Origin of the sequence: Marinococcus halotolerans DSM 16375 (assembly GCF_000420725.1) — a bacterium.
GTDB classification, from domain to species: Bacteria; Bacillota; Bacilli; order Bacillales; family Marinococcaceae; genus Marinococcus; species Marinococcus halotolerans.
In genome coordinates, this window is record NZ_ATVM01000016.1 from 1 (window position 1) to 57,671 (window position 57,671).

At 43.6% G+C, this 57,671-nt stretch carries 52 protein-coding genes, 1 tRNA gene, 1 rRNA gene and 1 pseudogene; 37 read left to right on the forward strand and 18 right to left on the reverse strand.

What is annotated here, in order from left to right; translation table 11 throughout:
• The first annotated feature begins 156 nt into the window (after positions 1 to 156).
• From pxpB to tsaD, 10 genes are all read left to right on the forward strand, one after another.
• Positions 157 to 879: a 5-oxoprolinase subunit PxpB gene (gene pxpB, locus G548_RS0111520; protein WP_022794308.1), complete on the forward strand. Its 723-nt coding sequence runs from the start codon at positions 157 to 159 to the stop codon at positions 877 to 879.
• Positions 876 to 1,640, forward strand: coding sequence for a 5-oxoprolinase subunit PxpA (locus G548_RS0111525; protein WP_022794309.1), 765 nt, complete (start codon positions 876 to 878; stop codon positions 1,638 to 1,640). The genes pxpB and G548_RS0111525 overlap by 4 nt, the downstream gene beginning before the upstream one ends.
• Positions 1,637 to 2,608: a 5-oxoprolinase subunit C family protein gene (locus G548_RS0111530; protein ID WP_022794310.1), complete on the forward strand. Its 972-nt coding sequence runs from the start codon at positions 1,637 to 1,639 to the stop codon at positions 2,606 to 2,608. Before G548_RS0111525 ends, G548_RS0111530 begins: the two co-directional genes overlap by 4 nt.
• A gap of 78 nt (positions 2,609 to 2,686) precedes the next feature.
• Positions 2,687 to 2,803: ribosomal RNA gene (rrf, locus tag G548_RS0111535) — 5S ribosomal RNA — on the forward strand.
• A gap of 10 nt (positions 2,804 to 2,813) precedes the next feature.
• Positions 2,814 to 2,890: transfer RNA gene (locus G548_RS0111540), tRNA-Met, on the forward strand.
• A gap of 211 nt (positions 2,891 to 3,101) precedes the next feature.
• Positions 3,102 to 4,094 carry a thiamine-phosphate kinase gene (gene thiL / locus G548_RS0111545; RefSeq protein ID WP_022794311.1) on the forward strand — a complete coding sequence of 331 codons (993 nt, stop codon included), beginning with the start codon at positions 3,102 to 3,104 and terminating at the stop codon, positions 4,092 to 4,094.
• Between the two features lie 22 nt (positions 4,095 to 4,116).
• The gene (gene tsaE / locus G548_RS0111550; protein ID WP_022794312.1) at positions 4,117 to 4,590 is read left to right on the forward strand and encodes a tRNA (adenosine(37)-N6)-threonylcarbamoyltransferase complex ATPase subunit type 1 TsaE; all 474 of its coding nucleotides are present in this window, start codon (positions 4,117 to 4,119) and stop codon (positions 4,588 to 4,590) included.
• Positions 4,568 to 5,281, forward strand: a complete 714-nt coding sequence (gene tsaB / locus G548_RS0111555) for a tRNA (adenosine(37)-N6)-threonylcarbamoyltransferase complex dimerization subunit type 1 TsaB (RefSeq protein ID WP_022794313.1) — start codon at positions 4,568 to 4,570, stop codon at positions 5,279 to 5,281. The genes tsaE and tsaB overlap by 23 nt, the downstream gene beginning before the upstream one ends.
• Positions 5,278 to 5,739: a ribosomal protein S18-alanine N-acetyltransferase gene (rimI, locus tag G548_RS0111560; RefSeq protein ID WP_022794314.1), complete on the forward strand. Its 462-nt coding sequence runs from the start codon at positions 5,278 to 5,280 to the stop codon at positions 5,737 to 5,739. Before tsaB ends, rimI begins: the two co-directional genes overlap by 4 nt.
• Positions 5,726 to 6,745 (forward strand): tRNA (adenosine(37)-N6)-threonylcarbamoyltransferase complex transferase subunit TsaD, encoded by a 1,020-nt coding sequence (gene tsaD, locus G548_RS0111565; RefSeq protein ID WP_022794315.1) that lies wholly within the window; start codon positions 5,726 to 5,728, stop codon positions 6,743 to 6,745. The genes rimI and tsaD overlap by 14 nt, the downstream gene beginning before the upstream one ends.
• Positions 6,746 to 6,790: 45 nt before the next feature.
• On the opposite strand, the gene G548_RS0111570 is transcribed toward tsaD, so the two are convergent.
• Positions 6,791 to 8,731, reverse strand: coding sequence for an ABC-F family ATP-binding cassette domain-containing protein (locus tag G548_RS0111570; protein ID WP_022794316.1), 1,941 nt, complete (start codon positions 8,729 to 8,731; stop codon positions 6,791 to 6,793).
• Positions 8,732 to 8,901: 170 nt separating this feature from the next.
• Here G548_RS0111570 and G548_RS0111575 point away from each other — a divergent pair, with 170 nt between their 5' ends.
• Positions 8,902 to 9,549 (forward strand): redox-sensing transcriptional repressor Rex, encoded by a 648-nt coding sequence (locus tag G548_RS0111575; protein WP_022794317.1) that lies wholly within the window; start codon positions 8,902 to 8,904, stop codon positions 9,547 to 9,549.
• Between the two features lie 68 nt (positions 9,550 to 9,617).
• On the opposite strand, the gene G548_RS18040 is transcribed toward G548_RS0111575, so the two are convergent.
• Complete coding sequence (locus tag G548_RS18040; protein ID WP_022794318.1) at positions 9,618 to 9,806, reverse strand: DUF4305 domain-containing protein; 189 nt, start codon at positions 9,804 to 9,806, stop codon at positions 9,618 to 9,620.
• Between the two features lies 1 nt (position 9,807).
• Complete coding sequence (locus tag G548_RS0111585) at positions 9,808 to 10,533, reverse strand: CPBP family intramembrane glutamic endopeptidase (protein ID WP_022794319.1); 726 nt, start codon at positions 10,531 to 10,533, stop codon at positions 9,808 to 9,810.
• Between the two features lie 348 nt (positions 10,534 to 10,881).
• Between G548_RS0111585 and groES the strand changes: the two genes are divergently transcribed.
• From groES to G548_RS0111605, 3 genes are all read left to right on the forward strand, one after another.
• Positions 10,882 to 11,166 carry a co-chaperone GroES gene (groES, locus tag G548_RS0111595; RefSeq protein ID WP_022794320.1) on the forward strand — a complete coding sequence of 95 codons (285 nt, stop codon included), beginning with the start codon at positions 10,882 to 10,884 and terminating at the stop codon, positions 11,164 to 11,166.
• Between the two features lie 44 nt (positions 11,167 to 11,210).
• Positions 11,211 to 12,854, forward strand: a complete 1,644-nt coding sequence (gene groL, locus G548_RS0111600; protein ID WP_022794321.1) for a chaperonin GroEL — start codon at positions 11,211 to 11,213, stop codon at positions 12,852 to 12,854.
• A gap of 126 nt (positions 12,855 to 12,980) precedes the next feature.
• The gene (locus G548_RS0111605) at positions 12,981 to 13,889 is read left to right on the forward strand and encodes a tyrosine-type recombinase/integrase (protein WP_051143869.1); all 909 of its coding nucleotides are present in this window, start codon (positions 12,981 to 12,983) and stop codon (positions 13,887 to 13,889) included.
• 303 nt (positions 13,890 to 14,192) lie between these two features.
• Here G548_RS0111605 and G548_RS0111610 read toward each other — a convergent pair whose 3' ends face one another.
• The gene (locus tag G548_RS0111610; RefSeq protein WP_022794323.1) at positions 14,193 to 15,341 is read right to left on the reverse strand and encodes a hypothetical protein; all 1,149 of its coding nucleotides are present in this window, start codon (positions 15,339 to 15,341) and stop codon (positions 14,193 to 14,195) included.
• Positions 15,342 to 15,849: 508 nt separating this feature from the next.
• Between G548_RS0111610 and G548_RS18835 the strand changes: the two genes are divergently transcribed.
• The 13 genes and pseudogenes from G548_RS18835 (at position 15,850) to G548_RS0111675 (ending at position 33,823) form a co-directional block, all read left to right on the forward strand.
• Positions 15,850 to 16,779: a retron St85 family effector protein gene (locus G548_RS18835; protein WP_022794324.1), complete on the forward strand. Its 930-nt coding sequence runs from the start codon at positions 15,850 to 15,852 to the stop codon at positions 16,777 to 16,779.
• Positions 16,780 to 17,049: 270 nt separating this feature from the next.
• The gene (locus G548_RS0111620; RefSeq protein ID WP_022794325.1) at positions 17,050 to 18,213 is read left to right on the forward strand and encodes a retron St85 family RNA-directed DNA polymerase; all 1,164 of its coding nucleotides are present in this window, start codon (positions 17,050 to 17,052) and stop codon (positions 18,211 to 18,213) included.
• A gap of 264 nt (positions 18,214 to 18,477) precedes the next feature.
• Positions 18,478 to 21,657, forward strand: a complete 3,180-nt coding sequence (gene hsdR, locus G548_RS0111625; protein ID WP_425411524.1) for a type I restriction-modification system endonuclease — start codon at positions 18,478 to 18,480, stop codon at positions 21,655 to 21,657.
• The gene (locus tag G548_RS0111630; protein ID WP_022794327.1) at positions 21,657 to 23,132 is read left to right on the forward strand and encodes a class I SAM-dependent DNA methyltransferase; all 1,476 of its coding nucleotides are present in this window, start codon (positions 21,657 to 21,659) and stop codon (positions 23,130 to 23,132) included. Before hsdR ends, G548_RS0111630 begins: the two co-directional genes overlap by 1 nt.
• Positions 23,125 to 24,564 (forward strand): restriction endonuclease subunit S, encoded by a 1,440-nt coding sequence (locus G548_RS18840; RefSeq protein ID WP_022794328.1) that lies wholly within the window; start codon positions 23,125 to 23,127, stop codon positions 24,562 to 24,564. The genes G548_RS0111630 and G548_RS18840 overlap by 8 nt, the downstream gene beginning before the upstream one ends.
• A 207-nt stretch (positions 24,565 to 24,771) precedes the next feature.
• Positions 24,772 to 25,011 (forward strand): annotated as a pseudogene (locus tag G548_RS0111640) (TCP-1/cpn60 chaperonin family protein); the annotation flags it as partial.
• 429 nt (positions 25,012 to 25,440) lie between these two features.
• Positions 25,441 to 28,224, forward strand: coding sequence for an AAA domain-containing protein (locus G548_RS18060; RefSeq protein WP_022794330.1), 2,784 nt, complete (start codon positions 25,441 to 25,443; stop codon positions 28,222 to 28,224).
• A gap of 349 nt (positions 28,225 to 28,573) precedes the next feature.
• Positions 28,574 to 29,545, forward strand: a complete 972-nt coding sequence (locus G548_RS18065) for an Ltp family lipoprotein (protein ID WP_022794331.1) — start codon at positions 28,574 to 28,576, stop codon at positions 29,543 to 29,545.
• 194 nt (positions 29,546 to 29,739) lie between these two features.
• The gene (locus G548_RS0111655) at positions 29,740 to 30,714 is read left to right on the forward strand and encodes a Gfo/Idh/MocA family protein (RefSeq protein WP_022794332.1); all 975 of its coding nucleotides are present in this window, start codon (positions 29,740 to 29,742) and stop codon (positions 30,712 to 30,714) included.
• Between the two features lie 87 nt (positions 30,715 to 30,801).
• Positions 30,802 to 31,146, forward strand: a complete 345-nt coding sequence (locus G548_RS0111660; protein ID WP_022794333.1) for an ArsR/SmtB family transcription factor — start codon at positions 30,802 to 30,804, stop codon at positions 31,144 to 31,146.
• 47 nt (positions 31,147 to 31,193) lie between these two features.
• Positions 31,194 to 31,643, forward strand: coding sequence for an arsenate reductase (thioredoxin) (arsC, locus tag G548_RS0111665; protein ID WP_022794334.1), 450 nt, complete (start codon positions 31,194 to 31,196; stop codon positions 31,641 to 31,643).
• Positions 31,621 to 32,565 carry a thioredoxin-disulfide reductase gene (gene trxB / locus G548_RS0111670; protein WP_022794335.1) on the forward strand — a complete coding sequence of 315 codons (945 nt, stop codon included), beginning with the start codon at positions 31,621 to 31,623 and terminating at the stop codon, positions 32,563 to 32,565. Before arsC ends, trxB begins: the two co-directional genes overlap by 23 nt.
• A 136-nt stretch (positions 32,566 to 32,701) precedes the next feature.
• Positions 32,702 to 33,823, forward strand: a complete 1,122-nt coding sequence (locus G548_RS0111675) for a PQQ-dependent sugar dehydrogenase (RefSeq protein ID WP_022794336.1) — start codon at positions 32,702 to 32,704, stop codon at positions 33,821 to 33,823.
• Positions 33,824 to 34,896: 1,073 nt separating this feature from the next.
• On the opposite strand, the gene G548_RS0111690 is transcribed toward G548_RS0111675, so the two are convergent.
• The 3 genes from G548_RS0111690 to G548_RS0111700 all read right to left on the reverse strand — a co-directional run bounded on the left by G548_RS0111690 (position 34,897) and on the right by G548_RS0111700 (position 37,816).
• On the reverse strand, positions 34,897 to 35,604 hold the full coding sequence (locus tag G548_RS0111690; RefSeq protein ID WP_022794339.1) for a Na-translocating system protein MpsC family protein: 708 nt from the start codon (positions 35,602 to 35,604) through the stop codon (positions 34,897 to 34,899).
• Between the two features lie 231 nt (positions 35,605 to 35,835).
• Entirely contained in the window at positions 35,836 to 37,293 is a 1,458-nt protein-coding gene (locus G548_RS0111695; protein WP_022794340.1) for a DUF2254 domain-containing protein, read from the reverse strand.
• 46 nt (positions 37,294 to 37,339) lie between these two features.
• Positions 37,340 to 37,816: a universal stress protein gene (locus G548_RS0111700; RefSeq protein WP_022794341.1), complete on the reverse strand. Its 477-nt coding sequence runs from the start codon at positions 37,814 to 37,816 to the stop codon at positions 37,340 to 37,342.
• A 27-nt stretch (positions 37,817 to 37,843) separates the two neighbouring features.
• Between G548_RS0111700 and G548_RS19230 the strand changes: the two genes are divergently transcribed.
• From G548_RS19230 to G548_RS0111710, 3 genes are all read left to right on the forward strand, one after another.
• Positions 37,844 to 38,146: a hypothetical protein gene (locus G548_RS19230; protein ID WP_156847939.1), complete on the forward strand. Its 303-nt coding sequence runs from the start codon at positions 37,844 to 37,846 to the stop codon at positions 38,144 to 38,146.
• Positions 38,147 to 38,342: 196 nt separating this feature from the next.
• Positions 38,343 to 38,861, forward strand: coding sequence for a hypothetical protein (locus G548_RS0111705; RefSeq protein ID WP_022794342.1), 519 nt, complete (start codon positions 38,343 to 38,345; stop codon positions 38,859 to 38,861).
• Positions 38,862 to 39,117: 256 nt separating this feature from the next.
• Positions 39,118 to 40,200 carry an alpha/beta hydrolase gene (locus G548_RS0111710; protein WP_022794343.1) on the forward strand — a complete coding sequence of 361 codons (1,083 nt, stop codon included), beginning with the start codon at positions 39,118 to 39,120 and terminating at the stop codon, positions 40,198 to 40,200.
• Positions 40,201 to 40,234: 34 nt separating this feature from the next.
• Here G548_RS0111710 and G548_RS0111715 read toward each other — a convergent pair whose 3' ends face one another.
• The 9 genes from G548_RS0111715 to G548_RS0111755 form a co-directional block, all read right to left on the reverse strand.
• Positions 40,235 to 41,332 carry a M20 family metallopeptidase gene (locus tag G548_RS0111715; protein ID WP_022794344.1) on the reverse strand — a complete coding sequence of 366 codons (1,098 nt, stop codon included), beginning with the start codon at positions 41,330 to 41,332 and terminating at the stop codon, positions 40,235 to 40,237.
• A 54-nt stretch (positions 41,333 to 41,386) separates the two neighbouring features.
• Positions 41,387 to 42,454, reverse strand: a complete 1,068-nt coding sequence (locus tag G548_RS18070) for an ATP-grasp domain-containing protein (protein WP_022794345.1) — start codon at positions 42,452 to 42,454, stop codon at positions 41,387 to 41,389.
• 406 nt (positions 42,455 to 42,860) lie between these two features.
• Complete coding sequence (locus G548_RS0111725) at positions 42,861 to 43,715, reverse strand: glycosyltransferase family 8 protein (RefSeq protein ID WP_022794346.1); 855 nt, start codon at positions 43,713 to 43,715, stop codon at positions 42,861 to 42,863.
• A 215-nt stretch (positions 43,716 to 43,930) separates the two neighbouring features.
• Positions 43,931 to 44,629 (reverse strand): Na-translocating system protein MpsC family protein, encoded by a 699-nt coding sequence (locus tag G548_RS0111730; RefSeq protein ID WP_022794347.1) that lies wholly within the window; start codon positions 44,627 to 44,629, stop codon positions 43,931 to 43,933.
• A gap of 350 nt (positions 44,630 to 44,979) precedes the next feature.
• Positions 44,980 to 45,387 carry a CBS domain-containing protein gene (locus G548_RS0111735; protein WP_022794348.1) on the reverse strand — a complete coding sequence of 136 codons (408 nt, stop codon included), beginning with the start codon at positions 45,385 to 45,387 and terminating at the stop codon, positions 44,980 to 44,982.
• Positions 45,388 to 45,450: 63 nt separating this feature from the next.
• Positions 45,451 to 46,278, reverse strand: a complete 828-nt coding sequence (locus G548_RS0111740) for a manganese catalase (protein ID WP_022794349.1) — start codon at positions 46,276 to 46,278, stop codon at positions 45,451 to 45,453.
• A 39-nt stretch (positions 46,279 to 46,317) separates the two neighbouring features.
• Positions 46,318 to 46,635, reverse strand: coding sequence for a DUF3243 domain-containing protein (locus tag G548_RS0111745; RefSeq protein ID WP_022794350.1), 318 nt, complete (start codon positions 46,633 to 46,635; stop codon positions 46,318 to 46,320).
• A 20-nt stretch (positions 46,636 to 46,655) separates the two neighbouring features.
• Entirely contained in the window at positions 46,656 to 47,030 is a 375-nt protein-coding gene (locus G548_RS0111750; RefSeq protein WP_022794351.1) for a DUF2512 family protein, read from the reverse strand.
• Positions 47,031 to 47,255: 225 nt separating this feature from the next.
• On the reverse strand, positions 47,256 to 48,248 hold the full coding sequence (locus G548_RS0111755) for a potassium channel family protein (RefSeq protein ID WP_022794352.1): 993 nt from the start codon (positions 48,246 to 48,248) through the stop codon (positions 47,256 to 47,258).
• A 749-nt stretch (positions 48,249 to 48,997) separates the two neighbouring features.
• Here G548_RS0111755 and G548_RS0111765 point away from each other — a divergent pair.
• The 6 genes from G548_RS0111765 to G548_RS0111790 all read left to right on the forward strand — a co-directional run bounded on the left by G548_RS0111765 (position 48,998) and on the right by G548_RS0111790 (position 52,480).
• A complete protein-coding gene (locus G548_RS0111765; protein ID WP_022794354.1) occupies positions 48,998 to 49,693 on the forward strand; it encodes a Na-translocating system protein MpsC family protein in 696 nt (231 codons plus the stop codon).
• A gap of 163 nt (positions 49,694 to 49,856) precedes the next feature.
• On the forward strand, positions 49,857 to 50,057 hold the full coding sequence (locus G548_RS0111770) for a hypothetical protein (RefSeq protein ID WP_022794355.1): 201 nt from the start codon (positions 49,857 to 49,859) through the stop codon (positions 50,055 to 50,057).
• Positions 50,058 to 50,070: 13 nt separating this feature from the next.
• On the forward strand, positions 50,071 to 50,376 hold the full coding sequence (locus tag G548_RS0111775) for a spore coat protein (RefSeq protein ID WP_022794356.1): 306 nt from the start codon (positions 50,071 to 50,073) through the stop codon (positions 50,374 to 50,376).
• Between the two features lie 97 nt (positions 50,377 to 50,473).
• A complete protein-coding gene (locus G548_RS0111780) occupies positions 50,474 to 51,322 on the forward strand; it encodes a YihY/virulence factor BrkB family protein (RefSeq protein WP_027847382.1) in 849 nt (282 codons plus the stop codon).
• A gap of 444 nt (positions 51,323 to 51,766) precedes the next feature.
• Positions 51,767 to 52,156 (forward strand): KGG domain-containing protein, encoded by a 390-nt coding sequence (locus G548_RS0111785; RefSeq protein WP_022794358.1) that lies wholly within the window; start codon positions 51,767 to 51,769, stop codon positions 52,154 to 52,156.
• A 141-nt stretch (positions 52,157 to 52,297) separates the two neighbouring features.
• Complete coding sequence (locus G548_RS0111790; RefSeq protein WP_022794359.1) at positions 52,298 to 52,480, forward strand: YjzC family protein; 183 nt, start codon at positions 52,298 to 52,300, stop codon at positions 52,478 to 52,480.
• Between the two features lie 204 nt (positions 52,481 to 52,684).
• On the opposite strand, the gene G548_RS0111795 is transcribed toward G548_RS0111790, so the two are convergent.
• Complete coding sequence (locus G548_RS0111795; RefSeq protein WP_022794360.1) at positions 52,685 to 54,412, reverse strand: plasmid pRiA4b ORF-3 family protein; 1,728 nt, start codon at positions 54,410 to 54,412, stop codon at positions 52,685 to 52,687.
• Positions 54,413 to 54,547: 135 nt separating this feature from the next.
• Between G548_RS0111795 and G548_RS0111800 the strand changes: the two genes are divergently transcribed.
• Complete coding sequence (locus G548_RS0111800) at positions 54,548 to 56,494, forward strand: DUF2075 domain-containing protein (protein ID WP_022794361.1); 1,947 nt, start codon at positions 54,548 to 54,550, stop codon at positions 56,492 to 56,494.
• Positions 56,495 to 56,540: 46 nt separating this feature from the next.
• Here G548_RS0111800 and G548_RS0111805 read toward each other — a convergent pair whose 3' ends face one another.
• A complete protein-coding gene (locus G548_RS0111805) occupies positions 56,541 to 57,644 on the reverse strand; it encodes an AbrB family transcriptional regulator (protein WP_022794362.1) in 1,104 nt (367 codons plus the stop codon).
• Between the last annotated feature and the right edge of the window lie 27 nt (positions 57,645 to 57,671).

Below are 57,671 nucleotides of genomic sequence, written 5' to 3' on the forward strand. Positions count from 1 at the left end.
GTTGATGATAGCCGGGGGTTCTCCCCCCGTGAAAGTAGATCGCTGCCGGGCGAGTTAAACCGTTTCCCTTTTCGGAGGGAGGCGGTTTTTTATATTTTTTTCCTTTTTCTCTATGCTACAATAAACATACTAATCATTAGGAGGGAGAAACTATATATGGATATTGTGCCGATCGGGGATCAGGCCTTAAGTGTGCAATTTGAAAATGTGATTTCTCCCTCTGTGAACCGGAAGGTACACCGGCTGTATGAAGCTTTAAAAAAAGAGCAGCCAGCGGGGATAAGGGAGTGCGTTCCAAGCTACCGGGCGCTGACCGTATATTATGATCCACTTCAAGTTCAGTATGAATATCTTCACGACCTCATTCATCATGTGTTTTTGCGTATGGACGAAGAATCGGAAGCTTCAATGAACACGTACTATTTGCCGGTTTGTTACGGGGCATCGTTTGGACAGGATATTGAACGTCTTGCATCAGAGAACGAGCTATCTGTAGACGAAGTCGTGGAGCTGCACAGTAGTTCTTCCTATTTTATTTATATGCTGGGCTTTACTCCGGGATTTCCTTACCTCGGCGGGCTTGATGAACGGCTTCATACACCCCGCCTTGAAACACCAAGAGCGAAAGTGGAAGCGGGCTCAGTTGGTATAGCTGACGCTCAGACAGGAGTGTATTCGATTGACAGTCCGGGCGGGTGGAATATCATCGGTAAAACTCCGGTATCTTTGTTCAATGCAGCGAATGATGAACCTGCGCTTTTAACCCCGGGTCATCTGCTCCGGTTCGAGCCCGTAGAATATAAGGAATACATTGAAATTGAAAAATCTGTCAATCGTGGAGAATACAGCATCCGTGTAGAAGAGGAGGGGGAGACGTGAGCATTGATTTAAATTGTGACCTGGGGGAAAGCTACGGCGTTTATACACTGGGCATGGATCAGAAGGTGCTTCCTTTAGTTTCGTCGGCAAACGTTGCCTGCGGTGGGCACGCGGGAGATTCGGCGGTGATGGCGCGTACTGTTGCTCTTGCCAAACAGTATGGCACGGCGATCGGGGCCCACCCCGGCTTTTGGGATAAAGAAGGGTTTGGCCGCAGATACATAGCAATGGCAGAAGATGACATTTATCAGCTTTGTCTCTACCAAATAGGGGCTCTCTATGCCTTCTGTGAAGCAGAAGACGTCCAGATGCAGCATGTAAAGCCGCACGGGGCTTTATACAACGCTGCTCTTCGCGATCCAGCGACGGCAAAGGGAGTGGCTCGTGCGGTGAAGCATTTTAATGAGGATCTTCTTTTATTTGCTCCTGTCCATACAGAACTGCAGGCAGCGGGGGAAAAAGCCGGCCTGAAGGTGGCAAAGGAAATGTTTGCAGACCGTACGTATACTGCTGAGGGAACATTGACTCCAAGAACAGAGGAGAACGCCTTCCTCGATAAACCTGAAGAAGCCGCCGCCCAGGTGCTCGATGTCCTTCAAAAGGGGTCAGTTAAAGCAGTGGACGGCACATCTGTAGCCATGGAGGCAGATACCATATGTGTGCACGGGGATAACGAACAGGCGGTTCAGTTTATTCAACACTTAAGGGACCAGCTTGAGTACTACGGCGCTTCAGTGCAGGCAGCGGGGGAATTCATATGAATAAAACGCCTGTGTGCACTGTGCAAAAAGCAGGACTCTTTACGACCATCCAGGACACAGGCCGGATTGGATATCAGCACCTCGGTGTGCCGGCCTCCGGAGCGATGGATATGTATGCGCTCCAAATGGGGAATGCTCTCTGCGGCAACGATCTGTCTGCAGCCGGGCTGGAACTGACCTTGATGGGACCGGCCCTTACATTTCATGAAGAGACGGTTATTGCGGTTACAGGTGGAAATTTGCAGCCGCAAGTAAATAAAGAACCGATTCCTATGTGGGCAACGAGAAAAGTTTACGTGGGAGATGAGCTGGCCTTTAAAGGGCCGGCACACGGAGCACGTGCCTACCTTTGCGTGGCAGGAGGCCTGGAGGTGCCAATGGTCTTAGGCAGCCGCTCGACATACACAAAAGCTGGCATAGGGGGCATGGAAGGCCGGGAGCTTGAAGGCGGCGACGTCTTGTATCGGGGCACCGTGCATGACGGCCCCCGCCCCTTTGAACGCCGGCTCCCCAAAGCGAGTGTCCCGGTCTATGAAAAACAACAGACGCTTCGGGTAGTAGCAGGCCCGGAATTTGATACATTAACAGCGGAAGCTGGGTCGAGGCTGCTTCGGGAAGCTTACGTGGTGACCCAGGAAGCTGACCGGATGGGTATTCGGCTAGAGGGCCCGGAAGTGTCTTTTCATCACACTGGGGATATTATATCGGACGGTGTGGCGTTTGGAACTGTTCAACTGGCATCAGACGGCCAGCCGATGATTTTAATGGCCGACCGGCAGACGACGGGAGGTTACGCCCGCGTGTTAAATGTCATTAGTGCCGATTTGTCAAAAGCTGCCCAATTGCAGCCAAATGCTTCTGTGATGTTTGTACAGGTGACGCTTGAGGAAGCGCAGATTGCTTTCAGGCAGCTGCATCGTTCACTCGAAGACGTGTACTTTGCAGTCAAAAATAAAAAATGGCGATAAAATATTTAAAAACCCCTTGTGCTCATGTGCTCTGCGTGATAAGATGATAATTGTCTTGTTGAGAGACACCATAAATAGTGCGGTGACAACAGCGAAGAGGATCCACCCGTTCCCATGCCGAACACGGAAGTTAAGCTCTTCAGCGTTGATGATAGCCGGGGGTTCTCCCCCCGTGAAAGTAGATCGTCGCCGCGCTATTCCAAATCGCGGGATAGAGCAGTCTGGTAGCTCGTCGGGCTCATAACCCGGAGGTCGGAGGTTCAAATCCTCCTCCCGCAACCAATTATACTAATCCACAAAAGCCGGTAAGGCTTTTTTTTATGAAATAAAATGCAATAAATGAAACCGGAAATGATACTACCCTTTGTGCAGCACGCACAGAGGGTAGTTTTTGCCTGAAAGCGAAGAGGTGCTTTTTCGTTTACTGTACGCGATTGCAAGAATACGATAAACTAGCAGGAGACTATTAAGAGAGATCATTGAGGAGCAGTTTATGCCATACGATGAATTTGACTGGATTAACGAACGAAAACCAACGCAGACCTTTCAAGAGCGCCTGGAGGTAGGGATAGGTGATGATGCGGCGGTATACCGGCCGCTTGCGCAGATGAATGAAATTGTCTGTGTGGATACGATGATTGAAGACGTCCATTTCCGCAAAGATACGATGAATCCATTTGACATCGGTTTTAAAGCACTGGCTGCAAACATTAGCGACGTCGCCGCTATGGGAGGTGTGCCGCATTTTTACGTGATATCGATTGCGGTAACGCCCGGCTGGTCCGAAGAGGAATTAAACGAACTGTACCGGGGAATGAATGAACTGGGTGCACGCTATCAGATGGATATGATTGGCGGAGACACGGTATCCTCCAGACGCGATTTAATGGTGAGTATTACGGTGATCGGGGCAGTGGAGGAAAACCAGCAGCTGCTGCGAAGCTCTGCAAAACCCGGGGATATTGTGTTTTTAACCGGCCCGGTCGGTATGTCGGCAGCCGGACTTGAGCTTCTGCTCGAACGGACAAAGGATGCGGCTTACTCTGAGCGGGAAAAAGCATTGATTGCCTATCACCAGCGTCCGGTGCCCCAGGTAGAGGCGGGGCGTCTGCTGGTGGAGTACGGCGGCCGTATTGCTTTAAATGATATAAGTGACGGGCTGGGAAGCGAATGCTGTGAGATTGCGGAAGCGAGCGGTGTTTCGATGGAACTGGACTTTTCCGGGCTGCCCGTACACGAAGCTATGGAGCAGCTGGAGATTCAAACAATGAAAAAGCATATGTTTTACGGAGGAGAGGATTTTGAACTGGTCGGAACAGCAGCTTCTTCCGATTGGGAAGAACTCAGCAGCAAATTCCGGGAAGCCGGACTTACGCTACACGCGATTGGGAAGGTTTCAGAAGGAAACGGTGAAGTCTTCCTGCAGGAAACCGGCTCCCGTACCAGACTGGAAAAGTCCGGCTATAATCATTTCCGTTCATCATAAGCAGTAGAAAGGAAGAAACGCTATGACAGAGTGGGTCATCGATACTTCATCTCCGGAGGAAACGGCGGCGTGGGGAGAGCTTTTGGGCCGGAACGCGGAATCAGATGAAAAAATATGGCTGCTCGGAAGTCTCGGAGCAGGGAAAACACATTTTGCGAAAGGCTTTGCCAGAGGCCTGGGAGTTACCGCAATGGTAAACAGCCCGAGCTTTACGATCGTTAAAGAATACGAAGGGCGGCTGCCTTTGTTTCATATCGATCTTTACCGGCTTTCAGAGGAGGAAGCAGAGGAAATCGGTATTGAAGAGTACTTTGAGGCAGGCGGCGTGTCGCTGTTGGAATGGCCGGTTCGTCTCGAAGAATGGCCCGAGGATCGTCTGGAAATAGATATTCAATACACCGGGGAAACGAGCAGGCAATTAACTTTGACCGCCGTTGGCGAGCGGTGGAAGGCAAAGATGAAGGAGTTGCACAATGATGAAAATGCTCGCAATTGACACGTCCACGCACGTGCTGGGTATCGCCCTTGCAGATGAACAGAAAATCCTCGGGGAATATACGACCAATATTAAAAAAAATCATTCCGTCCGTCTGATGCCGGCGGTACAATCACTGATGAAAGAAAGCGGGGTCGTCCCGGACGACCTGGAGGCGATAGCAGTAACGACCGGACCGGGCTCTTATACCGGCGTTCGCATTGGAGTAACGACGGCTAAATCGATGGCCTGGGCCTTAAACATCCCACTCTACCCTGTATCGACGCTTCAGGTATTTGCCCAAAACGGCCTTGGGTTTCCGGGCCTTGTTTCTCCCCTGATTGATGCGCGGAGAAATCAGGTCTACACGGCAGCTTTTTCCGGAAGTACGGGAGAAAATACAGTAGTACGCCAGAAGAAAGACCAGATCATTCTGCTTCCGGAATGGCTCGAGGGGCTCGCGCAGACGCAGGAACAAATTCTGTTTGTCGGCGAGGATACAAAGACCCGGCAGGAGCTGATCCAGGAACAGCTCGGCAGCCGGGCGGTTTTTGCGGACTGGATGGGGCAGACGATTCGTCCAGCGGAAATAATTCGTGTGGCCCGAACTACCGGCACAGCACGGGAGGCGCATGAGGTAGTACCGGAATATGCCCAGCTTGCGGAAGCAGAAAAAAATTGGCAGAAAGCCCAAAGCGGGAGATCCGAATGAAAGCAGAAATACTAATTCGTATGATGAGCGCCGACGATATCGACAACGTGATGGAGGTAGAGCATAATGCCTTTTCAATGCCATGGAGCCGGCGTGCGTTTGAAAATGAAATATACAACAACCAGTTTGCCCATTATCTAGTAGCGGAAGTCGGAGGCAGAATTGTCGGCTACTGCGGGGTATGGATTGTTATTGACGAGGCGCATGTAACCAATATTGCGGTGCATTCACGCTACCGCGGACGGAAAATCGGACAGGAGCTGCTGGCCAATTTAATGGAAGTTGCCTACACCTACGGGGCCCGGACGATGACGCTCGAAGTGCGTGAAACCAATGAAACGGCACGGAACCTGTACGATAAATTCGGTTTTGTGCCTGGCGGTGTCCGGAAAAATTATTACATGGACAATAATGAAAATGCGATAGTAATGTGGGTGAATATGAATGAACGAGCATGAATTAATAGATATTCTAGCTGTGGAAACGAGCTGTGATGAAACGGCTGCTGCAGTGATCAGAAACGGCACCGAGATCCGGTCTAACGTTGTCCTCTCCCAGATGAAAAGTCATAAACGCTTTGGCGGCGTTGTGCCGGAGGTTGCTTCGAGACATCACGCAGAATCCATCACCCAGGTAATGGAGCAGGCGCTCGAGGAAGCAGGAAGCACGTTCTCTGATTTATCCGCCGTGGCGGTAACGGAAGGCCCGGGACTTGTGGGAGCGCTTCTTGTCGGGGTAAATGCTGCGAAGGCGACGGCCTATGCGAAGGGGTTGCCGCTGATTGGCGTCCACCATATTGCGGGCCATATTCAGGCAACCCGGCTCGAGGCGGAGTGGGAGTATCCCGCTCTTGCGCTTGTCGTGTCCGGCGGCCATACGGAGCTTGTGCTGATTGAAGAAGAAGGAAGGTATGAGCTGCTCGGCCAGACGAGAGATGATGCCGTGGGAGAGGCGTATGACAAAGTCGCGCGTACTCTTAACCTCCCGTATCCCGGCGGCCCGGAGCTCGATAAGCTGGCTAAAACCGGAGTGCCGGATGTACCACTTCCCGTTGCCTGGCTCGAGGAAGGGTCGTATGATTTCAGCTTCAGCGGCTTAAAATCTGCCGTTATGAACACGCTCCACAACGCCCGCCAGCGCGGGGAGGTATTAGCTCCGGAGGACGTTGCGGCAAGCTTTCAGCAGAGTGTCATTACCGTACTGACGGAAAAAACAGCCCGGGCGGCAGAAGCCTGCGGAGTAAAGCAGGTAATGGTAGTCGGTGGCGTGGCCGCTAACAGCGGCCTTCGGGCTGCGATGGAGGAGAAATTCAAAGACAGCGGCATCAAGCTGCAGATTCCGCCGCTTCATTTATGTACCGATAATGCAGCCATGATTGGAGCTGCCGCCTATATCAACTGGAAAAACGGGGATTTTTCCGGGATGGATTTAAACGGCGTGCCCGGCCTGCCACTTCATACGTAACAAAACCCGTGCTCTCTTCTGCAGAGAGTACGGGTTTTACTGTAACTAGGAGCTGGATTCTTCGAGCTGCAGCTCTTCCCATTCCTCCATCAGCTGGTCAAGCTCGCTTCTCAGCTCGTTGATCGACGACTGGTAGCCTGCGGCTTTTTCGTGGTTTTCGTATACGTCGGGCTCAAAAAGAGCTGCTTCCTGTTCCTCGACGAGCTGTTCTTTGGCTTCAATATCCTGTTCAATCTGCTCGATGCGGCGCTGCCGCTTGCGGGCTTCGCGCTTGGCTGCTTTATCGTCAGCAAACGAGGATTTAGCTGCACCGGCATCTTCAGGCTTCGGCTCTTCACGCTCTGCCTGGAGCGCCGCTTTTTCCCGTTCTTCTTCCTTTTTGAACAAATAATAATCATAATCCCCGATGTAGTTGCGGACGTCGCCGCCCCCCATTTCGAGAATGCGGGTCGCGATCCGGTTCAGAAAGTAGCGGTCGTGGGAAACGAACAGAATTGTTCCTGGGTAATCAATCAGAGCGTCTTCGAGTACTTCCTTGCTGTCGAGATCAAGGTGGTTCGTCGGCTCGTCGAGCAGCAGGAAATTCGACTTCTGCATCATCATTTTGGCGAGGGAGAGGCGTGCTTTCTCGCCGCCGCTTAAATCGGACACCTGCTTCAGTACGTCCTCGCCGGTAAATAAAAACTGGCCGAGTACGGTGCGGATGTCTTTTTCGTTTTCGAGCGGATATTCATCCCACAGCTCCTGCAGGACGGTTTTGCCCGAATTTAATTCCGCCTGCTGCTGATCGTAATAGCCAAGGTCTACTTTACTTCCGAGCCGAATATCTCCTTCATTCGGTTCAAGGTCTCCTTTAATGGTTTTTAAAAAGGTACTTTTGCCCGTTCCGTTCGGTCCGATCAGCGCGATGCTTTCGCCGCGCTGGGCCCGTACATTCAAGCGCTCAAACACAGGTGCTTTGTCGTCAAAACGGAAGGTGAGCTCCTCTGCCTTTAGAACATCGTTGCCGCTCTGGCGCTCAATATCGAAGCGCAGGGAGGCAGATTTGCCGTCCCGCTGCGGTTTATCGAGCTTGTCCATTTTTTCGAGCTTTTTGCGACGGCTCTGGGCCCGTTTTGTCGTAGACGCGCGCACAATGTTTTTCTGCACAAAGTCTTCAAGCTCGGCAATTTCCTTCTGCTGCTTTTCATAGGCCTGCATTTCCTGTTCAAACAGCTCCGCCCGTTTTTCCTGAAACGCACTGTAGTTGCCGTAGAACAAGCGTGCTTTTTTATGAATGATTTCATAAATCTTCGTCACGATCTGGTCCAGAAAATACCGGTCGTGGGAAACGATCAGGACAGCGCCCGGATAGCTGCTTAAATACTGCTCGAGCCAGCGGAGGGTATCCATATCGAGATGGTTGGTCGGCTCGTCAAGAACCAAGAGATCGGGCCGGGACAGCAGCAGCTTGCCAAGGGCAAGGCGGGTCTTCTGGCCGCCGCTTAGCGACTGCACCGGGGTGTCGGGAGAGAAGCTGCCAAAGCCGAGGCCGGCCAGTACCGTACGGATATCGGACTCGTAGCGGTAGCCGCCGCGGGCTTCGAATTCCTGCTGGCGCTGGTCGTAGTCGGCCATCAGCTTTTCGTAGGCACTGGCGTCGTCAATAATACCGGGCTCGGACATTTTTGCTTCCATGCGGCGCAGCTCGGCTTCAGCTTTTTGCAGATGGGCAAAAACCTCGAGCATTTCATCCCACATGGTTTTATCACTGTTTAAACCGGTGTGCTGCTCAAGATATCCGAACGTCGTGCCCTTTGGCATCGTGATGGAGCCCTCATCATACGAGGACTCCCCGGCAAGAATTTTCAGGAGGGTGGATTTGCCGGCCCCGTTTTTGCCGACCAGTGCCACCCGTTCGCCTTCCTTTACTTCGAGTTTTATTTGATCAAGTACGGTTTCTGCCCCAAAAGACTTGGTGACGCCCGAACATTGAAGTAAAATCATATTTATATAGCTCCTTTAATAACAACTCTGATAATATCAGTGTATCGTACTTTTCGGCGAAACGCGAAATAGGATCAGTCTCGCCGCAGGTAAGCGTTTCGGTACGTTTTCATGGGGACACATGCTATACTGTCTACAGACAATGACAATACATTTAGGTGGAAATAATTATGAATACAGACCAGCAAAAAATTCCGCAGGCGACCGCGAAGCGGCTGCCCCTATATTATCGATTTCTGGAAAGCCTGTATGCAACAGGTAAAACCCGTGTTTCCTCAACCGAATTGAGTGAGGCGGTCAAGGTGGATTCAGCAACGATCCGCCGGGATTTTTCGTATTTCGGAGCGCTCGGCAAGAAAGGATATGGCTACAATGTACAGTACCTGCTGTCGTTTTTCCGGACCACCCTGGACCAGGACGCGGCGACAGACGTCGTGCTTCTTGGCGTCGGGAATCTGGGAAAGGCGCTGCTTCGTTACAATTTCTCCAAAAATGAAAACACCCGGATTGTGGCTGCATTTGATATCAATAAAGACATGGTGGGCGAGCAGATCGGAAACGTGCCGGTGTATCACCCCGATGACCTGGCGGAAAAGCTTAAAGAGCATAACGTTTCCGTAGCGATGCTCACGGTGCCGTCCGCAGCGGCCCAGACGACTGGAGAAAAACTGGTGGAGGCAGGCATCAGCGGCATTTTAAACTTCACCCCGGCCCGCTTATCGGTCCCTGCGTCTGTGCGCGTGCATCATATTGACCTTGCCATCGAGCTTCAGACACTCGTGTATTTTCTGAAAAATTATCCGCTGGAGAGCGAATAGACTGCCAGAGAAAAACGTATATTAACCCATTAAAAAGGGACCGCCTGAATATCGGCTGGTCCCTTTTGCTATTTCTTCTTGTTCTGCTCCGACATGAGGCGCAGATAGTTGAAGCCCATTACGAGATCATACGCGGCAAAGGCGGCGAGCAGAATGCTCCAGAACGACCAGGAGGACTCGCTGACGGAAAAGTACGTAAACGTCAGCAGCACTCCGCCCAGTACAAAGTAAAAAAGGGCAGCGGTAGAAGCTTTCATATTACATCAACCCCTGAACAAGCAGAATAAGCGCGCTCTCGGCTTCACGCATAATGCGTTCAATTTCATCCTGGAACAACACCTGAATACCGACCACAAAGGCGTTCATGATGGAGTGGACGATAATCGGCACGAGGATCCGGCCGGTTTTTACATACAAATAAGCGAACACAAAGCCGATCATGGTATAGACGAGCAGATGGGTGAAATCCAAATGCACGGCAGCAAATATCAGGGAGCTGATAATAGCGGCAATAAAAAAGTTCGTTCGTTTGTACAGCGAGCCGAATATAGCCTTACGGAACACGAGCTCTTCGAGAATCGGGCCGATCACAGCTACGATAATGACAAAGGCCGGCATGCTGTTAACGAGCTCAATGATCTGCGCCGTATTTTCGGACGCGGAATCAATGCCGAGCAGGTTCTGTTCGATCAAACCGGCAACGATCTGGCCGGCGTAGGCAAGGGCAAAGCCGATAAAAATCCAGGCGATGGAATTGGGCCATGGCATTTTTGGTTTATTAAATGCCAGCCGCTGGCCCCGTTCAGGAATCAGCAGGATCAAAATAACAATCAAAGCGACGATAAAGCTCGCAAAAATCCAGAAGTACGAAGCCTGCTGCGCGGAATCAAAGCTGCCTATGGCCACGAGGGCCGGGACGGCAACGATGCCGGACAGCTGCATAAGTACATAAATAATAACAATGCTCCAGTAACGTGCGGCCATGGAAGGAAATCACTCCTAATCTCTCTCGGTTAAATCCAGTTTCGAACGCTCTAATTGTATCACAGGTCTCTGCAGGAATAATAAAGAGAGCAACTGCGAATTTATGACAATTTTCAAATAGAAGGTTAACAAAGAGAGCAGCAGGGAATGTGAATGCAGGTGCCATCAAGCACCGGAGTGGGAAAAGACAGAAAAAATTTTCGGTTCCCTCTTGCAAACAAAGCCCAGGTTGATTAATATAATAATTGGGTTTAGCACTCGGGTTTAATGAGTGCTAACAAAATGGTGTTACTGTCGTTTCCGTTACATATAACGGACGATGAAAATATTCTAAGGAGGTTGTTTTCCTTGTTAAAGCCTTTAGGTGATCGACTCGTACTCGAACAAGTGGAATCAGAAGAAAAAACTGCTGGCGGTATTGTGCTGCCGGACTCCGCCCAGGAGAAACCACAGGAAGGACGCGTGGTGGCTGTTGGTTCCGGAGCTTTAAAAGACAACGGTGAACGCGTAACGCCGGAAGTAAGCGAAGGCGATATCGTCGTTTATTCGAAGTTTGCAGGCACAGAAGTAAAATACGACGGCAAAGAATATTTGATCGTTCGCGAAAGCGACATCCTCGCGGTAGTTCAGTAATCAGCTTCATTTCGAAATCAATATTTCATTAGGAGGATTTCATCATGGCTAAAGATATTAAGTTTAGTGAAAATGGCCGCCGCGCGATGCTCCGCGGTGTGGACGAACTGGCAAACGCTGTAAAAGTAACGCTTGGACCGAAAGGCCGTAACGTTGTTTTGGAGAAAAAGTTCGGTTCCCCGCTTATCACCAATGACGGTGTAACCATCGCCAAAGAAATCGAACTCGAAGATAACTTTGAAAATATGGGTGCGCAGCTTGTATCCGAAGTTGCCAGCAAAACGAATGACATTGCCGGTGACGGTACGACTACAGCAACCGTGCTCGCCCAGGCAATGATTCAGGAAGGCCTGAAAAACGTTACGTCCGGTGCGAACCCAATGGGTATCCGCCGCGGTATGGAGAACGCGACCAAGGTAGCGGTCGAGGAACTCCGTAACGTCAGCAAGCCAATTGAAGGCAAAGAATCCATCACGCAGGTCGGTGCTATTTCCGCAGGCTCTGAAGAAATCGGCCAGATCATTGCAGAAGCGATGGAGCGCGTAGGAAACGACGGCGTTATCACAGTTGAAGAATCCCGCGGCCTTGAAACAGAGCTTGAAGTTGTGGAAGGTATGCAGTTTGACCGCGGCTATGCTTCCCCGTACATGGTTTCCGACAATGAATCCATGACTGCAGAGCTCGACAATCCGTACATCTTGATTACGGACAAAAAGCTCACAAACATCCAGGAAGTACTTCCGCTGCTTGAACAGGTTGTACAGCAGAACCGTCCTATCCTCATCATCGCAGAAGATGTGGAAGGCGAAGCGCTGGCAACGCTCGTAGTTAACAAGCTGCGCGGCACATTCAACGCAGTAGCAGTGAAAGCACCAGGCTTTGGCGACCGTCGTAAAGCAATGCTTGAAGACATCGCTACACTTACCGGTGGTACGGTCATTACAGAAGACGTAGGTCTTGATCTGAAAACTGCAACGATCGATCAGCTTGGTCATGCCAACAAAATCACGATCGATAAAGACAACACCACGATCGTAGAAGGAAGCGGCGATCCACAGACAATCGGTGCCCGTGTAACGCAGCTCCGTACGCAGATGGAAGAAACGACTTCCGAATTTGACCGTGAAAAACTTCAGGAGCGCCTCGCGAAGCTTGCCGGCGGCGTAGCCGTTGTTAAAGTCGGCGCAGCTTCTGAAACGGAAATGAAAGAGCGTAAGCTCCGCATCGAAGACGCCCTCAGCTCTACACGCGCAGCAGTAGAAGAAGGCATTGTCTCCGGCGGCGGTACCGCACTGATGAACGTCTACAAAAAAGTAGAAGAAGAAATGAACAACACTACAGGCGACGAAGCAACCGGCGTGAAAATCGTTCTCCGTGCCCTCGAAGAACCACTCCGTCAGATTGCGCATAACGCAGGCCTTGAAGGCTCCGTTATCGTTGAGCGCCTGAAAACAGAAGCAGTCGGACATGGCTACAACGCAGCGACCGGCGAATGGGTGAACATGATCGAAGCAGGCATTGTCGATCCTACAAAAGTTACCCGCTCCGCGCTGCAAAACGCATCGTCCGTATCCTCCATGTTCCTGACAACCGAAGCAGTTATCGCCGATATCCCAGAAGAGAACGGCGGTTCCGGCGGCGGCATGCCAGACATGGGTGGCATGGGCGGAATGGGCGGCATGATGTAATAGAAGGGTATTTCTAACCTTTGAAATCATGTGGATTGCCTAGCCGATCCCCAGAAGCTGTTTAAAATACAATTAATTTATTGATTAGAGACTACTTCCTAAAAATTTAAGGAGGTAGTCTCTTTGTTGTTAAAGTTTGCTTTTCAGGAGTTTATAGAAGAAAGAAAGTATAGAAATACTACGGATGTTAATATCTTAAATTATAAAACCTTGTTAGGAGGTTTCATAACTCATTGTCTAGAGCATGAAGTGATCAATGTAGAAGAGATAACAAGCTATCACGTAAAGTCATTTTTAGTTGCTTGCCAACACAAAGGGAATAAGCCCGGAACACTAAACACTAAACTACAAAGAATCAGGGCTTTCTTAAACTACATGGTAGAAGAGGAAATTATTAAAGAAAGTCCAGCAAAGAGAATTAAGTACGTTAAAGATGAAGTTAGGATTAACGTGTTTTCAGACGAGCAGGTTAAACAGATGCTAGGTTACTATCGAAGCTTAAAAAGACGTGAGCAAAGTTATTTTGCTTATAGAGGATACATGTTGATTGTATTGCTTCTAGGGACAGGAATGAGAAGAGGAGAAATAATAAATTTAAAGTGGGAAGATGTAGACTTAGCAAATTTAAATATACAAGTATTTGGAAAAACAAGGCGTAAAGAAACAATCTTAATAACAGAAAAATTGAGCAAAGAACTTTCTTCATATTATTTATTTTGTGAGAGACACTTCGGAGCTATAGCTGATTATGTTTTTGTTAATAGAAATAATAAGCAGATGACTGAAAACTCTATTATGTTACTGTTTCAAAATTTGCAGAAGAAGATGAATTTTAAAGATGTAAGAGTTTCTCCTCATACATTTAGGCACACTTTTTGTCATAGAATGGCTTTAAGCGGAATGTCCGCCTTTGCTATTCAAAAAATGATGAGACATGAAAATATTGCAGTAACTATGCGTTACGTTGCGATGTGGGGTAACGATTTAAAGGAACAAAACGATAAATATAACCCTTTAAATAAAATGGAAATCTAATCTTTTAAAATGCAAATAAAAAAGGGAGGATGTTAAATAATTATTAAGCTTCTCCCTTTTTTATTATGAGTGGGGCATGTTTATCACCATTACGATTAGCTACAAGGAGAAAATGTGGATGTGCTGTATTACCCACGCAACCGCTTCTAAAAATTAATCAATAAAATAAGCATTTTATATTCAAAAGTCTCCTACTCAAAAAAGCTGTTAATTTTATTTACCGTATGAAAACTAAACAAATATGCTAAATAAACAGTAGTTTTAGTAAGAAATGATAAAAAATGGATCGAAATTCTATAATTTTTATTCTTCCTCTTCATCTGTATCTTGGACTTCTTGAATAATTTTTAACGCTGCTAAATATTCAGAAGGGTATATATTAGAAAATTTGGCTTGAATAATATCATCGAAAATTAATCTCTCCATGCTGTTCTCTAAAATATATTCATATTCTGTACCAACGAATATAGCATGGGCTGGTTTGGGGCGCCCGCCTAGAATTTCTAATAATTTTTCACTATTATCTTTCTTTTTGTAAGGGTCAGTAAAGAATGAATTTTGAATATTTTGGGCAAGTTTATAGGAGTTATCTAAATAGACTATAAAAAAATCTTTGAGTAGTAATTGCGAATCAAATTTTTCGATTTCATTTTTTGGTTTAAGTAGTGTAATTAAATTTGTAGGATAAATATATTCATAACCTTTACTTTTTAACAATCGGTTTTCTTGTTCCTTGTAATCTTTTACTTTTGGCATGTTGGGTTTTGAAATTATTTCAAATGAAGAAACAAAATGAGCATTTTTAAGTTGTTTTAATTTATTATTAAGTGTGGCTGCCTTAAAAGGATCAATAATATCATGAACTTCTTTTCCTTTTTCAAGTTTTACTCCGTTGGTTACGCTCATGTGCGTTATTTCGTTACCATTCATTCTTTTTAGTATACTGACCAAATGATTCTTTAAACGCTTTGATTCTTTAGAAACAATGTGCCAAAACATTGTGTAGCCAACCTTGTATTGATCTTCTAATTGTTCGTAATACTCTTGTTTAGATAAATTAGTGTGCTTTTTGCTTGCATAAAACAAAATAGAAGACATTAAACCTAATTCATAAGCTAATAAAGGAGTAGTGATAGTAGTATACTTCATTTTGTCACTTAAAACATAATTTAATATCAAATTTTTCGTTATTTCTTCATAAGGAATTTGTTTTTTACCGTTAAAACTCCTTTTATCAATTCTTTTCAATGGTACTTCTCTTTCAATAATTAACTTATACATTCTTTTATTCTTCACTTTTATAATTTCCCAATCTTCGTAAATTTCATTAAGTGTATGATGTAATTTTTCTTTGTGCCCTCCTAATTTTTTATGTTTTTCATAGTAAGCTTTACATTTTGGTGTTCCATATAATTGCACAACTTCATACGTAGTTAAAAGGCTTTCAGGCATTTAATCACCTCATGATTAAAGGATAGAAAATCGGTTGAATTAAAGAAAAAAATATATGGTAACCGATTTTCTATCCTTTGTTTATTTTCCCAAGTTAAGGACAGCGACTTTTTGCTTCTTTTGTGTCGCAACGATTGACGAAAATCATGTAGCGAAGCGAAGTGATTTTTGTTAATCGCTTCTACAAAAGAAGAACTTGCGCTAGCAAGTTGGCACTTTAAGTATAAGTAAAAAAAGGATTTTAGAAAAGAAATTTTTTATTACCGATAAAGTACACTTAAACAGTAATTCAAAAAATTATAGTGAAATCCATATTTTTAATAAGCGCCAACTATAAAAAATCACCATTACACTGTTACTATAAAAAGTTATAATAAATAGAAAGATATATAAACACGTAATAATTATGATTATAGGTTACAAGCGAATTGGCAGCGAAATACAAAATACTTCAAACTAAAAAATCTTTGTAGAGTGTAATTATCTATAGAAAGGGATGAATTTATTATTGGCTTTAGACATGAATACTAAAAATACGTTGTTAAAAATACACAATGAAGTATTTTCGAAAATTAATAAAACATATGTTGATGTTTTTTTATGTGGTGCCGCAAGCGATTCAAAATTTGGTTCACTGCGGGATGGTATTAGAGATGCGATGAAAGATTATAAATATGTTAGATTCTTATATCCAGAAGACTTGTTTATTGATATGTTGAATATGAATAAAGAACATAATCTCCTCACACTAGAAAAATTCTTAGCAGAAAATAGTGATTTAATTTGTATTGTATGTGAAAGTCCAGGTTCATTAGTAGAATTAGGTGCCTTTACGAACAATGATCAAACTTTCGACAAAGTAATAGCTGTGATAGAAGAAAAAAGAAAAAAAGATAAAAGTTTTATAATGTTAGGGCCAGTTAAACTTTTGGAAAAAAGAAGGAAAGATAAGGTCATTTATTATAATGAAAATGATTTGGAAAAGTTATATAACCATTTATTAAAAGCATTTCGTCATAGTAAAAAAAGTGATTTTACAGAAAAAAAGGTACCGAAAAATAATTCCGTAAACACTATGATGGGGTTAAATAATTTTATACCATTGTTATTGTATTTTTTTAAAGATATGTCCGTAGATCAATTAACTGATTATATAAAATACGTATACATGGAATTAGGACATAGCTTGCATGATTTTGACACAGTTTTTAATTCTGGTTTAAAGTTACTTTATAAAGAAAAACACTTAAATAAATATGTTAAAGATAATAAATCAGATGATTTAAACAATAAAGACAGTAAAGAATCATTTTATTCTTTAACTGAAAGTGGCTTTAATAGCACAAATAGTTTGTTAAAAAACCTTAATATATCAAATAGAACTCGCTTCTACGACCGCATCAGATTTGAAATTATGGAAAACAAGTTTTATACTTAAGTAGCATCCCTCAGTCATTATGATTGGTATCGGATAAGCGTGCACATTCTTTAAGATATCGAATCATGGGGGACGGTTCGTCTACCCTTTGTTTAAAGTTACTATTGATTTTCACATTTATGCGTTATACTTTCACTATCGTAAAAATTAACGCATAATTGCCAAAAAGTTTTTTAGGGTGAGGGATGCTATATTTCAAAAAATGAAAATGATTTTGCAAATACATTCTTATTAAATTCGCTTAAAATGCCTGTAATAAAAGATTTTGAAATGCTGTCTAATTATATCGGCGTTAGCAAGAAAATTTTGTATTTAATGATTAAACAACAAGATCAATTTTATAGTTCTTTTCAATTACTAAAAAAGAATGGATCTTATAGAAACATTTCTAAACCAAAGTTTTCTTTAAAATTGACTCAAAGGTGGATTCTAGAAGAAATACTTTATAAAATTGAAACTTCAAATGAAGCTTTAGCATTTAAAAAAAATGTAAATGGGCCCAAAGATAATGCGGAACATCATAAATATAGCTTGTATTTACTACAAATAGACTTAGAAAATTTCTTTCCATCAATTACTAAAAAGCAAGTTTTCTATATATTTAAGAATATTGGTTACGATAATAAAGTCTCAAACACTTTATCTAATCTTTGTACTTATAAAGATGTATTACCTCAAGGAGCAGTCACCTCTCCTTATCTTTCTAATTTGATTTGTTATAAGTTAGATCGAAGATTAAAAGGATTGTGTGGAAAAAGAGGCATTTTATATACTAGATACGCTGATGATTTAACGTTCTCCTGTAATAATAAAAATGATTTAAAAAAGATTTTTAAAGTTGTTCAAAAAATAATCAATAGTGAAGGTTATCAAATAAATTCTGATAAGACTAGATTCTTGTCTCCTGTTTCGCACAAAAAGATTACAGGTATAACCGTTGATAGTAAAAATAAATTGAAGGCAGATAAAAGTTTAAAAAAGAAAGTTAGAGCAATGATTCATAAAGCTATAGTATCCGGAGATTATAGTCAAAGTAATAAAATAAAAGGGTACATATCTTATATTGATTCTATAGAAAATGGTTATTATAAAAAAATTATTGAATATATCCATAAATTGATTAACAAAGAATATAAAAGTTTCCATCAAGTAGTTGACTGTTATAATAGTAATCGTAATAAACTTTTAAAAGATTTAGAGAAAATGGAATATGAAGATTTTATTGAAGAACCCCCGGAAAATTTAGATGAATCAGACATAGAGGATTACATAGGGGAGCAATTTAAAGATTATGTAGATATTTTAAAAGAAAGAAAAAAGTTTTTAAATAAGCATAATTTCAGTGTTAAAGAAATCAAACATGAATTATCGTTACTTACAATAGGGGAGAAACCTTTACCAAAAAATACAGGTAAACCAGAAGATTTGTTTTAGGAATGAATATAAATTGGGTATTGGCTGTTCTAATTTGGGAACAGCCTTTTTATTATAATAAAACATAATTTACACACAAATAATATTTGGTTTTTCAGGACTATTTGCCTAATTGTTATTGAAAGGGTAAAATTAGAATTATATTATTGTATTGATTTCGATGTTGAATCTGTAGCTTTATATCTCATGGAGGTGTGTGTCTTGAACAATAATAATTTTGATTTTCTCTCTTTTAAATGGGATTTGTTAGCAAAACTGGGGAAAATGGCAGAAAAGAATGTATATGATGATCCAAATACAACGTTGCTTAAATTACGAGTGCTTGCAGAAACAGCTACAAAATACATACTAGCATTTGAAGAAATCCAAGAAGAGTATGGCACAACTCAAGTGCAACGTATTCAATTATTAAAAAAAGAAGATCTTATTCATCCAGAATTACAAGAAATTTTGCATACAGTACGCAAAAAAGGAAATAAAGCAGCTCATGAGCCTGGATACGGCAGCACACAAGAAGCAATGCTAGTTTTACAGATGTCTCACCGTTTTGCTGTATGGATGATGGAAGTATACGGAGAATGGGACTTCGAAGCTTTCGAATTTGTAACACCACAGCAAGACAGTGCTCTCAAAGAAGACTTACGCCAGCTGTCCGATGAATATGAAGAAAAAGTAAAAGGCCTTGAAAGTGAGCTGGAAGAGTTAAGACAAGACCAAACACATGTTAATATTGAAAAAAAAGAACAGCGGCATCGTCGAGCTAGAAAAGCTAGCATGAATTTAGAGCTAACTGAAGAAGAGACGCGAGTAATGATTGATGAACAGCTTCGTGATGCCGACTGGGTAGCTGATACAGAAGCTGTTAGGTATAGCAAAGGGAGTCGTCCAGAGAAAAATAAAAATAAGGCTATCGCAGAATGGCCCATGGGTAAAGGTTATGCAGACTATGCGCTTTTTTGTGGATTGGAACTTATAGGTGTAATTGAAGCAAAAAGACATAATAAAAGCATCATATCCGATATTGAGCAAGCAAAGGAATATTCAAAGAATGTTTCACAGCGTGGAGAAGAAATTATAAATTCACCAAATGAACAGTATCGTGTGCCGTTTTTGTTTGCTACAAATGGTCGTCCATACTTTAAACAAGTAGAAGAAAAATCGGGAATTTGGTTTTTAGATGCTCGAAAATCTACAAATCATCCTAGACCACTAAAAGGGTGGTATACCCCAAATGGTCTGAAAGAATTGTTAAAGAAAGATGTTGAATTAGCGACAAAGAACCTTCGCCAGGAGAAGCTTGATTATTTGAACTTGCGCCCTTATCAGGAAGATGCAATTACTGCCGTTGAGACTGCCTTGGAAAATGGGAAGCAGGAAGCCTTGCTTGCTCTGGCCACTGGCACTGGTAAAACTAGACTGGCTATAGGTTTGATTTATCGTTTGATTAAACATAATCGCTTTAATCGTATCTTATTTTTAGTCGATCGTTCAGCGTTAGGCGAACAAGCGGAAGCAGCCTTTAAAGATTCAAAATTGGAAAGTTACATGTCTTTTACTGAAATTTTTAATTTACAGACGCTAAAAGATATTCAACCGGAAGAGGAAACTAAAGTAAAAATAGCTACCGTGCAGGGAATGGTTCGTCGCTTATTCTACAATGAAGATGATTCGCAAAAACCAACTATCGATCAGTATGATTGTATTATTATCGATGAAGCTCACCGAGGATATACGTTAGATAGAGAAATGTCCGATGTGGAAATGACGTTTCGTGATCATCAGGAATATGTAAGTAAGTATAGACAAGTTCTTGAATATTTTGATGCAGTGCGGGTGGGGCTAACCGCTACACCAGCTTTGCATACAAGAGATATATTTGGTTCTCCCGTGTATACTTATTCTTATCGTGATGCGGTTATCGATGGTTATTTAATTGACCATGGGCCACCTTTCCAATTCGAGACTGTTTTAAAAAACGAAGGTATTCACTGGAAAGTCGGTGAAGAAGTAGAAGTATATAATACATTGGAAGGCCAAATCGAAAAAGAAGTTTTGGAAGATGAAATTGACCTGGACGTTGCCCATTTTAATAAAAAAGTTATTACAGAAAGTTTCAACAGAGTCATCCTAAAAGAACTGACTAATTATGTAGATCCAGAAGGATTAAGTAAGACATTAATCTTTGCAGCTACAGATGATCATGCAGATATGATAGTGCGTATATTAAAAGAAGAACTGGAAGATTTGCATGGCCCAATAGAAGATAATGCTATAATGAAAATTACTGGTTCTATCAAAGACCCTTCCTCCGCTATTCGTCATTTTAAAAATGAGCGTTTACCTAATATAGTAGTAACGGTGGATCTATTAACCACAGGTATAGACGTGCCTGAAATTTCCAATCTTGTGTTTTTAAGAACAGTACGCTCGCGTATACTATATGAACAAATGCTTGGTCGTGCGACAAGAAGGGCAGACGAAATTGGGAAAGATCATTTCTCAATTTTCGATGCTGTAGGTTTATACGAAGCATTAGAACCATATACGGATATGAAACCAGTAGTAGCGAATCCTACAGTGTCTGTGGATCAGTTGTTAGAGGAATTGGAACAAATAGAAGGTACTGAAAACCGAAAAAAACATCAGGAAGAACTAATAGCAAAGATTCAACGGAAAAAGCAGCGGTGGATGGAAGAAGAGATCGAGGATTTCCAATCATTAAATGGGGGAGAGTCGATTCATGAGTTTGTGGATTGGATAAAGTCAGCGCCAGCCGACGAAGTCATCCAGAAGCTTCAAAGTAATAAACAAGTAGTGAATTATTTAGATGAAAATCGCAAAAGGCCTTCAAAGCAATATATTTCTACACATGAAGACGAAATCACAGCTGTGAGAAGAGGATATGGAAAAGCTGACAAACCTGAAGACTATCTACAAGAGTTCAATCAGTTTATTCAGGAAAATATGAATGAAATCCCGGCTTTACAATTGGTTTGTACGCGTCCAAGTGACCTGACTCGAGAACAACTTCGTGAGCTGCGGTTAACTCTGGACCAGCACGGATATAACGAAACAAGTTTACAAACGGCTTGGCGCGATGCGAAAAATGAAGAAATTGCTGCAGATATCATTAGCTTTATTCGTCAGCAAGCTTTAGGAGATCCTCTCATTAGTCATGAAGAACGGATCAAAGCAGCTATGAAACGTGTCTATCAAATGCAGAATTGGCCTCCTGTGCAAAGAAAATGGCTCGAGCGAATTGAACAACAATTATTAAAAGAATCTGTTCTGGACCCTGATCCAGAAAGAGCTTTTGAATCAGAACCATTTAAAAGTAAAGGCGGATATAAACAACTGGATAAAATTTTTAACCGTCAATTAGATGAGATCGTTTATACTATTAACGATGCTTTATACAATGAAGAGAAGAGGGAACAAGCATAATGGGCAACCAAGAGATCGTACAGAAATTATGGAGTTTGTGTAATGTTTTAAGAGATGATGGAATTACCTACCATCAGTATGTTACTGAATTAACGTACTTGCTATTTTTAAAAATGATGAAAGAAACTAATAATGAGCAGATTATTCCTGAAGAATATCGTTGGGATTCTTTAATGCAAATGCACGGTATTGATTTAAAAACACATTATCAGCGCCTACTGATTGATTTAGGCCGGGAAGATAATGAAACACTTCGTCAAATTTACGTAAACGCTCAAACCAATATCGATGAACCGAAAAATTTAGAAAAGATCGTACGTTCTATTGACGGTTTAGACTGGTATAGCGCAAAAGAAGAAGGTCTAGGTGATTTATACGAAGGACTGTTAGAAAAGAACGCCAGCGAAACAAAGTCTGGAGCGGGACAGTATTTTACGCCAAGACCACTTATCGATGCTATTGTTAAACTGGTAGATCCGCAGCCAGGCGAGCGTTGTAATGACCCAGCAGCTGGAACCTTTGGTTTTATGATTGCAGCGGATCGGAACATACGTGAAAAAACGGATGACTATTTTGAACTTGGTCAACTAGAAGCGGAATTTCAAAAGTATAAAGCTTTTTCAGGGGTAGAGTTAGTCAAAGACACACACCGTCTAGCGTTAATGAATGCTATGCTGCACGATATCCAAGGAGATATAAAATTAGGTGACACATTGTCTGACATTGGTAAAGGATTAAAAAATTATGATGTGGTGATGACAAACCCTCCGTTTGGAACAAAACAAGGAGGAGAGCGACCAACACGTGATGATTTCACTTATACTTCGACAAATAAACAGTTAAATTTCCTTCAGCATATCTACCGCTCATTAAAGCCAGACGGCGAGGCACGGGCAGCTGTAGTATTACCAGACAACGTTTTATTTGAGGGTGGCCAAGGAGCTAAGATAAGAGAAGATTTAATGGAAAAGTGTAATCTGCATACAATATTGCGCTTGCCTACAGGTATCTTTTACGCTCAAGGAGTAAAAACAAATGTGTTGTTTTTTAAAAGGGGGAAGAAGGATAAAGAAAACACTGAGCAAATATGGGTATATGATATGCGAACCAATATGCCTAATTTTGGAAAACGAACGCCATTAATGAAAAAGCACTTTGAAAACTTTAACAATGCTTATTTGGCTGAGAATAGGAATGAAGTGAAGGATGAACGTTGGAATGTATTTACCCGAAAAGATATTCACAAAAAAGGTGATAATTTAAACGTAGGACTAATCGCTGACGACTCTCTAGCTTTGTATGAGAACCTTCCAGAACCAATTGAATCAACAGAAGAGGTTATTAGTAAGCTTAACAGTGCCGTTGGATTACTAAATGAAGTAGTGGAGGAGCTAAGAGAAGTAGAGAACGGTAATAATAAAGACAAAAAAATTGAAAACGTAGCAGAGACCCCAGGAGTTTTTGAAAATGAGTAAGGAACAAATAGAACCAATAAAAAAATTACTGAAAAATGCCTTAGTTTCTAAAGAAGAAATACCAACTTCTATTCCCGATAATTGGATTTATTTTTATTTTACTTCTTTACTTGATGTAAGAGGAGGAACACAGCCCCCCAAAAGCGACTTTGAAAATGAACCAAAAGAGGGTTATGAAAGACTTATACAAATTAGAGATTTCACTTCTGATAATCATAAAGTTTTTGTGCCCGATACTAATAAATTAAGAAAAGTAAATAAAGAGGACATCCTGATAGCTCGTTACGGAGCTTCATTAGGAAAGATTCTAACTGGATTACAAGGGGCGTACAATGTTGCTTTAGCAAAGGTTGTTTTTAGATCTGAGTTATTTGAATCTAAATATTTGTATTGGTTGTTAAAATCTTTTCATTTTCAAATACCATTGACAAAAATATCTCGCTCAGCTCAATCAGGGTTTAATAAAAAGGATTTGTCATACATACCTTTGCCGCTACCGCCAATAGAAGAACAACAAAGAATTGTTAATAAAGTAGAATTTCTTTTAAGTAAAGTGGATGAAGCGAAACAACTTATAGATGAAGCGAGAGAAACCTTTGAACTTCGAAGAGTCGCTATAATAGATAAGGCTCTCAAGGGAGAATTAACAGGTAAATGGAGAAGCCAAAATATTATTGAGAAGTCTGCTGATGAACATATTTTAGAGTCACATGAAATAATAATGAAATTATATGAAGAAGAGTGTGAAATAGCTAAAATAGAAGGAAAAAGACCTCCTAAAAAGCCTGCTATTGCTAAATATTTTAGTGTTAATAGAGGAGCAATAAGTAATAATGAAAAAATGCCAAAGGGCTGGGTGAATACGACTTTTAGCCACCTTTGTATACTGCAACGTGGTTTTGATTTACCTACAAATAAACGAGAAGAAGGTAAATATCCTATAGTTTCAGCAGGAGGTATAATTGATTTCCATAATGAGTATAAAATTAGTGGTCCAGGAGTAACTACTGGAAGAAGTGGTTCAATAGGTAATGTTTTTTACATCGAGGAAGATTATTGGCCATTGAATACTTCCTTGTTTGTAGAAAGTTTCAATGGTAATAATAAAAAGTTTGTTTATTATTACCTTGAAAATTTTCCATTTGAATCCTTTAGTTCAAGTACAGCCATCCCTACACTCAATCGAAATAATTTAATGGAAGAAAGTGTATCCATACCATCTAGAAAAGAACAAGATAAAATTGTAGAAATTCTTGATCACTTGCTATTAAAAGAAGAAATTGCACTCCAAGAGATTTTACATTTAAACAAGAAATTAGATTTAATCAAACAAACTATTCTTTCTAAGGCTTTTAAAGGCAAATTGGGAACGAATGACCCTTCTGAAGAAAATATTGAACAGTTATTAGCAAAAATCTTAGAACAAAAATAGATATAAAAGATTTGGTTATAACTTAAATGACGAGCTTTACACAGCTTTCTTGGAAAAGTATTAAATGAGATTCAATACTTTTAAAGAGCATTTCTAATAATATAAAAGTTCTAAATAAACTGCTTTACATTTTGCAACAACTACCTTAAGATTATAATAATATAGATATATTAGGAAGTAGTCTAAGTAAGAAGATTATTTGTTAGTAAAACAGAAGCAGTCGGACACGGCTACAACGCAGCGACCGGCGAATGGGTAAACATGATCGAAGCAGGCATTGTCGATCCTACAAAAGTTACCCGCTCCGCGCTGCAAAACGCATCGTCCGTATCCTCTATGTTCCTGACAACCGAAGCAGTTATCGCCGATATCCCAGAAGAAAATGGCGGTTCCGGCGGCGGCATGCCAGACATGGGTGGCATGGGCGGAATGGGCGGCATGATGTAGGCCAACAGGATATTGGTCACCCGGACGCTGCGACAGGACGTCGCGGCTTGCGTCCGGGCTCCGCTCAATCCCATGCTATAACCTAGCTTTAATGAACATGAGCAGAATGCTCGCATTTTGCTAACATTTGAATAGGATTTACTTTAAGCTTCTCATGAGTTCACTAAACTTGTGGGAAGCTTTTTTATTTAGTTTGTACCTAAAGGTATTCATAATAAATTTTTAGCAATCATAATTCATTTCTAAGCAAAGGTTCTCAGGTAAGATTTTTGATAGTTTACGGGATAAAGCAATTGTGTAATTGGATTAATTTTGAAATAATAGTATTTAATATCCATGAGTATCCAAAGTATGTTTAATTATAAGTAATCTTGGGCTATTTATTTCATATTTGATGTGAAAATATTTTTAAGTGAAAGAGAAGGTACAATGAGTATGTTAGAAAAATTAAATGAATTTTTTAAAAACCTATTGAATAATAAACCAACACCAAAAACAGAAGAAGAGTTAATCAACTATTTTAGTGTATTAGAGCATTATAATTTTATGGATTGTGATAAAAACCATATAACCTTAGCTCAATTAGAAAACTATTTTCTAAAAGAAGAAATGATAAAATCTTATAATTTTGTACGAAAAGATGGTAAACCCTTAAAAGAGATGGAAATGTTTCTAGAAGAAAAGAATGGAAAAACAAGAAGTAAATTTTTGAAGGAAAAAAATGCTTCTATATTTTATTTACCAGTAGCGAAAGAAGAGATATTACGTCATTTTGCTTCACAGGTAAATAATGACGAGGCATTTCAAGATAATGCATCCGCCCCCAATACTTTTTTATTACATATAAAATTGAACCATATGCTTAAGATCGAGGATAATCAAGAGCAGAATGATTTTCTTGTAGTAAGCCCGATTTTAAAATTTTTTCTTAAAGAAGATAAGACGTTAGAAGATTTAAAATTGGAATTAGAGCAATCTATTATAGAAACAATTAAAAATGAAAATTACGGCACAATGGATAAAAACTTATTGATTGAGAATGAAGAAGATAAAGAATTTAAAAAGAGTATCGCTTTCGTTCACCTCCGTTTTACTAACTGGCATAAACTTACAGAAATTATACAAGGTGTGCTCAAGGCGTATATTAAAACAAACTACATAAACGACGAAAATGGGGTATTACGTTTTGCGCAATCTCCTTTAAACGAAAAACATATAAAATTAACATTCGACAATTTTGTGGGAGTGAATAGTTTTTTCTTAGAAGATTTAACAAAAATAAAGTCAGCAATTAAAAAAGGGAAGATTGGAAATGCACTAAGTAATTATTTGGACGTTGAAAATTGGAAAAGAGTTAAACAATCGCCACATAAAACAGACTTTTTTAGCCAATCTTCGGTGGAGGAAGGCAAACGAATTTTAAAAGAGATTCCATCTGCAAAGTGGCCATCTGAGTACCCCCTAGGCCTTATGCAACAAGTAGCTTTGAATATTATCTTAGAAAAGTACAGTAAAGAAGAAGGTTTTATTTTTTCTGTTAATGGCCCTCCAGGCACTGGTAAGACAACTTTATTAAAAGATATCTTTGCAAATATTCTGTTAGATAAAGTGAAATTCTTAAAAACTGAAGAAAACATTATTAGTAAGGAAAAATTTGGTCAAGGGGATCAGGATGTGTATTATGCGTTTCATCCAAAATTGAAGGATTATCGTATATTAGTGGCCTCAAATAATAACGCAGCCGTTGAAAATATTAGTAATGATTTGCCTCATGATGATACTCTCCTCAAGGAAGGCTACACATTTTTGGGGAATGATAATACAAGATGGGGGAAAGTTTCCGCTGCAATGGGGAAACGAAAAAACATAGAGGAATTTTTTGAAGACATTCAACATATATTTGAAAATGAACTATCGTCTGAGCAGGAAACGATGGAATCATTGGGTAATGTGGAAAAAAGAATAGAAAAAACAATAAAAAAAGCAGAAGCTAAAACAGGTTTTGACGATATAAATGATTCCAATTGGCAAAAATCGAAAACCCAATATATTAACGTTGATGAAGAACCACTGGTTAACACGGATAGAAGTATTTTATTTGGTATTGCAATGAATGATTATCACAAATTTATTTATGATAACCGGGACAAAATAAAAAAGAACGTAGAGTTAGCTAAAACGTATTTCCTAAACGGCAGAAACAAGGCTAATTTACAAAGAGACATGAATTCTGAGCAACGTGAACAATTTATTCAAACAATGTACGATACTATTTTTCTTTTAAGTCCCATTCTTTCTACTACTTTTGCTTCCGTCGCCAGGTTTTTAAAGGATCTAGAAGAAGAAAGTATAGGATGGCTCTTTATAGATGAAGCAGGGCAAGCTACTCCGCAGGCAGCGGTCGGAGCTATTTGGAGATCCAAAAGAACAATCGTTGTCGGAGACCCATTACAAGTCCCTCCAGTAGTAACCTTGAGTACTGACAAATTAAAATATATAGCTGAGTACAATACTAAATTAGATAGCAAGAAAGACTATTTTTACACACTTGCCCGTCCAGAGGTAAGTGTTCAGGAATTCGCCGATTTAAATAACTTGTATGGAGGAGAAATGAAAGATACCGAGGGTAATTCTATATGGCTGGGCTCTCCTCTTAGAGTTCATCGTCGCTGTGAAGAACCTATGTTTACCATCTGTAACGAAACCACTTATCAAAATAAAATGATTTTTGGAACAAAAGCCCATAATAATTTTAAAGAAAAATCGGAATATCAGAGTCAGTGGATACACGTAGCAGGAGAAACTAGTCGAAAAGGAGATCATTTTATAGAAAAACAAGCTCATAAAGCATTAGCGATAGCTGAACGATTTACAGAGGCTGCCGCCAAAGAATGTTTTATTATTACTCCATTTGTGAGTGTGAAACAAGGATTAGAAAAAATACATGATTCTAGAAAATTAAAAAATGTAAAAATAGGCACAGTACATACATTTCAAGGCAAGGAAGCACCTTTAGTTATTTTAGTGTTGGGAGTAGCTGACCAAAATCAAGGTCCTTTAAAATGGGCCTCTAGGACCCCTAATTTATTAAATGTAGCAGCGAGTCGAGCAAAAAACCACTTTATAGTGATTGGAAATGAATATACTTGGGGAAATCAGGAATACTTTAATGTAGCAAAAAATGAATTACAAAAAAATATTATTATAACTTAAAAATAAATATAACTAAGAGAAGTTATTTTCAAAGAGTTTCTAGCCGGAATTGTTAGTTTTGATTTGCTCTATTTTAAGCTTCTCATAAGTTCACTGAACTTGTGGGAAGCTTTTTTATGGTTTTTATTCATATAATTGCGAACGTTAGTACCTGTTAGACGATCAACTTAATCGCTAAAAAGTAAATAGGACACTCGAAGAATCCGTTAATCGTAAAGTTCTCAATAAACCCCCTTCAGACCTTCTCTTCAATGCAGTCAAAATCAACTAAAGGCGCTCCGGCAGTGTATTGCCAGCTTTACTTTACCATGATAAAATGTAACCAATATATGTAAAAGGAGGGATTTTAATGAGGTATAAAGAAAAGAAAAAATGGTATAAGCGGATTCCGGGGTATCGTTCGGGGGTGAAGTGGAAGATGATTACAGCTTCTATTATTTATGCATTAATTTTATTTGTTATACTAGTTCCAACTGATTCTTCTACAGAAATAGCTGGGGAAAATACGGCCGAAGATGCTGCTGAATTGGAACCAGAAGATGCCACAGCAGCTACAGATAAACAAAAAGCTGATAAGCAAAAGAATAATGAAGAGAAAGAAAAACAGAAAGCAAAGGAAGAGGAAGAACGTGAAGCTGAGGAAGAGGCCGAGCGGGAAGCAAGGGAAGAGGAAGAACGCGCGGCTGAGGAGGAAGCCGAGCAGGAAGCAAGGGAGGAGGAAGAGCGTCAGGCTGAGGAGGAAGCCGAGCAGGAAGCAAGGGAAGAGGAAGAGCGCCAGGCTGAAGAAGAAGCCGAGCAGGAAGCAAGGGAAGAGGAGGAGCGCCAGGCTGAGGAGGAAGCCGAGCAGGAAGCAAGGGAAGAGGAGGAACGTGAGGCTGAAGAATCTAGCGGATCTGTTTCTCAGGAACAGGCAGTGAGCCAGGCTCAGAGCTATCTGGAATATACGGCCTTTTCTAAATCAGGGTTGATCGAGCAATTGGAATATGAGGACTTTAGCACGGAAGATGCAACATATGCTGTAGAAAACATCTCAGTTGACTGGGAGGAGCAGGCGGTCAGCCAGGCCGAGGACTATCTGGAGTACACTGCATTCTCCGAATCAGGATTGATTGAGCAATTGGAATATGACGGTTTCAGTTCATCGGAGGCGGCTCATGGCGTGGCAAACGTCTCAGTGGACTGGCAGGAACAGGCAGTGCTTCAGGCCGAGGATTATCTGGAGTACAGTTCTTTTTCAAGGCAGGGTCTAATTGATCAATTGACCTTTGAAGGGTTCAGCACAGAGCATGCCACCTATGCTGCCGGCCAGGTTGGTTTATAATAGACATATTGATTTTAAGGGAACAGCAAAAGCTGCTCCCTTTATTCATAGGTAATGGCTTTTACAATAAAAGGGAGATTATCCTTTTTAGTATTCTATTACTTTATAATCTATGATTAGTATATGATTTAATATGGACATTCGATTTATATATGCAAAATCCGTAACGTGAATCTCATTTGGGAGGAAATGATATGAAAAACATACGATGGGGCATTATAGGGTGCGGTAACGTGACAGAGGTGAAAAGCGGTCCTGCCTTTCAACTCGCCGAAAACAGCTCCCTGCAGGCGGTGATGAGAAGAAATGGAGAAAAGGCGAGGAACTATGCGGAACGTCACGGGGTTCCCAGCTGGTACGATAAAGCGGAGGAGCTTATCCATGACGCTGAAGTGGATGCCGTTTATATTGCGACACCGCCTTCTTCGCACAAGCAATATACGATCATGGCTGCCGAAGCCGGGAAGCCGGTATATGTGGAAAAGCCGATGGCAGGCAGTACTGACGAATGTGCAGAAATGATAAAAGCCTGTGAAAATAACGGCGTACCGCTGTTTGTTGCCTACTATAGAAGATCTCTTCCTCGTTTTCGAAAGGTGAAAGAGCTGCTGGATGCCGGAAGCATTGGAGAGGTGCGTTTTGCTTCTGTTCAGCAGACCCAGCCCATCGTTCAAAAAGATGAAGGCGGAGAATGGCCGTGGAGGGTAAACCCTGAAAAGAGCGGCGCAGGGCTATTCTATGATGTAGGCTCTCATACACTGGATCTCTTTGATTATCTGCTCGGACCTTTAAGCGATGTGAAGGGTTCTGCGATCAATCTGGCTGATTCCTATCCGGCTGAAGATACGGTGAGCGGCACATGGAAATTTGAAAGCGGGGCTGTCGGGATAGGTGTATGGAATTTTTCCTCCTATAGTAAAGAAGACGATAACCGTATTGTTGGCACAAAAGGGGAAATAAAGTTCTCGACGTTTGACGACAAGCCGATTATCCTTCTGAACGAAGCCGGCGAAGAGTCTTTTTATATCGAGCATCCAAAGCATATTCAGTATTACCATATTCAATCTATTATTGATGAACTGCTTGAGAAAGGGGCCTGCCCAAGCACTGGCAAAACGGCGTTCCGTACTAATCAGGTAATGGAGGAATTAGTAAAAGAATATTATTAAAAGGTCTTTGCTGAGCGTTATTTATTGACGTTTGGCGAATTTTATATTAGCATATGCTTATATAATAAAACGATGGTAGGTGAACGTATGGAAAAGATCAAACCGGAAATCAGGGATACCGCTTCTGTGCTGAAGCTGCTCGGGGACAACACGCGGCTTTCCATTGTCGGCCTTGTACAGAACCACGAATGCTGTGTATGTGAATTCGTGGAGCTCTTGCAGATGTCGCAGTCATCGGTGAGCCAGCATCTTAGAAAGCTCCGGGACGCCGGCCTGGTCAAAGAACAGCGGAAAGGACACTGGATTTTTTATTCGTTTAACCGGCAGCATCCTTCTGCAGAAATGGTGGAGGACATACTCCGGCATGTGCCAGATCAAAATGAAAAGCTGCAGCAGCTGGAGCGGGACGGTCTGCGTATTAATTGCGATTGAGGATCATCTCCACTGGAATTAATATTTTGTGAAATGAGGATGCAGCCATGACCAAAAAGAAATTGTATTTTTTATGTACGGGCAATTCCTGCCGCAGCCAAATGGCAGAAGGATTTGGTCATTATTTCCTGGGAAATGACTGGGAGGTCCGGAGTGCCGGTATCGAAGCCCATGGCCTTAATCCAAAAGCGGTCGAAGCCATGAACGAAGTCGGCATCGATATTTCCACGCAGGAGTCGAGCATGATCGATCCAGAGTATTTAAACAATGCGGACATGGTGGTCACGCTTTGCGGCGATGCCAACGATAAGTGTCCAATGACCCCACCGCACGTGAAGAGGGAGCACTGGGGCTTTGATGACCCCGCAAAAGCAGAGGGTACAGAGGACGAACGCTGGATGGTTTTCCAGCGTGTACGTGATGAAGTTAAAAACCGTATTCAGAGATTTGCTGAAGAAGGAAAGGAGTCATTTTATGACGGAAGAACGGATTTATGATGTGATTATCGCGGGCGCCGGTCCGGCCGGCATGACCGCGGCGGTGTACGCCTCCCGGGCGGAAATGGACACGCTCATGCTCGAGCGCGGCGTGCCCGGCGGCCAGATGGCCAACACCGAGGACGTGGAAAACTACCCGGGCTTTGACCATATTCTCGGGCCCGACCTGTCGACGAAAATGTTCCAGCACGCCCAGAAGTTCGGCGCGGCGTACGCCTACGGCGACGTCTCCCGCGTCGAGGACGGCAAGGAGTACAAAACCGTCTACGCCGGCAATAAAGTGTATAAAACGCGCGCGCTGATCATCGCGACCGGTGCGGAGTACAAGCAGCTCGGCGTCGAGGGCGAAAAAGAGCTCGGCGGCCGCGGCGTCTCCTACTGCGCGGTATGCGACGGCGCCTTTTTCCGCAACAAGGAGATCGTGGTCGTCGGCGGCGGCGACTCCGCCGTCGAGGAGGCGGTATATCTGACCCGGTTTGCCGACAAGGTGACCGTCATTCACCGCCGCGACGAGCTGCGGGCGCAGAAAATCCTGCAGCAGCGCGCGTTTGTGAACGACAAGATTGACTTCAAGTGGAGCACGGTCGTGAAAACGATCAACGGCGACGGCGGCAAGGTGGGAAGCGTCACGCTGACGGACCTGAAAACCGGCGAGGACTACGACTTTGCCACGAGCGGCGCGTTCATCTACATCGGGCTGCTGCCGCTGAACGGCGCGTTTCTCGACCTCGGCATCACGAACGACGAGGGCTATATCGAAACGAACGAGGAAATGGAAACGAAGATTCCGGGCGTGTTCGCCGCCGGCGACATCCGGGACAAATTCCTGCGCCAGATCGTGACCGCGACCGGCGACGGGTCCCTTGCGGCGCAGACGGCGCAGCAGTACGTGGAAGAACTGAAAAACGCGGTCGAAGTGTAAGCGCACCGACCCGGTAATCTATGATTAACCGCCCTGGCAGCCATTCGGCAGCCAGGGCGTTTTTTTATGGTAGTATTATAATAAAAGTAAGTGGTTATCCAAAGGCTTATGCTGTTTTCATGAAAGGAGAGGTGAAATGATAATCCATCCATTCAGAAAAAATACAATCAGCCTGTTGGTCTTCGGAGCAGTGTTTCTCACGGGATGCAGTGCGGAGGATAACGATGGAGGGCCAGAAGAAAATGCCGGAGAGACTAAGGAGGCTGGGGGTTCAGTTTCTGAAGCACACACAGAAGACTGGGACGTAGAAGTGGTGGCGGAAAATCTTGATGTCCCGTGGTCGTTAAACATTCATGAAGACACATACTATATGACCAACCGCGGGGGCGACGTAATCGAGGTGAGTGGTGGAGAAACAGAACGCCTTTCGCTTAATACGAGTGATGAAGTAGCAAATGAAGGGGAAGGCGGCCTGCTTGGCTTTGTACTGGCCGAGGATTTTGCTGACTCTTCGGAAGGCTATGCGTATTACACGTACCGTAAAAATGATGGGAGGCTCGCCAACAGAGTGATTGCTGTGGAGCGGGGAGACAGCCGATGGAATGAAACAGAGGTGCTGCTTGATGACATTCCGGGGAGCCGGATTCATAACGGAGGCCGGCTGGAAATCGGGCCCGATGGTTATTTATATGCCACCGCCGGGGATTCGGACGAGCCTTCCCTTGCGCAGGATGAAGACAGCCTGGCGGGCAGTATACTGCGAATGACGGTCGACGGAGAGGTTCCGGAGGATAACCCGTTTGAGAATTCTTATGTGTACAGCTATGGACACCGTAATCCGCAGGGACTCGCATGGAACAGCGATGGCCAGCTGTACAGCTCGGAGCATGGACCGAATGCCCAGGATGAAATCAATATAATCGAGCCTGGAACTAACTACGGCTGGCCGGAAATTACCGGCAGTGAATCGGCAGAAGGACTGGAAACCCCGGTGATTCAATCGGGGGATACTACCTGGGCGCCTTCCGGTACTGCCTTTTTCGAGGACACTCTTCTGGCAGCAGGACTTCGAGGTGAGAGCCTGTATGCCTTTAATAAAGAAGCAGAAGAGATGAGTGCTGTATTTGAAGGAGAAGGCAGGCTCCGGGACGTTAAAACCGAAGAGGGAGATGTTTACCTTCTTACACATAACACAGACGGAAGAGGGACGCCGGCAGAAAACGATGACCGTCTGCTGAAGCTCACTTTGGATGAATAGTTATTTACAGTAATTTAGCTGGTTGGCAGGCAATACTACTGTACAGTGAATTTTTGCCGGAAAAAGCTTGAGTTTTCGAATAGAGCAGAGGTTTAAATTAATTTTCAAAAGCCCTGGGTTAAATACAGCGGTCTAAGAAGGTTAGATTCACCTCTCCCCGGGCTTTTATATTAATTTTTTACGTAAAAGGATAAATAGGTGCTTACGAAATTTTCAGAAAATTCGTGAGGTATTCTTACTAACTTGTGGTAATGAAAAAAGGCTTCCCTTAAATTAAACATAGGCTTTAATTATGAATTTAAAGGAGGCATGACGCGATGAGTTATATCCATGCATTTTATCGTATAATGACGCAGAGAAAATTGAAACAGACAGCCTCCCATGATTTCGCCGATTCTTTCACAGGCAATGAAGCTTCCTGGACGAAAAATATCCAATAACTACAAAAACCAGCCGGCATAAGTCTTTTACCGGAAAGTCCGACTCATTATGAACTTACTTTGGCTATTGGAAAGATAAAGGAAATTGAATGCTGGAGTAATAAAAAAAGGCTGAAGCGACCAGTATTTGTTGCTTCAGCCTTTTTGCCTGCGAATGGATACTGCAAAGGAGGCCCCTAAATAGAGTTTCAGCAAACAATTTCAGGCAATGATCCTGTTATTTTTTAGGCGGTAATGGGTTAGCCAGGAGGGTAAAACAAAGGCCACAATAGCCGGCTATGATTAAAGTGGTTATCATGTTCGCTGCTCCTTTCTTTTATAGTAATAATGCTTTAAGGCTGGATAGTCCTTCTATGAAGCTTGTTCAGGGTCTGAAGGTACAAAAAAAGCCATTCCTAAAGAAGGGTTCTTTTAGGAATGGCTTAAAGCAAAAGCATTCTCGTCTTTGCTTCGGAGCCGTTATTGGTTGGAAATGATAAATATTCTAAAAATATGATTTCCTCTACCTCTAGTTATAGTGGCTTTTTTCTTTCTGTACAAGATGTCTTTTTTTATATACATAGTAATGCCCGGCGACATTTTTTTGAGCGGGGCTGCAGATTTAAAAAACGACGATTGCCTACAGTCTGTATGCTATACAGGGTCCGTAATGAAGACGACGAGGCTACGGTCACGGTCAAAGTCCCAGTCCACGAAAATATCGCGGACTGTGGTGCCAAATATAGAATCAAATTTTTCCTTATAAAGTTCTTCTTTTTCAAGAAGACGCTTCGTTGATTTCAAAATATCCAAATGGCCGGTTCTGATTAATTCTTTTTCAATTAAAATCAGGCCGCCCGTGCGTACGGCGAGCATCGTTCGTTCATTTACGGGATGGACAGTGATTTCATCCGGGCTTTTTCCTACTTCTTCACTGACACGCTGGATCGCCTGCTTAATATCCTCCTGGCGCGACGTGCGGTTCTTTTCCTGCTTTTCTTTCAGTTTATCAGGATGGAAGGCGGTAATGACTCCCGATTTGTTTTCGATGTTCCAGTCAAAATAGAACTCCCAGCCTTCGATATCCAGGAGGTTGGAAATATAATGCTCGATTTCAGGAAGCATTTTTGCCATCATGGTTTCTCTTAATTCCTCCACGGCACTTTTGTCTCTCTGGTCGAGCATCACTTTTTCAATTGGAGATAAAAACTTACGTATATGCATGACAATACAGCAGGGATCGACGCTAACATAGACGGATTCGGGGCCTTTGCCGAAATGATCGCGAAGCACTCTGCCGAGGTAGCTTCCGATTTGTTTTTGTTGTGCTTCTATTTGTTCAGGCGCAGAATGTTCGGCCATATTTTCACCTCTTGTTCATTCTTGAATTGATTAAACCGATGCAGTTGATTAAGTACAGCTGCGGCTTGGCAGCACCTGGCGCTTTTATAGCGTACAGGCGGTGACAGAGCTGCCGCCATGAGTAATCAACAGCCTCACCTCCCCGGAGTAATATACAAAAGCCCCGGGTTAAAGCAATTGAATAGTACAACTTTTTATTTTTATACCCAGAATTTGTTTAGAAAAACACTTTCAAGCGTCGCTGAAAGCTTTTTCGCGTTCTTGTTCATGGCCATATAGGACTGGAGAAGCTGTAGCGGTATCTTTCTCTAGATGCTCGCCTTTTTCAAGCTCTTCCATCAGGCTGTTGAAGGCTTCGTGCTGCCCGGCAGCCTCGGAGACAGCCCGGAGGTAGCTGAAGCATTGGATCCGGTCATGGTCAAACGACATTTTGCCTTCAAAGTTCCGGGCAATGCTTTGGGCATAATGCCAGCACACGCCTGCTGCTTCTCCCCCAAGGGAATCGGCAAGCAGATGAAGAGACTCAAGCACGCGGTTGGTAATTTTAATATCTTTTTTAGCGGCTTCTGCAATAGGAGAGAAGGCGGCGTATACGTAATAGGCGAAAGTACTTTCCTTCATTACGACCCGTACCTCGTCTTTTGCATCGACCAGGTATGGTCTATGGGAGGCGGTGCCGGAAATAGAGCTGATTAATTCAGCGAGCCGGTAGATAGCATCCTCTGCAGTAGACGGCTCGTTATTTCCGATAGCTTTTAAGGCAATCTCCGTTAATTTTCTTACGCTGAAATTCATATCCTGCATTTCTGTTTTTTTATGGCCGATAAACAAAAACTGCAGGTACATCTGTTCATTTACAGGAGTATTTGGCGTTTCGCCGTAACGCTGATAGGAAAACAGCGTATCCCCCTCAAGCAGATAATCGCCGACTCTCCGTTCAAGATACACAACGAGTCCGTCCTTTTCTGCCTGGGCGATCAGACGTTTAAAATCAACGAGCTGAAGAAAGCCTCCGGAGGAACTGGCAATGGAATAAACCGGCGAATCCTGAGGAAGATGGTATTTTTTCTGCGGATGGGGGCGGTGTTCTTGTAAATCCCGTTCATTCGTAGCAGTAATGGTTTTCTGAGAGCGTTCGTTCAGGTTGTTGGTAAGGTTTGCCACCTGCATCCATTTGGCAGCATGATTAATAAACAAAATAAAATTGATCGCAGATACTGAAGCGGCAGTAACCCCGAGGACTGGAAAAATAACATATTCGCTGATAGAAGAATTCAGCATAAAAAAGCTAATAAGAATATAAAAGTAAGATAAATTGAAAACACCAATGGCATGCAGGGTCCGGCGGTCTGCAATAAAGCTGAAGAGAACACGGGGAGTGAACTGGCCGGAAAAGCTGGTTAAAACAATTAAAATCATATTGAACGTAAAAGCATGAATCATTAATATACCGTAAGCAAGCGTACTGTATATCATTTCTGTTAAGGCATAATCAGCGGTAAAAAAAGATCCCAGAGGCAGCGCTGGCTGAAGCCCGAACTCAATACCGTAGGCAGCAAAAGCTGCCACCACTGCAAGCACAGTGTAGATCATTGGGAGCGGCCATAAGCTTGAGCGGAGTTCATACCAGCGCTGAGTCTTAGACATACTTTGTATTTTTTTGATGAATTTAGGTGTTAAGCGCTGCACAATTGCCTCCTTTCTTTACTGTGGTAATGCAGATCAAATTTTTAGGCTATTCTGTCCGGGGATAGGCATCCAAGGCAGCCAGCTGGCTGTTCCGGACAACCCGTACTTCACAGGATGCTTTGTCGGCTACAGTCCGGGACCTTCTGCCGCGAAGGATACGTTCGAAAGCAGGCCCCCCGGTCTCTCCGACGAGGATTAAATCGGCGCGGTACGTAAGACAGAGGTGACGGGCCAGTCGTTTTTCCGGAACACCGGCATCGACCGCTGTTTCCACCTCCCTGATGCCTTTACGCTTTGCCTCCTCTTTGTAGGCCTGCAGATGATAAACGGCCTTTTCTTTTAGGTGGCGGACGCCTTTAGGATCGATGCGCTGCAAATTCGCATACCGGCGTTCCTCGAAAACAAAGGCAAGCACTAAAGACGCCCCGTGTTCAAGGGCCATAGCGCATGCTTCTTCGAAAGCATTGTAGGAAGGGGTTTCAAGGACATCGAGACCAACGAGTATCCGTTTGTAACGACTCATAGCATTCTTCCTTTCCAGAGATGAATTTTGACAATAAAAAAAGCCAGAAAAAGAAAGTCTCTTTTTCCGGCTTATGTTAAAGGGCTTTATTATCCCAACATTGCTGCCATCATCGATTATTTGGTGAATCAATATTGTTTTAGCATTTCCGTAAGAAAGAAAAGTAAGGCGAAAGCTGGCGGCGGTAGAAAAAGGTTCTGCTTTTATTCAAATCAGCACCCCCGGGGAAAGAGCCGTCTCATAAAAAAGCCACAAAGGAGGAAAACCTCTTTTGTGGCTTATGCTTTAGCTTTATATCTAAGCATTCCTGCCGGATTTATTTACCTTTAATGAAATGACCAATTAAGATCTTACCATAATATTATCATAACCGGAAGTGGAAAGCTTAAAACATATTTTTAGGCAGCGGTATCGCTTGCCGGTGAAGTGTCCAGCAGGTACACTATCAGTGAAGAGATAACAGCTGGGGGAGTTCATCATAAAACTATCTTTGAAAACAGTGGGCATAGTCGCAGGGGTTAGTCTTTTGATTATACCAGGAGTGCTCGCACTGCTGCACTTCTTTACTCCGTTCAGCCTGGGAAAGAATACGACAGAGGATGGCGTCGTGTTAAAGGAACCAAAGGAAGAAACAGAAGACGTTTCCGGTATACATACAGAAGTGAGCACTCATATACAGCAGGCTCATAGATATTGGAACGAGCGAACCGGGTATGGGGCCATTGATAATGTGACGGCGGACGATTTTGGCGGTATCAGCGCCCGGATTGAAGATACTGAGGAAGTAATAGACAAAATTGATGATCCGAGGCTGCAGAAGGATTTCAATAATGCTGTCCGCTGGCAGCAGGTGATTGAGACAAAGCCTGAAAAAGAAAAAGTTCAGCAGGCTGCCCGTTGGACGCACCGTATTTATCATGATTTGGACGAGTACGTTAACGATTACAATGAGGCTCCGTTGTTTGGTGCCACCCATTTTGATAATGGAAGCATTTCCGAAAGCGATAAAGTGCTTGAGCAGGTCGACCGGGCACCTGAAGAATAGGTGAAAGAGCCCGGAGGATATCAATGAAAGCGAACAGGGAGGACACCCGGTCCGGGTCTCCTTTTTTTCTTGCCCACATGAACGTTTGATTCAGTGTTTCGAGCAGCCTTCGCACGGGGAAAATTTATTATAATCTATTGTATAGTGAAAATGGTATTACCAGGCGTAAATAAATGGATTTCTGGGAATGGTAATTAGGAAATAAATGTGCAATAATATATTTTGTTTTATTCTCATTTAGGGGGATTCTACACGTATGGACTACAGCCACGAAGAACTTGTTGAGCGTTTACAGGAAAATACTTCCCTGAAAAAAGAGGGGAGCGCAGAATTAGTTACGAAAAGCATTCCATTTTTGGAGGAAAAAGAAGGCCTGGATCCGAGGGTGAAACGATTTCTGGAACAGGAACACGAGCCAGAGTTGAGGCGCCCAATGACACATGACGATCTCGAAGTCATCCGAAGCCGTAAAGAACAGGATAATCACGATCTAAGCTCCGGTATCCGTGCGGAAACAAAGCTCATTTCCCTGGAAACCAGGGACGTGGAGCTGAAAATATACAACCGGTCGGAAAGCACCAAGCCGGTGCTCATTTATTTTCACGGCGGGGGTTTCTTTGAACGGGACGAAATCGTAATGGATAATGTATGCAAACTGCTGGCGGAAAAGACGGAAGCCGTAGTTGTGGCAGTGGAATACCGTCTGGCCCCGGAACACAAATACGCCGAAGGACTGAATGACTGCTTTGACAGTGTGCAGTACGTACACGAAAACTCAGAGGAATTCGGGGCAGATACAGGCCGGATTGGACTTGTCGGCGATAGTGTCGGAGGCAATCTGGCGCTCGGAGTCTACCACTTGAGCAGGAAGAAATCCTGGTATATTTGTTACTTGAGCTTATTATGCCCGTTGTTGGATTTATACGATGTGTCCGGTGGGGCCCGGAAAATGGAGCAGTACCATCCGGGCCCGGATAAAGAACTCGTGCGCCAGGAGCTTGTAACAATGCGGGAATCGTTATCTTTTATTCAGTCACTGTATGTTACAGATCTTGAAGAGCTCGACCAGCCGCTTGTATCTCCACTGCGGAATGATAAAAAAGTGGAATATCCGCCGGTGACGATCGTTACAGCTGAATTTGATTTTCTCCGGCCTCAGGGAGAAGAGTTTACGAAGAAGCTGCAGAAGCAGGAAAGCCCGGTACGCTATATTGAATACAAAGGGATGGCTCACACGTTTTTAAAGAAGTTGGGCTATTATCCACAGGCCGCCGATGCGGTCCGGGAAACGGCCATCCACTTCCGGGAAGTACTGCAAAACAATACACAAAGCAACTAAAAAATAGGAGCGGCAGCCAAGCCGTTCCTATTTTTTAATCGTTATTAACTACTGGCAGCTGCACAGCAGAAAAATTTTCGGCAAAATCCACTAAAATATTTTCGTATTCAGGGATGGAGCTTGTGTACACGAGTTCGTTATCACCGTGCCAGTTATAGCCTACGGGACCGAACTCTACAGCTGGCACACCGTAAACCGTAAAATACTGTCCGTCTGAGGATCCATGCTGGCCGAAAATATTCACCTTTTCGAGCTGAGTGTGCCGGATAACAGACTCGGACAACGTTTTTACATATGGATTATCAACTTCCGTGTTTACGGGATCGTTACAGATGTGCACAGATACTTCATCATTAGATAAACTGTTAATCTGCTGGAGAATATCTTCCGGCAGTTGATCGGGCAGATAGCGGATATCAAGCGAAAACTCACATTTGGCCGGAACTTTGTTATAGACGGTCCCCGCCTGGATCTTGGCCAGGTTAATAGAGGGCTGGGCGTACATGTCTGAACGCTCCTGAGAAAAAGGAAGCTGCTTGATACGCTCATAGAGTGCAAAAGCTTTTTCGATTGCATTTTCTCCTTCCCAGGGACGGCTGCCATGCGTCGAGGAGCCGGCAACGATAATATCAAGCTGCAGCACGCCTTTGGACTGGATAGCAATTCCAAGGCCTGTAGGTTCTCCGCAGATAACAAAATCTCCCTTATGCCCGGTATCAACCAAATAACCGGTGCCGTTGCGGCCACCGGTTTCTTCGTCGGGAACAACCTGAAGCTGCACTTTGCAGTCGGGCGGGGTTTTCTTCAGGCGTACCATTGCCGTCATCATAGCCGCAAGCCCGGCTTTCATGTCGGCCGAACCGCGCCCGTAAAGCTTCGCATCCTTTTCGTAGGGAGTGAACTGCTCCTGTTTGCCTTTAACAACGTCGAGATGCCCATTGAGGATAAGGGTTTGAGTTCCTTTTCCGACTTCGCATACAAGCATCAGGTGGCCATTATTTTCATGCTTTTGTATTTCGAGCCCGCGGGCTGCCATCCATTTTTCGCAAAAATCCATTGCTTCATTAACGCCCGAAAGACTCGAGGTGTTGTAGCCGATTAATGTTTTCAGTAGAGGGATAGTTTCATCCATGCTGAGCCTCCTCGTAAAAGTGTTTCATCAAAATTACCAAAGGGATGCTATCGTTTATACGGTCGAGGACGTTTCGTCTGGAGCTGTATGAATACCTTTGTTTTTATCGATTTTTACGACACGGTCATACCGCGCCAGTTCAATATTTTCTTTATCATTTAACCATTCTGGATGAAGTTCCTTTCCTGCCGCCAGGGCGAGATAAGCTGAAGGAATATTTGCACCGGCAGCATGGGAAAGAGCATATCCGCCGCCGAAACGGGGATTAATGTCGATCACATAATAGTCATGGCCGTCATAAAACACGTCTGTATTAATATAACCGACGTGTTTTAAGTTTTCGCCAATCTTTCTTCCGACTTCCATCAACGCTTCGTCCTTCACAGAGATCGCTTTGTCAACGTCGCCCCCGCGCATTTCGAGCTGCTTTAAAGCCAGGGTGGTTAAATAATTCCCCTCTAAGTCATTGACGATATCCACACTGTATTTTTCCCCGTCTACGACCTGCTGAATCACAATATTGTCTTCAGGATCCCGGTCGCTATCATCGGCAATCGGACTGTTTTTGATCGCGTCTACTGCCTGTTTGTAAGCGAACTGCATGTCTTCAACAGTGGAAACGATATTAATACCGACAGAAGCCGACCCATTGCGGGGTTTAACGATCAGCGGCCAGTTGACCTCCTGGTTTTCAATTCCCTTCGCTGCCTCGTCGACCGTCAGATAAGAAATTGGCGCCGCCACACCAAATCTGCCAAGAAGTTCCCGGTATTGATGCTTATCTCTCATCGCTTCTACAGTGGAAGCTTCCGGGGTAAAGACCCCCACGCCCAGCTTCTCAAGCTCATGACGGGATTCAGCAAATTTTATAATTTCCCAGTCATTCAACGGAACAAGCATTTTAATTTCTTCGTCTTCACAAATGGATAGGATCGTATCTAAATAATTTTTATTCGTCTGATGCGGTGTTATATAGGCTCTGTCTGCCTGCTGCAGACTGGGAGCTCCTGCGTCAGGATCTGTAGCAATGACCGACCCCTCAATATTTAATCCATTCATTGATTCCTGGAAAAATTGTACAAAGTCTATCCGGCGTGCGGCCGAAGTCAATAATACATTCATGACAAACCTCCGTTTAAAATATATTGTTTACAGCCTTACGGGCTGATGATATTTCCAACAGCAGTGTTTAAAGGGAAGACATTTATTTATTTCTAAACTTTTCCATTTGCATAAAAAAGAACCGAAAAGGCAGTGGTTACCTTTCCGGCTCATGTTTTGCTTTGCGTCAAAACATTGCTGCCAATGTTATTGCTGTACAACAATAACTATATACCATCTTTTTTCAAGAACTAAACATGTAATAAACGAAGAGGGGGGAGAAGCTTTAGCCTGATATGAATACTAGCTGAATATGCGAAGAATAATATACATAATAAATACAATAACTAATACTGTTACGATAGTTACAGTAGCCTTCATTGTATCACCTGCTTCCTTGTAGGGTTTACCAGCCGTTTGCCAATGGTTAATTTGGCAGCACAGTTTGTACGATGGACTGGAAAAACATCAGATAGTATTTGTATTCGTGCTTGTACGGATGTGGACAATCCAGATGCCAGGGCTTAGCCGGCCCGGTGAAATGGACAATGGCAGGACTGCTGATAGCCTCAATTACTTTTTTGCCGTAACGGTCTGCCGGAAGCTTATCGGTAAACATACTGGTCATCGTATTCCAGCGGGGGTGCAGTTCTTTACGCTGGCTGTATAAAATAGCATTAAGACCGTCCTGGTCATGGTAGTACATTTTGTCTTCATTATTTTTAATAAAAGAAACCACTTTTTCTGTAATACGGCTTTCCCGCCACTGCCGGGCATTTATCATTAAGATACCGGAATTAAAGTAGCCATAGCTGTATGGTATGTCGAGGACACTGCGGCGCTCGACACCGCCAAAATTTTCTGCCGCGGCAAGGACAGCACCATCAAGCTCCTGCTCCCAAAGTGCTGTGACATCTGTTTTTATGATCGCGTCGCAGTCAATATATAAAAATCTCTCTATGGAGGGATCGATAACATGAGGCAGCAGCAGACGGTAATAAGCGGTTTCGGAAATGTGATGGGAATCTTCATGCTCCGCCAAATATATATGGTTAAAAAGGGAACGGTCGATCGTAATAAAATTAATGTTGGTGTGAAAATAGTCAGCGATCTGCCGCAGGTTCTCTTTATTTCCGGCTGAAATTCCTCCGTCAATAATCTGCACGGAGATGCGCCGGGCCTGGCCCGTATTATTTAATAAAGAGATTAGCGTCACGCCCAGACACTCCGCATAGTTATCGTCAGCAGCTGAAGTAACGGTATAGTAATTGCTTTGTTCCATAATATTCCTCCTGTTAAATAAAAAAAGAGCCGAAAAGAGAGAAACTTCTCCCTTTCCGGCTCATGTTCCGCATTTTTTCAAAACATTACTGCCGCTATGACTTTATAATTGTAAATATCTTTCTACTGTTTTTATACCTTATTTATGTTTCCTTTAAACGTGCAGAACAACGTAAAAGAAAAGCCAGCCAAAGTATCGGTATACCGGCCGGCAGATTATCTCTTTTTTTCTGGTTCCAAAGCAAGAATCATATATCCTTTATCCTCTTCAAAATCCCAGTCGGTGAATACATCCGTAATTTTCCGCTGCAAAATTGGCTCCATATGCTCTTCGCCGAATAAACGCCGTTCCATGGGGCGCTTGGCAATTTTAAGCTGCTCCTCAAAGCCGGCTTTGATAAGTTCCTTCTCAATTTCGACAAAAACGCCGAAGCGGTAAATCATTATCGAGCGTTCGTCAATCCAATAGGCCTTTGTATAGTCGGGCTCCTTCTGGCCTTTAATACTCAGATTCACGATTTTTCTTTCAAAGGCCCGCTGGCTGAGGTGGCCGGGCCAGGAAAACTTACCCGACGGTTCTTCATCCAGCACCGCCCAGATCATACCGCTGTGGGCTTCTAAATTCCAATCAAAGTACCATTCTTTAATCGTACCATTTATCATGTCTTCAATATCCGGCTGAATCCGGGGGCAGAAGTCATCCATAATGAATTCCCTGGATTTTGCTACTCGTTGTTCTTCATTTTGCTGTAATAGAATATTTTCCATTGGTCCTAAAAAATCTTTAACATACATTATTAAAAAAGGTCGTTTATAGGAAACGTGAATGTTTACCGGCCCTTTTCCAAAGTGATCCCTCAATGCCTTGCCGGTATAAGCTGCAATCAATTGGGCTTCAGTTTGTTTTTGTTCCATAAAGTCTCCTTTTGTTAAGAAGCGGGGTTCTTCCCAACTAATTACCATTATACTATCAAACGAGCTTTTTAAATACGCATTACCGGATTAATGAAACTAAAGGGCTATGACTGAATTGTATTATTGCACTAGGATTTTTGAAATTATAATAAAGCAATGCTTATTCTAATATATATGCGTTTTCTTTTACTTTAAAGTAACAAAAGCGTAATATATTAAATGGAAGGCACATAGAATGGTGACTTCTCCATAGAAGAACTCTTCCTACGCCGGCAGGAAGAGTTTTTTATACGTTCCAGACGAAGCCAGGGAGTGCGATTCCTGATTTTCTTTATGAAAAACGGTTGGGATTAAGCTTCCATCAGGTCTAAAAATGCCCGCTGAGCCTCATCTTTTGTGCTTTCATTAGCTGCCAGGTTTCCTATGGTGAGAATGCCGACGACCTCGCCATTTTCGTGAACGGGCAGACGGCGGACGCTGTGCTGGGCGATTAACTTCACGGCATCCTGTACATCGGTGTCGGGGTGAAGATCTACAAGGTCTGTTGTCATATAGCTGCTTATTTCTTCGTTGGAGCTGCCGTCTGCCAAGTAGCGGACAACAAGATCACGATCGGTTACGGTACCTACAAGCTTGTTATCAGAAACAATTGGCAGGGCCCCTACCCCTAATTCCTTCATTTTGCCGGCAACCTCCTGTACGCTGTGGCTGCTTTCGCAAACGTCTACTTTGGAATCCATAATTTCTTTTACCTGCATGTGTAACACACCTTTCATCTGATTTTAATAAATAAAGATACTACTTTTTCGTTTTTGATAACCTTAACCTTTATCCATACCTGGAAGAGTGTTGTGCATATAGTCAGGAGCTGACTTCAGCTCAGGCTTGCCGCCATGGGCCTTCGGCTTGGATACATATTCAAAGGAATGGCCATTCGGTGCTTTATCCTTCAGCCAGTTTAGATCGGCACTCTGCTCCCCTTCGGAGAAGTTTAGCAGCTGATGGGAAAATTCGGTTGCTTCCCATTGAGATGGTACTGTGGACGGGGCAGTAAACCCTTCTTTTTGCTCGAGCTCTTTAATGGCGGCAGCCCATTGATTCTGATGCATAGTATCTCTTGCAAGCGCAAAGGAGAGCAATTGACGAACGCCTTTATCCTCAGTCATCTCATAAAGACGGGCGACCTGCAGGCGACCCTGGGATTCTGCGTTAAGATTAGCCCGGAAGTCACTGAGAAGATTGCCGCTGGCTACAATGTAACCGGCATTCCAGGGAACTCCGTTGCTGTCTTTTGGCATAGCGCCAAGACCGGAAACGATGGCATGCTGCGGATTCATATCGCCCATGACTGCCTCAACGACCGGGTTTTTCGCAGCTGCTTCCTGTTCTTCGACTGGAGCGTCGTCAAGCAGCCGGGCGATCATGGTCGCGATCATTTCGATGTGGCCTATTTCTTCCGTCCCAGTGTCCATCAACATGTCTTTATATTGATCGTTCCCGCGAGTATTCCATCCCTGAAACATATACTGCATCGCGACAGAGATTTCCCCGAACTGACCGCCGAGAATCTCCTGCAGTTTTTTGGCGTAGACAGGATCCGGACGATCGGGTTTTGCGTGAAACTGAAGCTCTTTACGGTGAAAAAACATAATTGGTTTCGCTCCTTTTACTCGTTTGGAGTAAGCGTTTTAATCGTTCCCTTCCTCTTTTGCCAGCCGGACCAGGATTCTGGCTAAATGTCTTTGTTCATCCTTATCTGCTACATCCCACATTTCCTGCAGCAGTTTTTCTTCCGGGTTCTCCGGTTCCTGATGTTTATTTAAATAATCTGCTACACGTTCGGCTCCTTTTGCGAGCTGCTCTTCATCAAGGCCCACTTTTTCGCCTTTGTGAATTTTATTTTTAAGATAATCCTGAAAGCGTTGAAAGCTGTTTAGAATATCTTGTTTTTCTTCGTTTGAAAGAGAATCAGCGTGCTGCTCAGCATCTTTTTTTGGTTCTGTCATACTATTTCTCCTTTCAGGATTTAAGAATGAGTTGCTGTCTGGTAAGGATGTCGAAGAACTTTTCGAAGCAAATACTGATGAAACGGATATTCAAACACACCGGCAATCAATGCGACGATCAAAGCTCCCAGTAAGGAAGTGCCTGCGGCCCCTCCAACAGATATACCAACAATCCAAATGACAAGAGCGACAAGAATAAAGTCAATAGTCACAGCGATTGAATTTTTCGTCCGGGGGACGATTATCAGGTCACCGCCGTAGGAAAGCACCGATAACACCACCCCAGTGATAATGGCTGTGGAAACAGAAAATACACCAAAAATAGGGTCCATCACTACCCAGACTACCGCAGTCATAGCCACTAATTTCAGGGCAAAAGCTAAAGCATGCTGCATTTGGTATTTTCACCTCCTTCCATTCAGGATAAAAAAAGAACCAGAAAAGAGAGATGTCCTCTTTTTCTGGTTCATAACACAGCGTGATTCTGGTTATTTTCACCATTCAATATAATGTTCTAGTGATACAATAACCAATTAGTTCTCTGCTCAAACGTTTTTCTTGCATTTACTGCCAGGCTATTTCATGAAAAGCACTACGAACACGTTTTTAGATTGTAATTTTTATTTTTCAGGCCACGTTCGGGCATCGGATCGGAGAATTCTGTACAGTTGTTTGCGCCGGTTTTCGAGTTTAGAAAATTGAAGGCTGGTGTGGCGTGCGGAAAATACTGGAATATTTTCTCTCCGGAGTATTGCTAAATTTGGAACTGGAGGAGCCTTTCCCACCTGAGGAATATAAGAAAAATCCTGAGATTCAATATAGCTTCGGACGCTTGACCTGGCATTGTGGAGCAGCACTCTGTTTGGCCGGGATGGTTCAGGGACGGAAAAAGTCAAAATAGTTAAAGAGTCATCAAATAAAGCAACGGCCCTGGTAAGCGCTTTTTCTTCGTTCGCACTATGATAATAATGCAGAATAGGGTAGGCATTATGCTGGGCTGCTACAGTGCTTAATTGAGAAGCGTAAGTAACAAGAAACAGATCATAATTGGTAAAGTCGCGTCCGTTCCAAGCTTTAGAAACAATAGAGACACTGTCCGGTCCAAGGCCAGTAATACTGTCAGCAAAGGAGCGCTTCTGGTTAAGTGCACTTAATACAGAGATGACGTAGGAGGCGCTCATCGTGATAAACAGCATGCCACTCGCGCTGACAAGAATCGTGAGCACCTGCCAGAGCGGGGAAGAAGGGACAAAATCGCCAATACCGAGAGTGACCATCGTGTAGCCGACAAAATAAATTTGATCACCCCAATCAGTCGATCCGCGGTTTTGAGTATCTGTCAAAGCCGCTTCGCCTCCGACAAAAATCAGCGTCCAGCTGAGCCAGAGAAGGAGGATCCAGGAAAGAAGTGTGGCCGACAATATCAGTGGACCAGACAAACTGAACCAGCGGGACCGGCCCCGGGTAATTTTGCGCCAGGCCAGCCAGCATACAGAAGTCAGGTGCCGGGTAATGGGGCCGGCGCCCCGTTCTACCCAGAAGATCGTCCATATAAGGTCAATGATCGTTAACATCAGCAACAGAATACCAGTAATAAGATAAAAAGGATGCATGTAAACCTCCCTTGTGTAATAAACGTTTAATTTACAGACAATATTTAAATGAAAAGCAAAAAGGCCGGAAAAGGAACTGTTCCTTTTCCGGCCATAACACAGCATTAACTCTGTCTATTTTCCGGGTTTCATAAAAGATATTACTCATATATAGCCATTCAATACTGAAGGTAAACTAAAAATAAAAGAAGCTCTACGGCAAAAAGTGAACATGTGTATTTGTTGTTAATAATGCATATACCTAGTATGATAGAGAAGACGCGTGGTCACAAGTCTGCGTACGAAAAGCATACAAAAACGATTTTACCTATTGATGGTGGTCAACATTCTGGACAAAAGCGCCAGTAATGCACTGCCCGGTAGTATTGTTTTCCCGCCTGATGTTATTCATATTAGAGAAATAATGGACAGCGGGGCAAAAAGACTGTAGAGGAAAAAGCAGGCAGTGCCTGCCTATTTTGGTATGCTTTTAAAAACAGGCGAAGGTTGGTCCAATATTGGCCTGCTGCCACACGGAGCGGAAGTCATCAGACAATTAGCGCTGATGAATAAGCTGCAGGGATATTTTTTCTCTGTGGTTTTTTTGTGTTTTTTAAACCTGTAAAGAGTGAAAATAATCTAGCGTTTCTTATTGAAACAGCGGTTGAAGGGAGGAGAAAGCCGGACGAAAAAGACACATATTCAGAAGAGCAAGTGGCAGTTGAACGCCAAACTGTATAACCATTTGTTTTTCAAAAGGGGCCAGTAAGATGGAAGAGACAAAAAATGAACATGGAGAAATTGCAGGCTACATTGGCAGACTGATCAGAGAAAATTTCGGAAAAGGACCCACGTCTGTCTATGTTACGCTGGAACATCCCTTCCTGGTTATTCATTTACGGGATTTTTTAGCACCAATGGAGGCTATTCTGGTTTCTCAAAATGAGAACAAGCGTGTGGAAGAAACGAGAGATCTCTTATTCGATCAGCTGCAGACGGAAATACGTGCCCAATTGGAGGCTATTGCAGGGATTACTATTCAGGAAATGTACTTTGATTGGGATCTCCATAAAAAAAGAGGGGTTATCCTTGGTATTATGTCCGAAGACACCTCGGAATGCCAGGCCAAGTGGCCGGAGCATTTGAACCACAAGCGTTTCAACGATAAAGTTATTGAATTCAGTGAGTGGGGGCAGAAGGTGCCGGCAACGACAGAGTCTTTCTGGCTGAATGAAAGGACTATTATTATTAAGAGGACAGGCGTGTTTGTTGAAATTGAGAAAGAGCTGATCGCAGCAGGCTATACGAATGAATTAAAAGAAGTAAAGAAGCCGCTGGAGCTGCGGATGATTCACAAAGCAAGCCTGGAAACGTTTATTGATGGCAAAATCACGGAAGTTTTTGTTGCCTGGCATTTCACTGGGGACAAAGGGTACGCTGTACTGATCGTGCAGCCAAAAAAATAATATGTTTCATTTGCTGGCCGGAAAGGTAAATAACCAACGAGCGATAACTAAATAGGACCGGCAGCAACAGACAGTTACAGCTGTCCTGTAAGCCAGAAAAGAGATTTTCTCTTTTTCTGGCTTTTTTTATTGCTTATAACCCAAAAGGAGAGGAGAGGAAAAAATGGCTGAACATTACGCTTCCCACGAAATAATTGAAGTACATGAGCTTCTTCAGGTTAAAGCGGCCGCGACGGCGAAGGCTTCAATGATGCAGGGACTCGCAACAGATAAACAATTAAAGCAGTTGCTTGAAGAAAGTGCAGAAACTTCACAGAAGGCAGTAGAAGAGCTGAGAGATATTTTAAATAAATCAAAGTTATAAAGGAGGAAAAACGATGAGCAGTATTTTAGATAAGCTTGCGAATAAAGACTTGATCAATGATGAAGTAATCGCTACAGATCTGTTAGTCACATCCAAATCGGCTGTACGCACTTATGCTGTTGCTATTACCGAAACGGCAAGCCCGGATGTGCTCGAGGTGCTCAAAAAACAATTGAACGAAGCCATCGATCTTCATCAGAAAATCGCTTCGTTCATGATCGAAAATGAAATGTATCACGCGTACGATATGAAAGAACAGATTGATCATGACTTGAAAAAAGCAGATCTCGCACTTGAAATGCCAACAAAGGGCAGCTGATGCCAACAGCACATAAGCCTGCACCAGGACGTACTGTTCTCTCTGCAGGCTTATGTTTTTTGTGAAATTATCATATTGGGAGAAAGGGCGTACACGTGTGAAAAAAATCAAGCCATATATTTCAGACCTGATAACCGAATTCAAAGAAGACAATGTGCCGTTGCTTGCTGCAGCTCAGGCATATTATTACATTCTTTCTATATTTCCATTGCTTATTTTTGCTTTAACGATTCTGCCATTTTTAAATTTAAATCCTAATTCTGTAGTCAGTTTTATTGGCACGATTGCTCCGTCAGATACTGCCTCTTTATTTGAAGAAAATATTACGACACTGGTACAGGAGCCCCGCGGCATTTTATTTGTAGTCAGTCTGCTGGGGGCGCTCTGGTCTGCCTCCAATGGCATAAATGCATTCATTAAGTCCTCCAATGAAGCGTATGACGTAGAGGAGTCGCGTTCGTTTATTAAGGTGCGCCTGATTGCCATTGCGCTTACGATCTGTATGATTCTCACCATCGTTGTGGCACTGGTGCTTCCGATATTTGGGAACGTCATAATATCCATGGTTAGTTCCATTCTCGGCCTTACGGCACAGACACAAATCTTATTTCAGGTGCTCCGGTGGGCGGTTGCCGTCATAGTTATGACATTAATGCTCCTTTTGCTTTACCGGTTCGCGCCAAATAAAACGTTAAAATGGAAGGAAATCCTGGTCGGCTCTTTAACCGCAGCAATTTTGTGGCAAATTGTATCGCTTGGTTTTTCCTTTTATGTAAGCAACTTTGGAAATTACTCAGCCACATATGGAAGCCTTGGCGGGGTCATTATACTTCTATTATGGTTTTTCCTGACAGGATTAGTGCTTATGATCGGTGCCGAAATGAATGTTATTTTTCATCGCCGGAAAACTGGGACGACCAGAAAAAGAAACAGTGCCCGCGGGTAGCTTTAATATAGGCCTCACCAGAAAGAAAATTAGAGCTGCTATCAGCTGAATAAAAAAATATACTTTATATATGAAGAAATACGTTTAAGGAAAAAATCTTCTGGGAACCTTTATTTATAGAAAACGGGCTAAAGGCTCGATTTCAGTCAGCAGCATACGGATGAAACAATAAGTGAATACAGCAAGGCTGTAATTAGGGGATAAATGCCTACTAATAAGTCGTGAAGGGTCCTGTCCCCTTTCCGGCTTATTTTTTGTATGGTTTTTGGAGAAAAAATCAGGCGATTCCCGTATGAACGGTCTTTGGTGTAGCACTGTATGCAGAAAAGCGCTGGATTTTGAGAATTGAAAAGGAGGCGGTAGTTTTCAGTAACGAAAAAGGAAAACACGAAACTGCACTTGGAAAATTTTCATTAATTATTAACACAGAAAGGATGAAGCATCATGGCAAACAATAACGAAAACAACAACAAAATGACCCGCGAGGAAGCCGGTCAAAAAGGCGGCGAAAAAACGAGCCAGGAACATGGAAAAGAATTTTACGAAGAGATCGGCCAAAAAGGCGGAGAAAATTCTGGTAACGGCAGCAATAGCCAACAATCAAGCTCCAGCCAGAACGAAAATACGATGAGCCGTTCCGAAGCCGGCCAAAAAGGCGGCGAGACCACCAGCGAGGAACACGGTGAAGACTTTTATAAAGACATTGGTCAAAAGGGTGGCGAAACCACCAGTGAAGAACACGATAAAGAATTCTATGAAGAGATCGGTCAAAAAGGCGGAAAAAATTCCGGCAACGGCTCCAATAACAACAGCGACTCCAACAACCGCCGCTAAGCAGTATTGGAGTCGCAATGTTCCCGGTATCAGCTTCCCTACAAGCATGCCGGGAATGACTCTAAATTAACAGATCATTGCCCGAAAAGCAATTTATACACTTGGACTTTAACCAACAAAATAAATTTAAGGAGGATTATTATGGCAAATCAAGAATTTAAAACCGGAGAAAAAGCTCCAGAGAGCGGCACGTATAAAGTAAAAAGCCTTGTGAACGGTAGTAACGCTAGCAGTGATAATACTGAGATTCAACTAAACGAAGGCGACCAGTTCCCACCGTCCCCTTCGGAAAATGAAGCAGCTTACTGGGAGAAATCCTCCTAAGAGCGCTTATTATAGATGAATTATGAACCGGGCAGGAAGCTATAAAAGCTTCCTGTCCGGTTTTTTCGTTATAGAAGGAAAGCGGAATAACTGTCCCTAAAAACCGCCTGCTTTCATGCAAATGTTCATAAACAGCTTCTATTCAAACAAGTGGTTTAGAAGCTGATTAATAAAAATGTGATAATAAAAGAACCACATGGTTCGTTAGTATCGTGAAAGCTGTTTGATTAAATCATTCACGAGATTTTCAAGCACCGCAATTCTTTTTTTCGTATGCATGACAGTCGGCACACGTGAGATTGCCGGTTTTAAGGAAGTAGCTGCTTTAGAACCGGTAACGGTGACCGATTTAGGCACTCCCTGGAATGTGTTCAGGCAAAGTTGGTTAAAGTTTTGCAGGAATTGTTCTGACGCCTCCTCCTGGCTGGTGGCAACATTATGAGAGAGTACCAGTTCCGATTTTTTGTCTACAAACATGCAGATCCACGGATGAACCGGAGAGCCTGAGGGGGAATTACCGAGAGTAACGGACTCCACCTTGAATATCCCTCCGTATAGATGAGTGTTGCGCATGGGAAGCTTCTCTAAGGACGTGTTGTCCGGGGACGCGAAATCTCTGGCAGTTGGCGGGCCTTGAGCACCGGGCTCCATAGAAAACAATGGCTCAAGGCGTACATTATGGACTTTCTCATAGGAATTTCGGATCTCCCCCTCGTCGAATACAGGAATTACATTCGTTTCGGCTCCGTTCAAGGCACGTGGATTGGAGTCAAAATAATCCAGTATCATTGGAATAAGCGGCAGTATATGCAGGAAGGCAAAAAGTTCATGCGCTTTTAAAAACTGTGGGGGTCTTCCTGGCTTAAGCCTTCTGAACGTCGGCCAGTGCTCATGCTCGTAGAAGGCATAGCCGGTCTGAATAATAATGTTATGATCACCCGGCTCTAACTCCTCCAAATCATCAAATGATAAAAACAGTGCCTCCAGTTCATCGGCAGTAAACGATGGGTCGAAAAATTGTCTGTATAACGCCTGTTCTCCTGCAGCCCCGGTGTAGAGTCCCAGCCCGTAGACTTCATTTTCATTTCCGAGCACGCTGGCAATGAAACGCTCTCCGCTTTCCGGAAGCAGGAAGCCGAAAAGGTCGGCAGAGGCAATATCTTTCCAGGGGGCCTCCCAGTCGAACTCACCGGCTGCATCAAGCAGATCCCCCCACTCCGCCAGCGTGGCGAGGTCATTCTCCTTTATTCCGGGAAGCGGCACAAGTTTATCCCAGTCCTCATCCTTCGGAGCACCGGCATTTGCAATAAAGTAAAGTAGGTCGTTTAAGTAATGACGGAACCTCGTCTCGCTGAAATTCCCCTTCGGCGTCCGCCATACCTCGTCAGAAACCTCGGCACGGGGGTTTGGCTTTGTCACGTTTAAACATACAGGAGAAGGGTCGGCAGATTCCCCTGCTATGATTTGCTCGAGCAGAACCTCGTGCTCGTGGTCCTCTCCAAAGTCATATAAATAGGTAATCTTCAGCCCTTCTTTCCATAGCCAGTCAAAGATCGTTTCATGTCGTTCATCGAACACACCTGGTTTTTCTTCGATATCCGGAAAGTCCATGCTCGTAATTTCATATACTGCAGGCCGGTCCGGCGCCATTCGCTGCTTAATCTGCCGGTACTCCTCCTGATCCATGGCACGGGAACTTTTCATTGGCTCAAGAAATTCTTTTTCGAAATGGTGTATCTTTTTCTTGTACTCCTGATGTTTTATATCGCTGCTGTACTGCAGGCGAAAGCTGTGCAGGTGGCTCTGCTCCCATAAAAAAGCTGCCTGAATTAAATTATGCAGATCAAAAAATGTGAACGAAGAAGGAAGTTCAAATCTTCTCCAGACGGGAGGCTTCGTGTCCAGAAGCCGTACCTTTAACTGTAGTTTCAATATAGTCACCTCCTAAAATTGTATCTATAGTCTAGCAGAAAAATTTAAGGAAAAGGAAAAGCTTTTGTTGCGTGATACGATAGAGAAAGCAGCATCATTCTGTATTCATTTTGCCAGCTGAAAGGAGCTTTGGCCTTGATTGTCTATGAAGCAAATAAACAAGAATTTCTTGAGGATGTTTTTCACGATGAACTGGTTACCAACATATGCAGCAATTATACGTCTAAGGTCGGTAAAATTAACCAATCAGAGGTAAGGTCCTGGGATAATTCGATGCAGTACATGTACCGGGTGCTGATGGATGACGAGATTCCGGACAATGCCGGAGTCGCTATTGAATTTAAAATTCCGTATACGTCAAAACGGGTGGACTTTTTAATATCGGGCAAAAATAACAACGACCCCGCTATCGTGATTGTTGAGCTGAAGCAGTGGAGCAAAGCGGAAAAAATTACGGGGAAAGAAGCGATCGTTAAAACGGCAATGGGAGGCGGACTAGTGGAAACAACTCATCCTTCCTATCAGGCCTGGTCATATGCGTCTCTGATTAAAGATTATAACGAAAATGTACAAAAGGACCGTATTGAACTGCATCCGTGCGCGTATTTACATAACTACCTGCTGCAGCCGGAAAATGAACCGCTCACCGATGATGTCTACACCTATTACGTGGACCAGGCTCCTGTATTTGCAAAGGGAGGGGCCGGCAAGCTCCGCGCGTTTATTAAACAATACCTGACGCATGGGGATAACAAGGAAAATATCTACAAAATCGAAAAGGGGAAAATTCGCCCGTCGAAATCGCTTCAGGATACGCTGAACAGCATGCTTGCGGGGAACGATGAATTTCTAATGATTGATGACCAGAAGGTCGTATACGAAACAGCGCTGCAGCTCGCAGAAGAAGCCAAACGCACGAATACCAAGCAGGTGCTCGTCGTTGAAGGCGGCCCGGGAACGGGGAAATCGGTACTTGCGGTTAACCTGCTGGTGGAGCTGACCAACAGAAATCAAACTGTCCAGTATGTAACGAAAAATTCAGCGCCGCGAAACGTGTATGCCAATAAACTAAAACAGGATTACCGTAAAACCCATATTGATAATTTATTTAAGGGGTCAGGCAGCTATGTGGGCCGGCCGAAGGATGAACTAGATGTGCTGGTCGTAGATGAAGCCCACCGCTTAAATGAAAAGTCCGGTTTGTTTCAAAATCTCGGAGAAAACCAGATGAAAGAAATCATCCATACATCGAAGCTGGCAGTATTTTTCATGGATGAGCACCAGCGGGTCACCTTAAAGGACGCGGGAAAGACGAAGGAAATCGAAGCATTCACTGAGCAGGCAGGAGGCGCCCTGCACCGGATGAAGCTAGCTTCCCAGTTCCGCTGCAACGGCTCCGACGGATACCTGGCCTGGGTAGATGATACGCTCGGTATCCGGGAAACAGCCAATGAACATTTCATGGGAAACGATTACGATTTTCGAGTATTCAGTGATCCGAATGCCTTGTACGAAACGATTGCTTCGTTGAATGAGCAAAATAACAAAGCAAGGCTTGTCGCCGGATACTGCTGGGAGTGGCCTAAAAAAGAGCGGGCTTACTCGAACGCGCACGACATTACACTTCCCGAGCATAGCTTTGGCATCAGCTGGAATCTCGACACCTCCAATACGTGGGCCATTGATGCAGGATCAGTCACAGAAGCGGGATGTATTCACACGTGCCAGGGGCTCGAATTCGATTACGTAGGCGTCATTATCGGGAATGACCTCGTGTACCGGGACGGCGAAGTACAGACTGATTATACGAAACGGGCCAAAACCGATCAGTCGCTGCGCGGGATCAAAAAGCTGATGAAGGAGGAGCCGGAAAAAGCCGGAAAGCTTGCCGACGAAATTATCCGGAACACCTACCGGACATTAATGACGAGAGGACAGAAAGGGTGCTTTATCTACTGCACGGATAAGGAGCTTGAGCGGTATTTTAAAGAACGGCTGGCGCTCACGGAGCACGGGTACAAGCCGGAGAGCTTTTTCAAAAAGGACCTGGAGGTAGCTGAAAACTATTCCGACTATGAATAACACTAAAAAGTATCCCTTCGCCCTGGTAAAAGGCAGAGGGATACTTTTAATTTTTCAATGCCTCTCTTTTTCTGATCCATTTAAACAGCCACCGAAGTATTGGAGGCACGGCTATAAATATGAACAGAATGCGAAACAGCTGGTAGCAGATGACAATGGAAATGTCGGCGTTTACCTCCCGGCCGATAATGCCCATCTGGTCCATGCCGCCGGGAGCTAGGCTTAACAAGGCAGTAGCAGGAGAAACATGGTGCATGTGCTCCAAAATCAGACTGAGACTGAATGCCCCGGCGATCAGAACGACTCCGCCCGTTATGGTCAGTGCTCCAATTCTTGCTTTATGCTGAAGCTGTTCGGGCCGGAGCAGCAGACCGAAGTAGGTACCAATCAACAGCTGGGCTCCGTTCATTATGACAACCGGGAGGGCTGGCGCCTGCAATCCGGCAAGCGTAACACCAATCATCACAAGCATAGGAGCGAGCATATAGGACGTGGGAAGCCGGAGCTTTTGTCCGGTCCAGGCCGCGGCGAGGCAGAGGCCAAGAAACAGAAGCGCTGAAGGAAAAGGGCCGTCCCAGGAGTCTGCTGCCTGCACAGAGCTTCCCCCGGACGCCGCATTTCCGTCTGTAAATAACGGACTCACCGCAAGCACGGGCACTAAAAACATTATTAAAATAATCCGGGTCACCTGCATAAAGGTCACAATCGTAATATCAATCTGCTTTTCTTCTTCCGCAAGAGTCACCATCTGCGACAGACCGCCCGGAATGCTCCCGGTCAAAGCCGTAGGCAGGGAAACCCCGGAAAGAGAAGCAAACCCAAAGGCCATCAATCCGGAAAACAAAAGAAGCAGCATCGTCAGTCCAATCATCATCGGCAGCTGGGAGCCGATCTGGTAAAAGGTTTCCATCGTAAACGCCAGGCCGATCGTATAGCCGACAATTATTAACCCGGTATTTCGAAAAGACTGTGGCCAGTACATCTGCGCGTGGGGCAGCTTCGAAAGAAATAATACGACCGCCATCGGCCCGAGCAGCCACGGTACAGGAATGTTCAGTAAGGAAAAGAAGAAGCCACCGGTGCAGGCAGCGGCTGCAGTAACAAAAAGGCGCAGCCAGGCCGGCTGCACACATGTAGAGTCAGAAAACATACAAAGACCTTCTTTATTGATTAGTAG

What these genes read in the sequence shown, in the direction of transcription:
- pxpB (WP_022794308.1), top strand. Translation starts at nt 157, where the DNA reads ATGGATATTGTGCCGATCGGGGATCAGGCCTTAAGTGTGCAATTTGAA.
- G548_RS0111530 (WP_022794310.1), top strand. Translation starts at nt 1,637, where the DNA reads ATGAATAAAACGCCTGTGTGCACTGTGCAAAAAGCAGGACTCTTTACG.
- thiL (WP_022794311.1), top strand. Translation starts at nt 3,102, where the DNA reads ATGCCATACGATGAATTTGACTGGATTAACGAACGAAAACCAACGCAG.
- tsaE (WP_022794312.1), top strand. Translation starts at nt 4,117, where the DNA reads ATGACAGAGTGGGTCATCGATACTTCATCTCCGGAGGAAACGGCGGCG.
- tsaB (WP_022794313.1), top strand. Translation starts at nt 4,568, where the DNA reads ATGATGAAAATGCTCGCAATTGACACGTCCACGCACGTGCTGGGTATC.
- rimI (WP_022794314.1), top strand. Translation starts at nt 5,278, where the DNA reads ATGAAAGCAGAAATACTAATTCGTATGATGAGCGCCGACGATATCGAC.
- tsaD (WP_022794315.1), top strand. Translation starts at nt 5,726, where the DNA reads ATGAACGAGCATGAATTAATAGATATTCTAGCTGTGGAAACGAGCTGT.
- G548_RS0111570 (WP_022794316.1), bottom strand. Translation starts at nt 8,731, where the DNA reads ATGATTTTACTTCAATGTTCGGGCGTCACCAAGTCTTTTGGGGCAGAA.
- G548_RS0111575 (WP_022794317.1), top strand. Translation starts at nt 8,902, where the DNA reads ATGAATACAGACCAGCAAAAAATTCCGCAGGCGACCGCGAAGCGGCTG.
- G548_RS18040 (WP_022794318.1), bottom strand. Translation starts at nt 9,806, where the DNA reads ATGAAAGCTTCTACCGCTGCCCTTTTTTACTTTGTACTGGGCGGAGTG.
- G548_RS0111585 (WP_022794319.1), bottom strand. Translation starts at nt 10,533, where the DNA reads ATGGCCGCACGTTACTGGAGCATTGTTATTATTTATGTACTTATGCAG.
- groL (WP_022794321.1), top strand. Translation starts at nt 11,211, where the DNA reads ATGGCTAAAGATATTAAGTTTAGTGAAAATGGCCGCCGCGCGATGCTC.
- G548_RS0111610 (WP_022794323.1), bottom strand. Translation starts at nt 15,341, where the DNA reads ATGCCTGAAAGCCTTTTAACTACGTATGAAGTTGTGCAATTATATGGA.
- G548_RS0111620 (WP_022794325.1), top strand. Translation starts at nt 17,050, where the DNA reads ATGCTGTCTAATTATATCGGCGTTAGCAAGAAAATTTTGTATTTAATG.
- hsdR (WP_425411524.1), top strand. Translation starts at nt 18,478, where the DNA reads ATGGCAGAAAAGAATGTATATGATGATCCAAATACAACGTTGCTTAAA.
- G548_RS0111630 (WP_022794327.1), top strand. Translation starts at nt 21,657, where the DNA reads ATGGGCAACCAAGAGATCGTACAGAAATTATGGAGTTTGTGTAATGTT.
- G548_RS18840 (WP_022794328.1), top strand. Translation starts at nt 23,125, where the DNA reads ATGAGTAAGGAACAAATAGAACCAATAAAAAAATTACTGAAAAATGCC.
- G548_RS18060 (WP_022794330.1), top strand. Translation starts at nt 25,441, where the DNA reads ATGAGTATGTTAGAAAAATTAAATGAATTTTTTAAAAACCTATTGAAT.
- G548_RS18065 (WP_022794331.1), top strand. Translation starts at nt 28,574, where the DNA reads ATGAGGTATAAAGAAAAGAAAAAATGGTATAAGCGGATTCCGGGGTAT.
- G548_RS0111655 (WP_022794332.1), top strand. Translation starts at nt 29,740, where the DNA reads ATGAAAAACATACGATGGGGCATTATAGGGTGCGGTAACGTGACAGAG.
- G548_RS0111660 (WP_022794333.1), top strand. Translation starts at nt 30,802, where the DNA reads ATGGAAAAGATCAAACCGGAAATCAGGGATACCGCTTCTGTGCTGAAG.
- arsC (WP_022794334.1), top strand. Translation starts at nt 31,194, where the DNA reads ATGACCAAAAAGAAATTGTATTTTTTATGTACGGGCAATTCCTGCCGC.
- trxB (WP_022794335.1), top strand. Translation starts at nt 31,621, where the DNA reads ATGACGGAAGAACGGATTTATGATGTGATTATCGCGGGCGCCGGTCCG.
- G548_RS0111675 (WP_022794336.1), top strand. Translation starts at nt 32,702, where the DNA reads ATGATAATCCATCCATTCAGAAAAAATACAATCAGCCTGTTGGTCTTC.
- G548_RS0111690 (WP_022794339.1), bottom strand. Translation starts at nt 35,604, where the DNA reads ATGGCCGAACATTCTGCGCCTGAACAAATAGAAGCACAACAAAAACAA.
- G548_RS0111700 (WP_022794341.1), bottom strand. Translation starts at nt 37,816, where the DNA reads ATGAGTCGTTACAAACGGATACTCGTTGGTCTCGATGTCCTTGAAACC.
- G548_RS0111710 (WP_022794343.1), top strand. Translation starts at nt 39,118, where the DNA reads ATGGACTACAGCCACGAAGAACTTGTTGAGCGTTTACAGGAAAATACT.
- G548_RS0111715 (WP_022794344.1), bottom strand. Translation starts at nt 41,332, where the DNA reads ATGGATGAAACTATCCCTCTACTGAAAACATTAATCGGCTACAACACC.
- G548_RS18070 (WP_022794345.1), bottom strand. Translation starts at nt 42,454, where the DNA reads ATGAATGTATTATTGACTTCGGCCGCACGCCGGATAGACTTTGTACAA.
- G548_RS0111725 (WP_022794346.1), bottom strand. Translation starts at nt 43,715, where the DNA reads ATGGAACAAAGCAATTACTATACCGTTACTTCAGCTGCTGACGATAAC.
- G548_RS0111730 (WP_022794347.1), bottom strand. Translation starts at nt 44,629, where the DNA reads ATGGAACAAAAACAAACTGAAGCCCAATTGATTGCAGCTTATACCGGC.
- G548_RS0111735 (WP_022794348.1), bottom strand. Translation starts at nt 45,387, where the DNA reads ATGCAGGTAAAAGAAATTATGGATTCCAAAGTAGACGTTTGCGAAAGC.
- G548_RS0111740 (WP_022794349.1), bottom strand. Translation starts at nt 46,278, where the DNA reads ATGTTTTTTCACCGTAAAGAGCTTCAGTTTCACGCAAAACCCGATCGT.
- G548_RS0111745 (WP_022794350.1), bottom strand. Translation starts at nt 46,635, where the DNA reads ATGACAGAACCAAAAAAAGATGCTGAGCAGCACGCTGATTCTCTTTCA.
- G548_RS0111750 (WP_022794351.1), bottom strand. Translation starts at nt 47,030, where the DNA reads ATGCAGCATGCTTTAGCTTTTGCCCTGAAATTAGTGGCTATGACTGCG.
- G548_RS0111755 (WP_022794352.1), bottom strand. Translation starts at nt 48,248, where the DNA reads ATGCATCCTTTTTATCTTATTACTGGTATTCTGTTGCTGATGTTAACG.
- G548_RS0111765 (WP_022794354.1), top strand. Translation starts at nt 48,998, where the DNA reads ATGGAAGAGACAAAAAATGAACATGGAGAAATTGCAGGCTACATTGGC.
- G548_RS0111770 (WP_022794355.1), top strand. Translation starts at nt 49,857, where the DNA reads ATGGCTGAACATTACGCTTCCCACGAAATAATTGAAGTACATGAGCTT.
- G548_RS0111775 (WP_022794356.1), top strand. Translation starts at nt 50,071, where the DNA reads ATGAGCAGTATTTTAGATAAGCTTGCGAATAAAGACTTGATCAATGAT.
- G548_RS0111785 (WP_022794358.1), top strand. Translation starts at nt 51,767, where the DNA reads ATGGCAAACAATAACGAAAACAACAACAAAATGACCCGCGAGGAAGCC.
- G548_RS0111790 (WP_022794359.1), top strand. Translation starts at nt 52,298, where the DNA reads ATGGCAAATCAAGAATTTAAAACCGGAGAAAAAGCTCCAGAGAGCGGC.
- G548_RS0111805 (WP_022794362.1), bottom strand. Translation starts at nt 57,644, where the DNA reads ATGTTTTCTGACTCTACATGTGTGCAGCCGGCCTGGCTGCGCCTTTTT.